The organism is Paenibacillus sp. SORGH_AS_0306, assembly GCF_030819345.1.
In the GTDB taxonomy this organism is placed as follows: Bacteria; Bacillota; Bacilli; order Paenibacillales; family Paenibacillaceae; genus Saccharibacillus; species Saccharibacillus kyungheensis.
The window spans coordinates 2,941,243-2,998,913 of the sequence record NZ_JAUTBP010000001.1 but is presented as its reverse complement, the minus strand read 5'-3'; the positions used below and the strand labels follow the sequence as shown (position 1 = coordinate 2,998,913).

The following is a 57,671-nucleotide window of genomic DNA, read 5'->3' as shown; positions in this document are numbered from 1 at the left end:
CTTTACCTGTCATAATCGAAACGTGATGAATACCTAATAATTCCATAATGAATATCCTCCTCAAAGTCAAACCATCTATTTATAAATGTGCTTACATTTGAAATCTTAATATTAAGATAATTATAACATGGAGAAAATTAATTACAAGTCTTTTCCATGAAAAAAATATAGTAACTATGTAAAAAAGAAAGAAACTCCAAAAAGAAAACTAAAAAAGAACCTTTAGATCAGAGAATCATCTCATTGATCTAAAGGTTCTGCTTATATAGATGAATAGATAAAGAACGTAGATAAGGAATATTGAATTAGTGATTCGTTAATCCACCAGATTCAGCGCGTGTTACTACGTTGGTACGATAGTCGTCTTGGCTTAGTCCAATCTTAGGCATAACTTCATTCAGATCCGGGAATTTCGCTAAAATGGTTTTGTTGTCTGTACGCAAATCCATTTTGCTATAATCGTAGAATCCTGCACTGCTAACACTAGAGATAAATTGATTACCTTCTACTGCAACATCGCCTAATTTGGGAACAACAATATTCGGTGTGTTGACCATTACATTGTTATTCATTTTTGTACCATTCGGATATTCAGGATGCCAGTTCGGATCAAGAATACTGCTCCATAATGGATGATCATAACCATACATCTTTTGCAATTTGGCTCCATATTCTTTCCATACGCCGCTTGTTGGATTCATTTCACGAAGTTGATCGGCATAGATACTATTCACACCATGAGAATTACTGTCGCCCCGTTGATCGACTTGGATCATATTGGAATCGACCACTAGATTGTTGTTAGCGATATTGTCATGTCCATTGAGCAAAATGCCTTTGGTTGAACCTTGCACAATATTATAACGATAGTTATCGCCACTATCTGCACCATCTGAATAAAATCCATTAGAACGTTTGTTATGATGAACAAAATTGTATTGAAGTACATTACCATAAGAAGCCCAATCTTGAGCGGTATAGAATGCGCCTGTATCGCCTTCGATCAAGGACGTATTATGCACTTCATTGTACTCAAACACCAGATTGTTACTGTACACATAACGAACAGCATCTTTAGGCACATCATGCAGTAAATTATGATCGAATTTGACCCCGACTGAATTACGCACCAGAATTGCTTCCAGATGAGTCAGATCGCCTACATTGTGAATATGATTGTTGGTGACACGACTATTGGCAGCTTCTAGCGTTTTGCGATCTCCTGCATCATTAATACTGATACCGAATCCGCCTGTTTCATAAATATCATTACTTTGGAAAAGGTTATTCGTCCCATCTACATCGAGAATACCACCATTTCCTAGATTACGAAGCGTATTACCTGCAATTGTAATATGGTCGGTATTTTTAAGTTCAATGCCGTTACCCATACCACCTTCAACCGTGAATCCTAGCATTTTTAGATTAGAAGCTCCATCGACAGAAATCACTGGATTTTCTTGGTCAGCTATAATAATGTTTTGGCTTTTCAGATTGCCTTTAGGATAGTAATAAATTTGACCATCTTTGAAGTCAAGTGACCATTCACCAGGAACATCGATTTCATCCAGATAATTAATCAATTTCCATTCTTCTGTACCGGAACCGATCCGATAAGGAGCTTTGATTTTGGATGAATAAGAGCTAGGCGTCAGGTACGTACTTGCAGTTGCTGATTGATATACATCTTTGTTGACGGATGAAGGGACTTTCACTGAATCGGTACTGTGTTCAGTTACGGTTGCATCATTACCTGTATGTTCAGTAACTTCAGAAGGTAACGATAGATTATGATCCGCATCAGTCGCTTCTGTCGTTAATTGAGAATCTTCAGTGAGTTGTTCTTTTAAGCGGACAGATCCAGATTCACCCTGTGCATTAAACAATTTGTATGATTGCGGGGTAGAGTCTGTATCATGTAATGCATCGTCTGCTGCTGGCTCGCTTGTTGCAGAAGCAGAAGGAGCAATACTGGATGCCGCCTGAGAATCTTCACCGTATGTGTTGGCTGTGGCAGAGGTAGCAGAAGCATAGTCTGTTACTGCCGCACTCCATTTGGAACCCATACCGCCATCAGGAATATCTTTAAGTGTAATGACATTGTGTTTGGTATCGATCGATTGTACGGAACTGGTCAAAGGGCTCCAGACCGTTCTCCAAAAGCCTTTAAGATAAAGAGCATGTCCTTGAGATAAAGACTTCTGCCAGCGTGCTGCACGATTGCTTCCGTCCAGATCTAACGTATCTGTTGTGTCTCCATTTTCAGGAATACCACCATCACCATAATAAAAAGATTTGGCATCTGCTGAACCATTCGCTGTTGTCCAACCTTTGCGATGTCCATCTACAGATTCGGTCACATTAGGCCATTGAGAAATAGGTTGACGAATACCGTTAGAGATCAGATCAATAATACCCCATTTTTCGGTAAACGAAGTGCCACCTTCAAAATGCTTAATATGCTTCAGTCCCAGTGACTTCACATCTAACTGGTAAAGGGCATTGGCATCTACATCAGGATGAACACGTGCTTTGGCTGCGGCACTGAGCGGTTTCCAATCGGAAGCATCAATACGAATCCCGTTGGTTAATGTCACTTGTTCACCTGAATACGTACGGTAAATAATAGGTTTATCCGGTGTACCTGAATCTTCAGCTGTAAATTGCAAGTTGGAAAATTCATATTCTCCACCTTTGACCCATACCGTCACTCCATAATCGGGTAGGTCGCCTTTTAGACTGCGGATAGCATCACGTGCTCTTTCCAGGGTGGCGTATGGTTTCTCTTTAGTGCCATTCCCATCCGTATCGCTTCCGGCTGTATCAACGTACAGATTCCAACCAGTTTTTGTCACAGCACCGCTATCAAGATTGATAACTTCTTGACTTCCTACTTTGTCAGCCGATGCGTATGGAACCGCCATCGCACTACTCAAAGCAAGCATAGCTGTGAGCGATATGATTTTCTGGAACTTCTTCATAAATATAAATTCCCTCCATTTCAAAATCCATTGATGTTGTTGGGATGATGGTTTATCCCTGCTGTGATGGGTATTTTGATTTAATTAGTTAATCACCTCCTAAAATACATATAAATTGGTAAAATCAGCGGATGCTTTTATATAATAAAATACAGATGCAAATATAGCAAAGCATAATTTCATACTTTTTTAATAAAATTTCAATTTGTTCATAAATTAGTTTCTTTTTTGTAACCATTTGAGCATACCGATAGATTGCTTGTCAAGTGCAGGTAGTATAATGTCTGAAAATAAAAAGGGGACTGATCAATTGCCTTAGAGCACAACTGATCAGTCAGTAATATGAACCATATTCTTAGTTAAGAAGTAGATTGATGGTCAGAAAGACCGTCTGAATCTGCACGATTAAAGGCTTTGGTACGGTATTCATCTTTGTACAAACCAATCGTTGGGAAAATAGTATTCAAGTCAGGAAACTTCTCTAATATTTTGGCATTTTTGGTGCGCAAATCAAGGGTAGCTAGATTATAAAATCCTGCATCCGAGGTACTACTTAGTGTCGTATTACCTACTGCTGCTACATCACCTTTTTTCGGCAATTTGATTTGTCCGCCAGCGCCTACAATCACATTATGATTAAGCTTACTGCCATTCGGATATTGAGGATTCCATTTATCATTTAATACACTGCTCCATAGATTGCCTTTTAAGCCGTATTTTTTAGCGAGTTGTTCACCATATTTTTTCCAGGTGCCTGTCAATGGTTGAAGCTCTCGCAGACGATTGGCATTATCACTACCCAATCCATAATTTAACTGATTAGAACGATCGTTAATTTCAAGAGATTGTACATTAATTAATAAATTGTTCATCGCTAAATTATGATGTCCATTTTCGAATAAAAAGGCGCGTGATGTATCTTGAATAATATTGTATTCATACGTATTACCACTGCTACCACCATCCGCATAAAAACCATTTGAGCGTTTATTATGATGAATAAAGTTATAACGTAATACATTTCCATACGAAGACCAGTCTTGAGCGGTATAGAAAGCCCCGGTATCGCCTTCGATCAGTGATGTATTATGCACTTCATTGTATTCAAGCAACAGCTTATTGCTAAATACATAGCGAACTGCATCTTTGGGAACATCATGCAGTAAATTATGATCGACTCGTACACCGACTGAATCACGAATAATAATCGCTTCTAGATGGATCAGCTTGCCGATATGATGAATATGATTATTGGTAATCCTGGTATTAGCAGACGATAATGTAGCTCGATCTCCTGCACTATTCAGACTAATCCCAAAACTTGCCGTATCATAAATATTGTTACTACGGAACATATTATGATGACCATCTACATCTAATATTCCACCATTTACATTGCGAATATTGTTGCCTGCAATCGTAATATGATGACTTCTTTTCATTTCAAAGCCATTGCCCATATTATTCTGTAATGTGAATCCTTTAAATTGTACATAAGAGGTACCATCCATAGTAACGATAGGTGTATCTTGATCACCGATTACTGTCTGCAATTTATGAATATCCGAAGGAGGATAGTAATAGATTTTGCCATCTTTAAAATCCAAAGCCCATTCTCCAGGTGTATCGATTTCTTCTAGCAGATTAAGGGCTCGGAATTCTTCAGAACCATCACCAACACGATACGTAGAAGGTGTACTGCTGTTGTCATTTTGCTCATTGGTTGTTCTTGATAGAGCAGAAGGAGCAACCATCGCACTGAATTTAGAACCCATTCCACCTTGTGGTGTATCGAGAAGTTTAATCGTTTTTTGAGCTGGATCGATTTGACTGATCTGAATACTGGCTGGACTCCAAAGGGTACGCCAGAAACCTTGTAAATAAATAGCATGACCGTTTTGGATTGCATTCTGCCAGCGCTTAGAACGATTGGTTCCATCTTCATCTAAAATATTAGTGCTTGAAGAACCTGGTTTTTGATAATAAAAAGATTGAGCATTATAGACACTTTGAGCGATTGCCCAGCCTGCTCGTTGTCCACCGGCTACTTCTGTTGTATTCGGCCAACGGGAAATAGGTTGCATTTGATTGTTGGCAAATAAATTCAAAATGCCCCATTGTTCTGTAAATGAAGTGCCACCTGCAAAGCCATTGATATGCTTCATTCCTAATTTGCGTACATCCAATTCTACTAGCTGCTTGGGATCAATCTTGGGATGAACTCTAGCTTGAGCTTCCTGACTGAGTGGTTGCCAATCCGTTACTGGCTTGCCTGTAGAAAGCGTAACTTGTTCTCCTGTATAAGTACGATATGTAATTGGAGAAGCGGCTGTACCTGAATCTTTTTTATCCAGTTGAAAGCTAGAATCCATGAGATAATTCCCTTGCTTCACCCAGACCGTTATGCCTCCTTGAGGAAGTTTACCTTTGTAGGCACGAATCGTTTTCTGAGCTTGTTGCAATGTAGCATAAGGCTTGGTTTTACTACCATTTCCAGTCTGATCATTACCTGTTTTGGCGATATAGATATTCACTCCAGACTCCTTTACAGCTCCACTACTTAACGGATATGCTTCTTTTTTAGTATGAAGACTGTAGTATAATACTCCTGCCAATAAAGCGAATAATACCAATCCCAAAAGGATGATCCGCGAACTTGATGCTTTCAAGCGAACACCTCCTTGTAAATATAATTTGATATAGAATGAGTTGGCATTAGTATAGGTAGAATCACTAACAACTGTCAAATATCGTGTATCTGCTATGCGAATGTAGTAAGATTACCATAGCATATCCCAGAGAAGCTGTTTTTATTAAGGTATCAACCTACTTTATCAGAAAGGTGGACTATATTATGAAAGACGAAGAAAAAGTCTATAATACAGCAGTTGAAGTCACATTAGAAGTAATCGGTGGGAAATGGAAACCTGTGATTTTATTTCATCTGACGTTTGGTAAAAAACGAACCAGCGAACTGAAAAAGTTAATCCCAACGATTACTCAAAAAATGTTGACCCAGCAGTTACGTGAACTGGAAGAAGCAGGGACAGTATTGCGAACGTCTTACAATGTAGTGCCTCCCAAAGTAGAGTATGAATTAACCGAGTATGGAACAACTCTCACCGAGTTACTTCATATGATGTGTAAATGGGGAGAAGTTCATCTACATAGACAATATGGCGATCAAGCTCGTATTGTAGAGTCTCCTTCTCAAGTGATATAAATTGTCAAAAGCCGAAACCTTATCACTAAGGTCGGCTTTTGATAGACGATACATATAGAGGAAAAGTATCCATTTCTACATATATAGTGTAATTTATTTATAATCTTGTCTTGAAGAAAGGAATACACGATTATTTTTATAAGTTATACACGATAAGATCAGGCAATAATATTACGTTTGCGAAAATCTTCAAAAATAGCAATAAACATCTTTTCTGTATCTACATATTCATGAAATCCGAATCGACGTGCTTTGCTTCCGTCAGCAAAAAAGTCATAATCCCACGAAAATACAAAATCACCAAACGCCCACGAAGATACATCTGCATACGTATAAGCAGTTAATCCGTATTTGGTAACGATATCGTCCCACAAAGCTTCTTTATCTTTCATCATCGTATCCAGACTCATGGATAAAGGGGGAGCTGTCTCCATCTCAAAATACGTAGCGATGGTAGGCCACAGCTCTTCCCAGCGGAACAAATCACCATTGTTAATATTAAAAGCCTGATTCGCACAAGCAGGAGTAGTCGCTGCCCAGACTGTAGCTTTGGCGAGTAATCCGGCATCTGTCATTTCGAGAATACTGTGATAGGCTCCACGCTTACCCGGAAATCGCAAAGGCAATTGAAGTTCTTTAGAAATAGTGGCGTAGATCGCAATCACCATCGCTAGATTCATAGGATTACCTACAGCAAATCCACACACGACAGAAGGACGGAGCGCAGACCATGTCCAGCTTTTCCCTTGCTGTTGTTGCATAAGATAGTTCTGCTGAGCCATATTAAATTCAGGTGGCATCGGACGTGCATCAGATTCACGTGCAGGTGTTTTGAATGCGCCTAGATGAGCACCATAGACTTTGTAACCTTGCATCAGACTTACATGTTGAAGCGTAGGGGAAATAGTCTCTACACTTTCTACGATATGGATTAGCATATTCAGATTAGGTTCTACCAATTCTGCCCACGTGGGACGATCTTGATATGCCGCATAAAAAATATGAGTGATCGTAGGAAATGATTGTAAGGCTTGATCTATTTGATCACGTTGAAAAAGGTCTACCGATACATAAGTAACACGATCTGTAGATACACCGCCACGACGGGATAACCCGATAATCTCCCAATCTGGTAATGTCGATAAATGATCAATCAGATTACTACCAATCACTCCATTTGCCCCTACAACTAACGCTACTTTACGAGAAGAATGGGTTACTGTATTCATCTATTGCACTCCTTTAATCATAATAAGTTACATGATTAGCTTGCAGGATAATGCAACCGTTGAGAAGTACGCACTTTGAAGTACGATAGGTACTTCAAAGTACTCTAGTGATCTTTTGTCTATAGAAGAAGATAGAATCATTACCGGTGAAATTACATACAAAAGCACACAGTAGAGGCAGTGATTATGCCTGCGCTGTGTGCTTTGGATAAAGTATTGGATAAGGTCAAAACAGTACCAGAGTTAGACTGTTTCTTCCCAAAGTTTAGCTTGATATTCTTTTACTTGTTGTTCAGATGGCTCAGGATATACGTTGCGGAAAGGATGGTGCTTCGCATCGATCACTTCTACCATTTTGTCGATCATGTCTTGTGGATCGAATTGTTGAGCTAGCATTTTTTCGCCTTTTGCCAGATCAGAACGTTTGGTAAAGTTTGTTTTCTCGTCATACCATTTTTCTTTTTGCTCAAACATATTATCGTTAAATCCTGTTTTGTATGGACCAGGATTAATCGTAGCGACTTGAATGCCGAATTCTTTCAGTTCTTCTTTAAGCGCTTGTGCCATAGCTTCTACAGCATGTTTGGAAGCACAGTATGCACCCAGATAAGGAGTTACACTAAGTCCAGCGATCGAGCTGACAAAGATAATTTTCCCTTTCTTTTTAGCGACAAATTGGCGTGCGACAATCTGTACCATTTCTAGCGAATTAAATACATTGGTATCAAAAATTTGGCGGATATTATCTACTGGAATCTCAGCCAGTGGGCCACCTTCACCAATCCCTGCATTTGCTACATATACATCAAAATCATATTTTTCCAATTGAATACGATCAAGTGGTTTATTGACATCTAATTTGATGACTTCAATATCGAGTCCTTGCGCTTTTGCTTCTTCTCGAAGTTCGGTCACTTGTGGAATAATTTCAACAGAAGCAATAACTTTATGTCCTTTTTTGGCAAGTCCTAGAGCAGCACCTTTACCAAGTCCGCTACCTGCACCTGTAATAAAAATTGTTTTTTTACCTAGCATAATGAATTCCTCCTGTTATAAGTCTGTATCGTCTTCGTGTCGTTCGGATTCATATTGCTTTTACCCGTTCAGTCTGATAACTAATCAATCGGGCAATAGAGAGGAGGGAAGAACAAGAGGTATTGGACACAGCAAAAAGCCGGACTACATAAGAGCCCGGCTGATGATCTAAAAAGTTAAAACAGCTTAGTGATTGGTGAATCCGCCTGTCTCAGCACGAGTCACGACACGAATACGATACATATCTTGTTGCAATCCGATTTGAGGGAAAATGCTATTCAAGTTCGGGAATTTATCAAGAATTTGTCTGTTGTTTGTACGTAAGTCCATTTGACTGTAATTGAAGAAGTTAGCATCAGTTACTTTAGGAATAATATTATTTTTTTCAATCGTAATATTGCCTAGTTTGGGTTTGATCACACTATTTACTTGAACTAGTGCATTATCGACTAATTTAGAACCGTTAGAGTATTCTGGATGCCAGTTAGCATTGAGCATATCGGTCCATAAGTTATCGGTATAGCCATAACGTGTTTTGAGTTCATTTGCAAAGCTTGCCCAAGCACCAGACGCAGGATTTTTGGAACGCAATCCATCAGCAAAGCTACTACCTACACCATAGCTTTTGGTCATAATCGCATTAGCCACTACATCGGTTGTAAGCACATCGCTACGGTTCTCAATCTGTACTTTGGAAGAAGCAACAACCACATTGTTACGACCGATATTGTGATGACCGTTAAATTGGAATGCACGATCAGAACCTTGAATAATATTGTTATAGAAGTTATCGCCTGCATCGCCACCATCGACATAAAATCCGTTAGCACGTACATTGTTATGAATAAAGTTATAACGAAGATCGTTACCATATGAAGTCCAGTCTTGTGCAGTATAGAAAGCACCTGTATCACTTTCTACTAATGCGGTATTATGAATTTCATTAAATTCAAACGTTAGGTTTGTACTGCTTACATAACGAATACCGTCTTTGGGAACATCATGGATTAGATTATGATCTATCCATACATTGTTAGAATCCCGTACGATAATACCAGCAAGATGCGCGAGTAGACCGGTATGATGAATATGGTTATTGGTAACACGTGTATTGGATTTGGTAAATGTAGTTGTTCGATCACCGGCATAACCTAAGCTGATTCCAAATTCACCTGTATCATAAATATCATTACTTTTGATTAGATTGTAACTACCATAGTAATCTACAATCCCGCCACCACTTACATTCAAAATCGTATTACCAGCTATTGTAATATGGTTTGTTTTTTGCATTTCGATACCGTTGCTCATACTATCTTCTAATTGGAAGCCTAGTAATTGAAGATAAGAAGTAGCATACATTTTGATGATCGGTGTTGCATTATCAGCAATCTCTACATCTTTTGTTTTGATATCGCCATCTGGATAGTAGTATACTTTACCATCTTTGAAATCAAGCGCCCATTCACCGGGAACATCAATTTCATCTAGATAGTTAACTGCACGCCATTCTTCGGTTCCATCTCCTGTGCGGTACACTGGATTAGAGTTCGCAATATCTTTACTCCATTTGGAACCCATACCACCTGAAGGTGTGTCCAGTAAAGAGATACTTCCTTCTCCATTATCAATACTTTGTACTTTGCTTGTTACCGGGCTCCATACTGTTCTCCAGAAGCCTTGAAGATAAAGAGCATGTCCTGCATTGACTGAAGATGCCCAACGTTCAGAACGGTTGGTTCCGTCTGCATTTAATTCATCATCAGTTTGTCCATCTGTAGGAATACCATTTTCACCGTAATAAAAAGATTTAGCGTCAGCAGAACCGTTAGCTGTTGTCCAGCCTGCACGTTTGGAACCAGCCATTTCACCCGGGTTCGGCCATTGTGAGATCGGTTGACGTTCATGATCGACAATCAGATCAATAATGCCCCATTTATCGGAAAAAGAATTGCCACCAGGGAAGCTGTTAATATTCGTAAGCCCCATAGCTTTCACATCAAGCTCAACTAATTTGCTTGCACTTACTTTTGGGTTAACTCTTGATTGTGCGTCACTGCTTAATGGTTTCCAGAGAGTAGGATCAACAGATGTACCGTTAGAAATAATAACTTTCTCTCCCGGATACGTACGATAGACGATCGATTTACCAGGTGCTCCAGAATCGGAAGCATTCAGATCGAGTGTAGAAGTGAATTTGTATGTGCCGCCCTTGACCCATACTGTAATTCCTCCAACGGGTAAAACTCCTTTTTTGGCACGAATAGCATTTCTAGCTTCAAGTATCGTTTTGAATGGAGCATCTTTAGTACCTGATCCTGAAGCAGCTACTGAACCATCTACGTAGATATTAAGACCTGTATTGGTAGTGGCTCCACTACTCAAGGTCACAACATTTCCATTGACTGTGCGATCTGCAAAAGCGAAATCAGGTGATAACAAAGTACTAACAAGTAGTGTAGTTATAACCATTAACATCGCTAACGGCGTCTTTCTAAACATTATAAAACATCCTTTCATATTGAAATATGGTTTACCTATAGGTCAGGTCTATTGGAAGTGGATATTTGCTTTTATAATTATCGAATTAGGTTCACTAGTTACTTTGTCGGATACTTTTGCCCATTTTGTAATGGTTATAGATAAATTTGGTTAATTTAAGTTAAAAATCGACTTTTTCTGATAAAAAGGGGGATAATTAAGATGGTTAGTTACCAATTATCCCCAGAAATCAATTTATTTTATGAATCGCAAGTAGCAGGAGAGAGCAGATAAGACCTACTATATTCATAAAAAGTTCACAATAATATGAAAATTCCTATTCATTTTAATGATTACTCATTCCACCTGAAGCTGATCTAGAAATTACTTGCACTCTGTACTCATCTTGAGATAATCCGATCTGTGGGAAAATCGTATTTAAATCGGTGAATTTGCTAAGAATACTTGCATTATTGGTACGATAATCCATCGTGTTAGCATTATAAAATTGAGCATCAGCAATAGTATTTAGAATCACATTATTAGCGACTGTAAAAGATCCTTTTTTGGGTGTAGTCACTGCACCTGTCTGAACAAACACATTATCTGAGATCGAAGAACCATTTGGATATTCAGGATGCCAGTCAGGGTTAAGAATATCTGCCCATAGATTGGTGGTATAACCATACGTCGCTTTTAGGTCTTTGCCGTATTGTAGCCATGCACCAGAAGTTGGATTTTTGCTAATCAAATTCTGAGCATAAGCGCCTGTAGCCGTATAGCCACGTGTAATGCCGCGATCATCAATCTGTCCTGCTGCTCTGGAAGCAATAACCAGATTGTTTTGTGCCAGATTATCGTGTCCACCGCCCATAATAAAAGCGATCTGAGATTGTTGAATAATATTTTTGCTCACCACATCACCGCTATCTCCATCATCAAAATAAAATCCATGGGAGCGTTTGTTATGATGAATAAAGTTATAGCGAAGAACATTTCCATAAGAAGTCCAGTCCTGTGGTGTATAAAAAGCACCTGAATCGCTTTCCACTAAAGACGTATTGTGGATTTCATTATACTCAAACAATAAGTTGTTATCTGAAGTATACTTAACTGCCGCCTTTGGTGTATCATGGATCAAGTTATGATCAATCTTAGTACCGACTGATTCACGGATAACGATACCTTCCAGACTAACCAACGTTCCGATATTGAAAATATGGTTATTTGTGATTCTGGAATTACCTGATACCAGATTAGTACGGTCGCCAGAGTATCCCATCGAGATTCCTGCGGCCCCAATTTCATAGACATCATTACTTTGAATCAGATTGTTATTGCCATAGTAATCGACAATCCCTGTACCTGTGACATAACAGATTGTATTTCCAGCAATCTTCATATGATGAGAACGCTGCATTTCGATTCCGTTGCCCATACCGCCTTCAACTGTAAATCCAAGCCATTGAATATAAGAAGCATCACTCATTTTGATAATCGATGCTTTGTTATCAGATAAAGTAATGATTTGTTTGGTAATATCACCTGTAGGATAGTAATAAATTTTGCCATCTTTAAAATCTAGTGCCCATTCACCAGGAACATCGATTTCGTCTAAATAGTTAATTGCTTTCCATTCTTCTTTGCCTGTACCGACTCGATAACTAACACTTGTATCTGGAATAAAAGGATCATCAGTTAATCCGTATACATTGGAAGTTACATTGAACATCGGAGTACTCGGAGTAGACACGACTGGTGCATACACATCTGCTTGTACAGAAGAAGCCATTAGATTAGGTCGATAGGCATCCATACTTACAGTTGAACTTTTTAATGTATTGGATACGACTGTTTTGCTAAATTTATCGCCCATACCGCCACTTGGAATATCGTATAGAGAGATAATATTATCATCTGGATAAATAGCGCCTACTTTACTAGTGACAGGGCTCCAAGCTGTTCTCCAAAATCCTTTAAGATATAGGTCATGCCCTTTAGCCATTGAAGATTTCCAGCGTTGGATACGATTAGTACCATCTGCGTTAACCTCATCATCTGAGATTCCATTTTCTGGTGTACCGCCTTCACCGTAATAAAAAGATTTGGAATCTGCGGAACCGTTCATAGTCACCCAACCTGCACGATTTGCTGCAATACTTTGATCTTCGTTAGGCCATTGAGAGATCGGTTGTCTAATACCATCCACGATCAGATCAACAATACCCCATTGTTCTGTAAATGTTGTGCCGCCTGAAAAACCAGCAATATTCTGTATATTGAGCGAAGCTACATCGAGCTCGCGTAGTTTACTTGGTTGAATCGCAGGATTCACACGTGCTGCTGCATCTGCGCTTAACGGTTGCCATGATGTTGGATCAATTCCTTTGCCTGTCGTTAACGTAACCGTTTCTCCAGGATAGGTGCGATAAATGACTGGCTTGTCAGGTGTGCCGGAATCTTGAGCATTGAGATCGAACGTTGTTGCTAAATTGTACGTTCCACCTTTCACCCAAACGGTAACACCGCCAGCAGGTAAATTGCCTTTATATGCACGTATTGTTGATCTAGCTTTGAATAGTGTTTTGAAAGGTGCTAATTTGGTGCCTGTACCTGTAACATCATTTCCAGTCGGATCGACATATACGTTCACGTTAGTTGCAACTGTACTTCCGCTACTAAGCATAGGAGTTGTTGCAGCATAACTGGTTTGCCCTGTTGGTAGAAGAGTAATAATAAGACTGAGAGATAATATCCATGCTACCCATTTCGTAGTTGTTGTCATTATATTTTCCTCCTAAATATCCTTGATGCTATTGTTATCAATAGGTGATAAACAAATAGATGTACTCTAACATGGCTAACGGTAGCTGTTTTATTATGATCGAGTAGGGTTATTAGGTCATTTATAGTTTGGAATGAATTCTTGATCAATCATTTCGTTATACACGTATTAGAAAGAAGATCAAGAAAAGTAAAATGTAATGAAGTGCAAATCACTTGAACAAATAGAATGAATAGTAGAATAAGGAATGGGAAGAAGTAGAAGAGATATAGAAGAGTAAAATGAAAGTGTTAGTGTTTCTTTAGCCACCCTCAGTATAGTATATGTCTCAACAACTGATAACCGCCTTAATGTCTCATTCTTAAAGGTATCAAATGCGATATAAAATCAAAGTATATTAGTATGTCCTTCCTATTCAGTCAGCAAGCATTAGCCCCGATGACTATAGCTCCTATATAAGAAAATAGCCAAAAGTTTCAGATCAGCGTCTGAAGCTTTTGGCTATTTAGATTGAAATGATATTGTTTGAACGTGAATAAGATATATCAATTAAGAAGAGGGAGAAGTAGTATTTTCTTTTTGCAGTCCTATTTGAGGAAAAATTTGATTGATATTTGGAAAGATCGCAAGAATAGTTGGGTTTTCTGTATAGACGCCAGTTGTCGTAGTAGGATTCAGCTTAGCCGATTGTATACTGCTAATTCTTGGATTATTTTGAATAATGACTGCTCCTTTTTTGGGAATAACGAGAGCGCCTGACTGAACAACTGCATTATCTTTGAAATGTGTACCGTTTGGATATTCGGGATGCCACTTGGAATTCAGTATATTTTGCCACAGATTGCTGTCATATCCATACGTATCTGCTAGAACTCGTCCATACGTTTTCCAGGGTTCTGCTACAGGATTTTTAGCCATTAATTGTTCCGCATAAGTGCTATCTGCTGTATATTTACGAGCAATTCCGCGATCATCAATCTGAATACCGGATGTGGCATTAACAATCAGATTTCCGGTTGCCCGGTTATGATGACCTCCGCCAAAAAGAAAAGCTTTGGATACGCCGGAGACTATATTGTTAGTAAATGTATCTCCGCTATCTCCATCATCAGCATAAAAGCCATTGGCACGTGGACTGTCATGTACATAGTTATATCGCAATACATTACCATAGGAAGTCCAATCTTGAGCGGTATAGAAAGCACCTGCATCACCATCTTCCAGTGAAATATGATGCAGTTCATTATATTCAAATAACAGATCATTGTTATACACATATCGTATGCCATGCTTGGGCACATCATGAATCAGATTGTGACTGATCGTCATACCTATCGACTGTGTAATAATTAATCCTTCTAAAGCAATCAGGGTACCGGTATTATGAATATGATTATTCGTAATCACAGACTGTGCTGGAGTCAAAGTATCACGATTACCTGCATAACCGATACTCATCCCAAAACTTCCTGTTTCATAAATAGTATTATTTTGCATGATATTGTGATGACCGTAATAATCAAGAACACCACCGCCACCTATATTTCGAATGGTATTGCTGTCTAGTGAAATATGATGTGAGCTCTGCATTTCGATCCCATTATTCAATCCACCTTCAATCGTCAGACCGATAAAGTTAAGGTAAGAAGCATTCGTTAACTTGATAATAGGGCCGGTACGATCAGCAATAATAATATTTTGCTTGTTAATATCTCCGTCAGGATAATAGTAGATCTTCTGATCTTTAAAATCCAAAGCCCATTCGCCAGGCATATCAATCTCATCTAACATATTCAATGCTTGCCATTCTTCTGTACCTGTACCGACTCGATACACTTGATACGTAACAGAAGTGACAGTCAGAGGAGAGACGGGAACACTTGGCTGGGTATAGACATCTTGAGTTACATAGACATCTTTTGTCACATACGTATCATCATGAATCGTTACCGGAGATTGATCAGGCACAGTAAATGGAACAACTGTCGCAGAGGGAGATGGATTAGTAGAGGGAACTACTGGAACTTCTTTGCTCCATTTCGAACCGATTCCGCCTTCTGGAATATCGACCAACCGAACGATATGACGTGTTGTATCAATACTTTCGACTTTGCTAGTTACCGGGTCAAAATCGGTACGCCAGAATCCTTTGAGATACAGATCATGACCTTGTTCGATAGAATGTTGCCAGCGTGCAGTCCGATCAGTCTGATCGGCATTCACTTCGTCGGTTGTAATGCCATCTTTCGGTTGCCCACCTTCGCCATAATAAAATGACTGCGGATCAGCAGAACCATTCATTGTGACCCAACCTGCACGATTTTTGCCTATTTTTTGCTGAGGATTCGGCCATTGAGAGATCGGTTCGCGTACCCCATCTACAATCAGATCGACAATACCCCATTCTTTGGTAAATGTTGTTCCTCCGGGAAAGCCAGACGTATTTTTAAGCCCTAACGATTGGACATCTAATTCTACTAATTGATCAGCATAGACAGCAGGATGAACACGAGCTGCTGCTTCCGCATTAAGTGGTTTCCAGAGAGTAGGATCAATTGTTTTGGCAGTGGTAATCACCGCTTGTTCATTAGGATAATTACGATACGTGATCGGTCGCTCAGCAGTACCTGAATCTAATTCATTCAGTTCTAATGTAGAAGATAGTTCATATTCGCCTTCTCGTAACCAGATTGTTGTACCACCAGCAGGTCTTTCACTATACGTATCCCGTAACACAGAGCGAACTTTGGGAAGAGTGCGATAAGGAGCTTGTACAGTTCCTGAACCCAAATAGTCGCTTCCTTTAGGAGAAACGTATACATTTTGAGTAACTGTAGGTACATCAGATAGAGTGGATACGCTGTTAGATGCAGAAGTAGAAGAAGCTTCTGCTGCAATTGCAGGTGTAGAGTAGACAAACGAACCTAGAGGCATCAAAAATACAGTCAACAACATCAGATGTCTAGACCATTTTGGGTACAGCATAGTCTTTGCAGTCATGAGTTCTCTCCTTTTATCTGTCTAGTTTGTTCATCATTATAAAGCGTATTGCACTGAATTACATGTGCCGATAGAGTTAAACAGTTAGTAGATACAGTCTTATTTTTAATAAATACAAATGACGAGTTATGTAGATTAAACCAAGAAAAAGTCGGTATGTGGATGGCATACTTAGTTAAAAAATCATAGAGATATAGAAGATGAGGCGATAAAAAAACCGATTACTTTTCTCTTATAAAGAGATCTAATAATCGGTTTGAGACGTATATCATTAAGTAAAAAGATAGGAATAGAAAGAATGACTACATCTAATGTAGCAGATTAAGCACGATCCAACATAGTTTGATACGTAGAAGCGTCCATATTTTTAACAAGCTTAATCAGTAATTCTTTGGCGGCATCGTAATCATCGGTATGAATAATAGAAGATGAGGTATGGATATACCGTCCACAAATACCGATAATACTAGAAGGCACACCTGTACCGCTGACATGCACTTGTCCCGCATCTGTTCCACCCGCAGAAATAAAATACTGTACTGGAATCTGATGAGTACTTGCTGTATCTTGAATATATTCAATCATTCCGCGATGCGTAAACATGGTCGGATCATAAATGCGTAATAACGCACCTTTGCCTAAATGACCAAAAGCATTACGATCTCCTGTCATATCATTAGCAGCACTACAATCCAGTCCGAAGAACAGATCCGGCTGAATCAACTGAGCCGCTGTACGTGCACCACGAAGCCCGAGTTCTTCTTGTACTGTCGCTCCTGAATACAATGTACCGCCAAGCTTTTCGCCATGAACCGCTTGCAACAATTCGATAGCAAGACCGACTCCATAGCGATTATCCCAAGCTTTTGCCATGATTTTTTTGGGATTAGCCATGGGTGTAAATTCGCAAATCGGTACAATTTGTAGTCCGGGACGCAATCCCATTTGTTCAGCTTCTGCACGATCGTCTGCACCGATATCAATATACATCGATTTGATATCCACCGGTTTGTTGCGTTGTTCAGGACTTAGTAAATGAGTAGGAGTAGAACCGACCACTCCAACAATAGGGCCGTTATCGGTAATAATATGCAGACGTTGAGCAAGTACCACCTGACTGAACCATCCACCTAAAGGTTGAAAACGAATCAGCCCTTGCTCGGTGATTCCTGTTGTCATAAATCCAACTTCATCAAAGTGACCTGCGACCATCATTTTCGGTCCATTTTCATTACCGCGAATAACACCAAATAAACTACCTAATCGATCTTGTACAAATTCATCGGTATAAGGTTCCATTTTCTCTTTAACCCAATGCCGAAGTTCTCTTTCAAAACCCGATACTGCGGGGAATTCGGTTAATTGTTTGAACATCTGAAGCGTCTGTTGATCCATTGACGTAGGTCACTCCTTAACAGTGTTATTCTTTGTTATAGTATGAACTTCATGTCGAAAAATGTCCAATTATTTGCCTTGACTTCAAATTGTAATCAGCCATTAAAGTGACTCTGACTTATCGTTCATGTACAATATAATTATATACGCATTTTTCACAAAGTTAGAGTCATTACATCATAATATAACAATATGAACCAGAAGCAGGAGGTTTTATATATATGTCGGCACGCAAAGAATCGATGCAAGTTATTGCAGCTGTAAGATCCAATCTAGAATCATGTATATTAGGCAAATCATTTGAAATAGAGCTGTTACTTACCGCTTTGCTTGCTGGAGGACATGTTCTGATTGAGGATGTTCCAGGAACAGGTAAAACGCAAATGATCAAAGCACTCGCTAAATCAATGAGTGGACAATATCGCCGTATTCAGTGTAATCCAGATATTTTACCAAGTGATATCACAGGCGTTTCTATTTTCCATCCCCGGGATGAGCAGTTTTATTTCCGTCCAGGTCCGGTGATGACGAATATTTTGCTTGCCGATGAAATTAATCGGGCAACGACCAAAACACAATCCGCTTTATTAGAAGTTATGGAAGAGCGCAGTGTAACAGTAGATGGAGAGACTCATCCATTGCCACATCCATTTATGTTATGTGCAACACAGAATCCGATTGATTTTGAAGGAACATATATGTTGCCTGAAGCTCAATTGGATCGCTTTATGATGAAAATTACATTGGGTTATCCGGATGAGCAGACAGAGCGTAATTTACTTCGTCATGGTGCTGCTGGACAACCTGTAGATCGCTTAGAACCGGTAACAGATATGCAGCATATCGCTGATATTCAGCAGGAGATTCGCAATGTTCATTTAGATGAATCGGTTAGCGATTATCTGGTCAGTGTTATCCGTCATACACGTGAACACGCCTCGGTGTTGCTTGGCGCGAGTCCACGGGCAACGTTGTCCTTTATGATGGCTGTCAAAGCCTATGCTTTTATACAGAATCGTGATTATGTACTGCCTGATGATGTCAAAAAGTTAGCACCTTATGTGATTCCACACCGTATTCTTCCACGTCCAGAAGCTCGTATGGAGCGTATGAGTTCTGAACGAATTGTAGCGCAGATTTTGGAGCAAATTCATGCTCCTGTATCTATGGGACAATAAGTATGAGAGCCTTATTTTCATACTTGCGTCTGAATTTGCAGTGGAAACGCCAACCATCCAAATTATGGTTGGTGTTTATGGTATGGATTGGATGTTTGTTTTATGTGCTTTTTCAAGGTGGCAAAACATCAGTCATGTTATTTGTTATGGTTTCTTTATTATCGCTATATTTAATTGGTGGTGGTTTTCGAGGAGTCGGACGCGCACATGGTCAGCGTCATTTGTCGACAGCAGGAGATCAGGGAGAAATGATTCTTGCTGGTGATCAGGTACAGGTGCGTCTGGATGTGACGATTCCGGGATTTTTACCATTACCATATGTTATTATTCGCGAAACGCTCAAGCGTCATAATGGAGAATCATGGTCTTTTGAAGAAAGCCTGATTCCGAGTATGCGAGGCAAAGGAGAGCTGTTATTTCAGACTCCTCCGCTGGAACGAGGACGTTATCGCTTTTATGGTACCGAATGTATCAGTGAAGATATTTTTGGATTGATTGAAAATAAAGGGCAGTTCACAGCGCCCGGTGAATTTTTGGTGTTGCCACGGATCGCTTTTATCCCGAACTGGCAAATGGGATCACGTTATTCCAGACTGGGCGGACAACAGACTTCGCAATTAATGTCACGACCGGAAACGAACCAGATCAACGGGGTACGTGATTATGTATATGGAGATCGAATTTCGCGTATTCACTGGTCAGCGACTGCACGTACAGGCAACTGGAAATCGAAAGAATTTGAACATGAATCGTTACCCAAAACCGTCTTAGTGCTTGATGCAATAGCTGATCATTATGAATCGGATGCTGCTTTTGAATTAGCAGTATCGACAACAGCATCTATGCTTGATTATGGGGTGCGGGAACGAATGGGAATGGGGTTATTTACGACCGGACAGAACAAAGGTGTATTTTTGCCATCAGATCATATAGCAGAACGTCAGCGAATGCGTCTGCATCTAGTAGATGTAGTGGCAGATGGCAAAGGTCGCTTGCTTGATCAACTGGAAGATCATGCGCGTATGTTTCCAGCAGGAACTTTATTTATTCTGATTACGCCGTTGATGAATGAGAAAGTGTGGGAGATTTTTCAATTTGCTCGTATTCGTCAGATGACACCACTTCAATTTTTAATTCATCCTTCTATAGAAAAAAATAAAGAAGCAGTGATTAACTGGTCACAGTCTGCTCATGCACGCGGTGTATCCTGTTATCCTATTTCTTCATTAGAGCAATTGCCAGCTGCGTTGGGAGGTGGAGCGATTTGAAAAAATGGTGGAATGGTATAAGTCGCTCTTGGTACTATTCATTATCTTTAGTATGGGTTTTTATTATTGCACTGCAATGGATTAATTATGCAGATGGAGTCTGGTATCAAGAAACGACTCCATTGGTATTGGCAACGATGGCGGTTGTAGCGATTATTGATATTTTAATCCCGCTCAAAATCATATATCGACTAATTATCAAATTATTTGCTGTATTAGGTACAGTCTATTATGTGCTTGATCATTACGGTTTTTATAGCTGGCAAGAAGGTTCGTTAACAGACAATGTAGAGACATTTGTAGATACTGTTTCCCCGTATCTGTGGTTTATATTATCTGCATGGGTATTGATCGAAGTCTCTGCACGAATCGGTTCATCACGCCGAGCAATTATTATGTTTGTCGGTACGAATATTGCGGCTTTATCTATTTTAGATTCTTTTACCACGTCCATGATGTGGGAAGAAGTAGCATGGGTTGTATTTGCAGGGATGGGCTGGCTGGTCAGTAATCATTTTCGTTATTTTCAGCAACGATTCCCCAAAGGATGGAAACATCTACGTCGATATCCGCTCAAAATTATTTTTAATATCGCCGTAATTTTCTCGATCATTTTACTGGTAGGGGTCAATGTACCGGAAGTCCAACCTACGCTCAAAGATCCGTATACGGCATGGAAAAACTGGCGCGGAGAAGCAGTGATTACGGTCAACGGCTCTAACCCGTTAAATGGACAAGGAGCTTCTTCAGGATACAGTCGCGAAGATTCCAATCTGGGTGGCGGATTTAATTTTGACTATACGCCGGTAATGACAGTCAGCACTACCAGCCGTAGTTATTTGGCGCGGAGAAACGCGTACCGTCTATTCAGGAGAAGGTTGGATTGATCGCTCTAGCAATGGTTGGAGTGAATTGCAGTCGGTAGAAGCAGGTAGTGAACTTCCGCTGGATGAATCTTCAGATGTTGAAAAGAAAACCGTGAAGCAACAGGTGAAAATGTTGTCTGAAGATAATGTAACCTATCCTGTATTATTCGGTGCTTATACGATAGGCAGAGTTACCGATGTGGATGGTGGTTCAGATACATCACAATTGGACTGGCGCAGTAACCCCGGTGAAATTCACTGGAGTCCTACCCGTCAGAATCGTAAATTTCCAGAATCGTATTCACTCGTTTCCAGAGTGCCGATTATACCTGTCAAAGAACTGGAAAAGAAAACCTTCAATCAATTATATGCAGACAAATCGCTAGACCAGTATCTTCAAGTGCCTTCTGAATTGCCAGATCGTGTACGCAATCTAGCCAAAGAAGTAACAGCTTCTGGAGATACACCTTATGAAAAAGTAGAATTATTGCAACAGTATTTGCAAAATAACTTTGCTTATACTAATAATCCAGATTTATCAAAGAAAAAAAGTCGTGATTTTGTAGATAGCTTTTTATTTGAAGTCAAAGAAGGATATTGTGATTATTATTCTACAGCGATGGTCATGATGGCACGTTCATTAGATATTCCTGCACGCTGGGTTAAAGGGTATGCTCCCGGACAAGCTTCCGGTTATGTCACTAGCGACTATTTCCCGGATGGAGCTACAGAATACACAGTCACTAATGCAGATGCACATTCATGGGCAGAAATTTATTTTGCCGATTATGGATGGGTACCGATCGAAGCAACACCAGGATTCGATATGCCGATGGTGACAGAAACAGTACAGACTCCGTCCGATGATACTCCAACACCTGAGCCAGAGGAAGAAGAACAAACACCAGAAGAAGAGGAGACAGCTACTCCTGTGCAAGATAACGAGCCTGCTGTACCTACTTCTGTCATCTGGATTGCTAGCAGTGTAATACTTGCGTGGGCAGCGGTAATGATTATTCGTTATCGTCGTGAACTAAGCTTTATGATTATGCGTATGCGTCAAGGCGAAGCTTTGACACCACAGCAAAAAATTATGGCTGAATCCAAACGCTGGTTAGCATGGATGAAACGTCATGGCATGGATCGTCGTTCATATGAAACATTGCGTGAATCGGTAAGTAGGTGGGAAGAGGTACGCCCTGATCTGGCAGCACAATTAACACCTTTACTTGAATTGTTTGAAAAAGCGAAATACAGTCCAGATCAGATTACAGAGGAAGAGTGGACCTCTATGCAACATCATCTGCAAAACTTGCGAAAAAGATGGCGCAAAAGGGCTACAAAGTAGTATAATGGTGGATGGCTGAATGATTGTTCAAAACGTTGGACAAACTATTGATAGATCCTACAAAAAAACGCCGCTGATGCGGCGTTTATTTTTGTCAGATAGGTTACACTTATGATATAGTTTGTCGTATGAAACCGAGGTGAATAAAGCTTGTTTGAGATGCTCGTACCCAAGTTGCGCGTGAATACTGTATTTGATATTGATCTAGAAGCAATGTATGCCAAAGGTTATCGTGGAATCATTACAGATTTAGACAACACACTCGTTGGTGCCAAAGCGCCAAATGCGACACCGGAATTGATTGAATGGTTTGCTAAAGTAAAAAAATACGGCTTCGAGCTGATTATCGTCTCGAATAACAATATGAGCAGGGTATCCTTATTTGCTACACCACTGGATATCAAATTTGTGCATGCGGCACGCAAGCCGTCTAATGCACCATTTCGCAAAGCAATGACGCTGATGAAATGGAGCGAAGAACAGACTATTGTTATCGGTGACCAATTGTTAACAGATGTATATGGTGGCAACAGACTCGGTTTATTTACGATTCTAGTATTGCCTATCGCTGCTGCTGATGAAGGTTGGAGAACCAAAGTTAACCGTAAGGTCGAACGGTTTGCCAGAAAACGACTGCGTAGAAAAGGACTATGGTCCGAGGAGGAAAACAATAAATGACAGAACAAAGCGGTCTTACCGCTGGTGCGAAATGTAGTGGATGCGGTATTACACTACAGATGGACGCGCCTGAATTACCAGGATATTTACCAGCACAAGCACTAGAAAGAACACCTCTAGTCTGCCAGCGCTGTTTCCGTATCCGCAATTATAATGAATCGTCGACAGTAACGGTAGATCAGAGCGAATTCTTGCGATTGCTCAGTGAAGTGGGCACAAAAGATGCACTGGTAATCCATATTGTCGACTTGTTCGATTTTCAGGGTAGCGTTATTTCAGGATTGCAACGTTTTGTAGGCAATAATCCTGTGATTTTAGCTGTGAACAAAATTGATTTGTTGCCGAAAGTCACCAATTGGAACAAATTGCGTAACTGGGTACAAAAAGAAGCGAAAGAAATCGGGCTCAAAACCGAAGAAATCATTCTTTGTAGTGCCAAGCAAAATACCGGATTTGAGCGTATTCTTGAAGTTGTAGGTGAGATGCGTGGAAATCGTGATGTGTATGTAGTTGGAGCGACCAATGTAGGGAAATCTACACTGATCAACCGTCTAATTTCGGATTATAGTGATCTGGAAGAAGAGCTAACTACTTCTCGTTATCCGGGTACAACGTTAGACACTGTGAATATTCCTTTAGATGATGGACATTTTATTATTGATACACCGGGAATAGTGTACGAATCTCGTTATACGGAACTCGTAACCAAGCAGGATTTGGCTGCGATTATGCCAGACAAACCGCTTAAACCGATGGTATACCAATTAAATGAAGGTCAGACACTCTTTTTCGGAGCGATGGCACGATTCGATTACCTTGAAGGTGGTCGTCAATCATTTACTTGCTTCATTAATAACGGTCTCAAAATTCATCGTACCAAATTGGAACGTGCAGATGACTTATTTGCAGATCATGCAGGAGTAATGCTTGCACCTCCAACCAAAGAACATTTAGCAGACTTGCCAGAATGGACACGTCATGAATTCCGTGTTCCTCGCGGCTCACAATACGATCTATTTATTTCAGGCTTGGGTTGGATCAAAGTGAACGGCAATACAGGCGCATTAGCTGCTATTCATTTACCTAAAGGTGTCAAAGTAATGATGCGTCCATCATTGATTTAATGTAAGCCTATCTTAATTCACAGGAGGAACTATACAATGACAGACCGGAAAACAAATTTATCTCATCATACGCTTTTGTTAGGTGTTATGGGAGATCCTATCGGGCATTCCAAATCACCAGCTATGCATAATATTGCGTTGGAAGCATCAGGTATTCCGGGGATGTATGTTCCTTTACATGTGAAGCCAGAGCATCTTGCTGAAGCTGTAGCAGGTACCAAAGCGCTAGGCTTTAGCGGATTCAATGTCACGATTCCTCATAAAGTAGAAATGATGAAATTGATGGATGAACTGGATGAATCAGCGATATGCTGTGGCGCTGTTAATACAGTGGTTATCAAAGATGGCAAATTAAAAGGATATAACACCGATGGTATCGGTTATGTCCGATCTCTAAAAGAAGAATTAAATAGTGAGTTATCGGGTAAACATATTACGATTCTAGGTGCAGGTGGTGCTGCGCGTGGAGTAGTATATGCTTTGTTGCGAGAAGAACCAGCAAGTGTAACGATTATTAATCGTACAGTGGATAAAGCTGAACAACTAGCTCAAGAGTTCAGTCATGACACTTTACAAGTACAAAGTGGTAGCTACGATACACTCGATAAAGTTCTTCCGCAGACCGATATACTTATTAATACAACCTCGATCGGTATGTCACCGAATAGTGATGAGACACCACTAGAACAGCGTCAAATTCCAGAAGGAATTGTCGTTAGCGATCTGATCTATAATCCGTTAGAAACGCGTTTGTTGCGTGAAGCTAAAAGTCGTGGTTGTACGGTAGTCGGTGGATTAGGTATGTTTGTTTATCAAGGAGCTTATGCTTATGAGTATTGGACAGGGGAACCTGCGCCTATATCTGTGATGCGTAGTGCTTTACTAGAAGCGATGAATCATCAAAAAGAATAGGTATTGAAGGAGAAATATATGTTAACAGGAAAACAAAAACGCTTTTTGCGTTCACAAGCTCATCATTTAGATGCGATTTTTCAAATCGGTAAAGGCGGTATGAATGACGGGATTGTTCGTCATGTACTGGATGCGATTGAAACGCGCGAATTGATGAAAATTTCAGTATTAAACAACTGTCTGGAAGAACCAAAAGATTTGGCAGAAGAATTAGCAAAAAGTACTAAATCCGAGTTGGTTCAAGTGATTGGACGTACAATCATTTTGTACAAAGAATCCAAAGACCACAAACAAATTGAATTACCAAAAGCGTAATTGATCTTATTTTTATTATAAAATCGTATTCGGTGGTGTATTCATGAAAGTCGGTATTATGGGTGGAACATTCGATCCTGTGCATATCGGTCATATGTTAGCAGCAGAAGCAGCGCTTCAAGGTTGTACGTTAGATGAAGTCTGGTTTATGCCGTCACATATTCCGCCGCATAAGCACGAAGCGGGAGCTGGAGGAGACGAACGTCTTCAGATGGTGGAGCTTGCAGTAGGAACGAATCCTGCTTTTCGTACATTGGATATAGAGCTTGTCCGCGGAGGCGTATCCTACACAATTGATACGATTCGCGAATTACGAGCAAGGTATACAGAGCATGAATTCTTTTTTATTATCGGTGCAGATATGGTGAACTTTTTAACACAATGGCATGGGATTGAAGAACTGGCGCAGGTGCTTACATTTATCGGTGTAGGTCGCCCGGGTTCGGTCATTCGTAAAGAAGATTTACCGGATTATTTGCAGGAAAAAGTAGTGCTGGTGAATATGCCACAAGTTGATATTTCATCTACAGATATCCGTGAACGTCTAGCAGCAGGAAAATCTGTTCGTTATATGGTACATGATCTAGTGAATGAATATATACAAAGGAGCGGTATCTATGAACCTGACACGCGATGAGTTGAAGGCATCTGTATCCGCTCAAATGCCACAAAAACGCTGGAAGCATACCGAAGGTGTAATGCAATCAGCAATTGTACTTGCTAAGCGATATGGCGCTGATCCGGTCAAAGCAGAGATTGCTGCGATTTTGCATGATGTAGCGAAATATTGGAGCACTGAACGTCAAGAACAAGTATTACGCGAACAAGCGTTAAATGATGAACTATTATTGTATGACAAGCCGTTATGGCATGCTGAAGTGGGAGCATATACGGCACAGACAGAATACGGTGTGGACGATGAAGAAATATTGAATGCGATTCGTTATCATACCTCTGGACGTGTTGGTATGACTGTGTTGGAGAAAGTAATTTGTTTGGCTGATTATATAGAACCTGGACGTGATTTTCCAGGAGTAGATCATATTCGCAGTCTAGCTGAGCATAGTCTTGAAGCTGGATTGGTAGCTGGATTTGATTCGACGATTCATTTATTGCTGGCTAGACGACAAGTTATTTTTCCGTTAACGGTTTTATCTCGCAACGATTTGGTCAAACAGCTAGAACTCGAGGGGGAACTTTAATGAAATTGAATCCTGAACAATTATTGCAACTTGCTGTAGAAGCAGCTGAAAGTAAAAAAGCAAGCAATCTGGTAGCACTAGATTTACGTGGTGTATCCATGATCGCTGATTATTTTGTAATCTGTCATGGTAACTCGGATACACAAGTACAAGCGATTGCAAGTGAAATCCGTAAAGTAATGCATGATGCCAAAGCAGAGATTCGTGGTATGGAAGGCGTGAATGCAGCTCGTTGGGTACTAATGGATCTTGGCGATGTAGTCGTGCATATTTTCCATCGTGATGAGCGTGAATACTATAATATCGAGCGTCTGTGGTCAGATGCTAAAGTGATGGAGAACGTATGAGTTTTGAATCCGGTACAGTATTAACGCTTGAATTGGTGCGTGAAGTATCGCCGTATGGTTTTTTTCTATCCGATGGAGAAAACGATGTATTGCTTCATTACAGTGAAATCACCAAAAAAATCAAAATAGGCGATCATATCGAAGTCTTTATTTTCCATGATACCGAAGACCGTCTAGCAGCAACGATGAAAAAGCCATTTTTGACACTAGGTGGAATGGCAAAGCTAACTGTAGCTGATCTACATCCACGTCTAGGAGCTTTTCTTGAAATGGGACTAGGTCGTCAGTTGTTATTACCTCTGAGCGAAATGCCTGAACTCAAAGAACTTCGTCCGCAAGTAGGCGATGAAGTCTATGTGATGATGGAGCATGATCGTCAAGGTCGTCTACGTGCCAAATTAGCAGGTGAACTTGAATTTATGGAGCATACTTTTCACGCTCCTGAATCATGGGTGAACCTGTGGTTAGATGCACAAGTCTATCGTCCGTTACAAATGGGAACATTTGTGATTGTAGAAGGCGGGGTGCTTGGATTTGGAGCATTGGGTATGATTCATCAGAGCGAGCGCAGTCGTATGCTTCGTCTTGGTGAAAAAGTCAATGTACGTGTAACACAAGTTCGTGAAGATGGACGTGTGAATCTATCGATGATTCCTCGTAAAGAAGTGGGCCGTGATCAAGATGCAGAGCGCTTACTTGCTTTCTTGCAAGAACGTCCTGATGGAGCTATGCCGTATTCAGATACAACTACACCTGATATTATCAAACAACGATTTGGCATTAGTAAGTCTGCGTTCAAGCGTGCACTTGGTAAATTGATGCGTGAAGGTATTGTAGAGCAGAAAGAAAACTGGACGATGCTAGTTAAGCCAGCAGATTCTTCTGAACCATCTTCATCTGAAGAAGAAAAGCAATCCTAAAGACTAGCCGTTAGTAGTATGAATTGATCATTCTGTAATCGATATTGCAGATGTACGGAAGGACGGTTAGCGTATTGTCGTACCGGAAATTTGCTTATGTATATGATGAATTAATGGCAGATATGCCTTACCCGGATTGGCTACGCTTTGTGCGTGAAGTCTGGGATAAATATGGTATGCCTCGTACAGTGGCAGAACTTGGATGTGGAACCGGTAGTATTACGATTCCGCTTGTGAATGCAGGTTTCCAAGTGACAGGAATAGATCTATCATCAGATATGTTATCTGTAGCGAAAGACAAGCTAGAATCGACTCCACAAGGACATCGCCTTTTTCAAAACGGTAGTGTGAACTGGGTGTGTCAAAATATGACGCACTGGATGTTGCCTGAACCGGTCGATAGCGTAATTTCGTTTTGCGATTGTTTGAACTATTTAACAGAACCCGAGTATATCGTTGATACGTTTCAATCGACATACAAAGGGCTCAAATCAGGCGGTACATTTGTTTTTGATGTCCACCATCCGCGGACATTACGCCGTTATGATGAAGAGCAACCCTTTATGTTAGATGAGCGTTCTGTTTCGTATTTATGGACATGTGAATATGATCAAGTTCGTACCGAGATTGAGCATCATTTGACGATTTTTGCCCGTACAGGTGAAGAACGTCATGCGCTGTATGAACGTTTTGAAGAAACTCATGTTCAGCGTTCTTATGATCCAGAATGGTTGAAAACAGAATTAATCAAAGCCGGTTTTCGAGATGTGCATTGTTATGCTGATTTTGAATGGGTAGAAGCTGGTGAAGATGCTGCTAGATTATTCTTTGTAGCGATTAAATAATATGATATGATTTAATAGAAGCTCCCAGTATAGGGAGCTTTTTTTGATATAATAATCTATACTGCTTTGCAAATTCACAGATGAGGATTTTGAGATGCTGACTATTATTCAATCGCTTCTGAACAACCTTACATTTCTAACAACTACACTCTTTTTTGGTAATTTAATATTAAAATGGCTGAGTAAACGAATCAATATCCAGTCATTGTATGTCAAATTGCTATCCGGTGTTATTGCGGGAATAATTGGAATTTTATTGACTAAATATTTCTCTTTTCGTTTGTCACCTATGATAGTACTGGATCTTCGTCAGGTGGCTATTATATTGTCGTTTTACTTTGGTGGAGCATTAAGTAGTTTGATCACGGCTGTGATTATTGGAGTGTATCGCTTATTTTTAATAGACCCTATCAATTTTAGTTCATTTATCGGATTTTTTAATGCGATCTTTACGTTTGTGATTACAGGACTATTTATGAGAAAAGGCAAAGAGCTGGCGTTATCTTACTGGCTACGCATGATGATCGGGATTTTGTGTGTATATGCTTTATCTGTGATTTCTGTACTAGGGGAACACTCCTTTTTTCCGATTATAGTCTTTGCAGCATTTTATATTCCCGGGGTATTGTTTGTTTATTATTTACTTCGTTATATGAAACGTACCGATGATGCATTGTTATTAATGCGTGAAGCAGCCAATCTTGATTTTTTGACAGGGCTTCATAATCCGCGTGCATTTGAAAAAATGTTTGAACAAAAAACGATAAATTTGATGCATTATCCACAACCTTTTGGTTTGCTCCTTTTAGATATTGATCATTTTAAAGATGTTAATGATACGTATGGACATTTAAATGGAGATACGGTATTGATTCAAATAGCTCAATTGTTAAAAGAGGCTATGCGTTCTAATGATCACTGTGCTCGTAAAGGCGGAGAAGAATTTGCTGCGATTTTAAATGACTGTGGAATCGAAAAAACGTTAAAAATAGCAGAATCGATTCGTAAAAAGATCGAAGCTCATGATTTTCAATTAGACGATGGACAAATGATTCATATTACGATATCGATCGGTGTGAGTTGTTATCCGCAGGATCAGCCTGAAAACATGTTTGAACAAGCAGATCAAGCATTGTATATAGCCAAGTCGGCTGGACGGAATCAGGTACAATTAGCTAAGCCACTATCATAAACAAAGCTTGATCTGAAATGCATTTCATACTTTATCATAAAAGCATCATCAGCTTGAAGGAGGAGTATAAATGCATCACGAACAGAAAAAAGCGTTCCCGACTGATTTTCTATGGGGATCAGCTTCGGCAGCATATCAAGTAGAAGGTGCTTGGGACGAAGATGGTAAAGGACCTTCGATGTGGGATTCATTTACCAAAATCCCGGGCAAAACGTTCAAAGGTACCAATGGAGATGTAGCTGTAGATCATTATCATCGTTACAAAGAAGATATTGCTCTAATGGCGCAACAAGGTCTTAAGGCATACCGCTTTTCGATTAGCTGGCCACGTATTTATCCACAGGGTAAAGGTGAAGTCAATGAAGCAGGCTTGGTCTTTTATGATCAATTAATTGATGAATTGTTGGCTAATCAGATCGAACCAGTATTAACGTTATATCACTGGGATGCTCCACAAGCGCTCGCAGATGAATATGGAGCTTGGGAATCCAGAGAAATGATCGAAGATTTCAATCAATACTGTATTACATTGTATAAACGGTATGGAGATCGAGTAAAATACTGGGTATCTCTTAATGAGCAAAATTACAATTCTAACCATGCGTTTATTACAGCGATGCATCCACCGGGTGTGCATGATCGCAAACGTTTTTATGAAGCCAATCATATTGCTTTTCTAGCTAATGCCAAAGCGATTGAATCTTTCCGTCACTATGTCCCGAATGGTAAAATTGGCCCTAGCTTTGCTTATTCTCCTTCTTATCCGGCTAGTAGTCAGCCTCGTGATATGCTGGCGTATGAGAATGCCGAAGAATTTCAAAATAACTGGTGGCTGGATACGTATTGTCTGGGTCATTATCCACAGGTAGCACTTCGTTATCTGGAAGAGCACGGTCTGGCTCCAACATTTGAAAAAGGTGATATCGAATTATTAACTAAAGGGATTCCTGATTTTGTCGGTGTTAATTATTATCAGACGATTACGTATGAATTTAATCCGATTGATGGTGTCGCTGAAGGCAAAATGAATACTACCGGACAAAAAGGAAGTAATGAAGATACGGGAAGACCAGGTCTATACAAAACAACGCCTAATACTCATTTAGAAACGTCAAATTGGGACTGGGCGATCGATCCAATCGGCTTGCGAATTGGATTACGTCGTATTACGAGCCGTTATGGACTGCCTGTCTTTATTACCGAAAATGGATTAGGCGAATTCGATAAGCTAGAAGCTGATGGAAGTATCCAAGATGATTATCGCATCGATTATCTACGTTCTCATTTGGAACAATGTCGTGAAGCGATTGCTGACGGTGTAGATCTAATTGGTTATTGCAGTTGGTCATTTACCGATTTGTTAAGCTGGTTGAATGGCTATCAGAAACGTTATGGGTTCGTCTATATCAATCGTGACGAAGATAGCGAAAAAGATATGCGCCGTATTCCGAAGAAAAGCTATTACTGGTATCAGCAAGTAATTGAAAGTAACGGAGAACAGTTATAATTTAATAATGATATGTATAATGTATAACAACCGCCTTGTCTTGGATAGAATGTTCAAGAAAACAGGCGGTTGTTTATCGTTGGTCTTATTTTTGAGCTATGATAGAAGTAATTGTGTAAGATTTATGATGACAAGAAAGGAGTCACTTATGGTCAATATTAAGCAAATCGCCCAGCAAGCAGGAGTCTCGGTGTCTACCGTATCTAGAGTGCTCAATAATCATCCTTATGTTAGAGCAGATAAACGAGAACGGGTACAGCAGGTCATTGAGCAAAATAGCTACACCCCTAATTCACAAGCTATTAATCTGATTCGTGGCAAAACCAAAACGGTTGGTTTGATTTTACCATTTAGTCATCATCCGTATTATCACGCCATTATTGCAGGTGTGATGGAAAAAGCTTATCAATATGGTTATCATGTATTGCTATGTCAGACTTCGTATAATCCAGATCAAGAACGAGAATATCTACATATGCTCAGTACAAGACAGGTAGATGGAGTTATTGCATGTTCACGTGTATTACCATGGGCAGAATTACAATCATACAGTGATTCAGGGCCGATCGTTGTCTGCGAATATACAGAAGAATCCAATCTATCGGCTGTATATACCGATCATTATGGAGCTTTTTGTAGCGGAATTCAGTATTTATTAGATCGTGGGTATACTCGTATCGGTTATTGTATCGGTCGCAAAACAAGTGCAAGCAGTCAGGAGCGATTTCGTGCATACCAAAATACACTCCATGCCGCAGGGCTTGAAGTGTATCAGGAGTGGATTTTTCCAGATTGTATCCATATGAGTGATGGTGAACAGATTGCCAAGCGGATTGCGACTATGGAGTCACCTCCGTCTGCGTTAATTGTAACAGGGGATGAAGCCGCCGCAGGTGTTATGTTAGGCGCACGTCAATATGGATTGCGTATTCCTGAGCAGTTAGCAATTATCGGGTATGATAATCAACCGATCTCTGCCGGATTACAACTCACTACAATCGATCAGAATTTACAAGAAATCGGCAGACAAGCGTTTTCTTTATTTTATGAACGTAGCCTTGATACTACTATCATGCCAGTCAAGCGACAGATTCCTTATACATTAATCGAACGCCATAGTGTGTGAAGTGAACGATTATTGGATAAAAGGAGTTAACTTGATTTTTTGATTACATCGACACGACCGGAGAAGAAGGTTGCACCGCCACCCATATCAGCCAAGCGATCTGACGTGAGTGCATTAACTAGATGGGTAGCTTGCTGATTGTCAGTGTCTGCCCATAGCCCCTGGCTGACGACAACGCCTGGCAATACATGTTCACCTACAGTAGCAAGCAGTTCACAAGACCCTCGTTCATTCCATACGGTTACCCAGTCGCCATCTTCAATACCAGCATTTTGCGCATCTATTGTATTCATAAATAGCTTCGGTGACTTTTCAAGACCGATATGTTTGGCATTGTTCGAAAAGGTTGAATTTAAAAAGTTATGATTAGGTCCCGGTACAAAAATATAAGGATGAGTGCCTTGCTCATGAAGTGGTGTATAGGTTGGTAGTGGTGGTAATCCATCACGTTCCATATCGGCTGAATATAGTTCAATTTTGCCACTTGGTGTAGGCAGACGATCCGGGAAAATATATTGTCGATCTGCTTTGACATATTGATGCTGAACTAATGAATCATACGTAATATTTTTCAGTGCCGGATTAGCAGGATGATCTAAAGCTTGCCGAATTAACTGCTCATCACTATCTTGTAATGCTTCATCTTCATAACCCATGGCCTTAGCAAGCAAACGAAATACTTCGGTATTGGATTTGCTTTCACCATATGGAGCAACAACTGGTTGTTGAATCTGCATATAATGATGCCAGTACGAAGCATAGAAATCGGTATTTTCAAAAGCAGATGTTGCTGGCAAAACAATATCGGCATATTTAGCTGTTTCAGTTAAAAAGAGATCATGCACAACAGTAAACAAATCGTCTCGTGCTAATCCTTGTCTGACAAGCGTAGCTTCTGGAGTCACAACTGCTGGATTAGAATTGTACACATATAGCGATTGCACAGGTTCAGACTCTTCTAATAATACCCGTCCCAATTGATTCATATTAAAAGAACGAGTATTGCGATTAGCTAATAAGTCTGGACGTTGTAATGCATTTTCATTAAATGTTAGTTGGAACGTATTAGATTTAATAGCACCGCCACCGCGTACTAACCATTGTCCTGTGATAGCAGGTAGGCAGGCAATCGTACGTACATTCATACCGCCGTTATCATGATGTTGAAGACCATTTCCGATACGAATCAGAGCAGGGCTAGCATCGCTATACATACGAGCTAATTGATATAAATCATCGACAGGCACGCCTGTAATTGTGGATACAGTAGCAGGGTCATATTGCTTTACATGCTCACGCAATTGTTCGTGCCCTACTGTATATTGCTTCATAAAATCCTCATTCACTTTATCTTCAGCAAATAAAATATGCATCATCCCTAAAGCGAGTGCGCTATCTGTTCCTGGCAAAATCGGAATAAACCAATCCGCAGATCGTCCAGTTTGATTTTTGTGCACATCGATCACAATAACTTTAGCGCCTTTTTTGCGAGCTTGTTGCGCTAAAGTCACTTGATGCATATTAGTGCTAACTGCATTAATACCCCAGAAAATAAATAACTGTGTATCTACCGTATCTTCAGGATCGGTACCAATACTGCCACCCATTGTATATTTATAACCTGCTGAACCAGCGGCTGTGCAAATGGTGCGCTCTAAAAGACTTGCCCCCATCCGGTGGAAAAAGCGGCGATCCATCCCTTCTGCGGATAGATTGCCCATATTGCCATAGAAGCTATACGGGAGAATACTTTCAGGGCCGGAAGTGGATATTAATGTTTTCCACTTGGAAGTAATTGTAGTAATCGCTTCTTCCCATGAAATAGGTTCAAAAAGACCTTCGCCTTTTGCTCCGATCCGCTTGAGTGGAGTAGTCAGGCGCTTGGTATCATAGATACGTTCTGTCATATTACGAACTTTGTTACAGATGTTCCCTTTGGTAACAGGATGATTAGGATCTCCAGCAATTTTGATAATTTTACCTTTTTCTTTATGAACAAGCAGTCCGCACTGATCAGGACAATCCAGTGAGCAGACTGAAGGAAATACTCCATCTTGTTGATCAACATAACTAGACATACATCATGCTCCTTTCGTAATACCCATACCTTAATAATGACAGAAATAGACTTTAAATACGTTATAAACTATCATAAATCAAATTTTAGATTTAATGTTGACTTTTTTACTAGGTTTAATTAGAATAAAGAAAATTATTTCGAATTCGACAAATTTAGATGTTTTATACCTTATCGTGTCTGATATCGATTTGCAAGTTTTTTTCGACAACTACATACATTAGATTTTCTATCCAGAGAGGTGGAGGGACTGGCCCTACGAAACCTCGGCAAAAACGTGCCAATTCCAGCAAGCTTGAATCGCTTGGGAGATAGGAAAGCAGGATGAATTATTGCATTATTTTATTCGTATGATTTGAATATTATAATGAATAGATAGCGAACCTCTTTCCTTGATGTGGGAAAGAGGTTTTTTGTATATTGTCGTTGACTCAGTTGATTATATTGTCAAATAATGACCTTATTAGTAGCAAACCAAGAACTCACTATATCAAGTCACTTTCTTACTTTAAAGCTTCACTTAAATAACACTGCACCTAAGTGTACCAAAGGAGATTGAATAATGAAAATATTAATTACCGCCCCTTATCATGAGCAAGGTCGTCAACAACTAGCAGATACGTTTGGAGAAGTCATTTACCGTTGCTGGAAAGATCATGGGCAAGCTTATCAAGAAGAGGAATTGATCTCTTTATTACAAGCAACCGGAGCAGATGCCATTATTGCAGAATTAGATCAAATTACTGAAAAGGTAATTAAAGCTGTACCTCATCTGCAATTTATCGGTGTCTGTCGAGGAACTCCTTCTAATGTAGATGTACCTGTGGCTACAGATCGTCGTATTCCTGTGTTCTATACGCCAGCACGTAATGCACAAGCTGTAGCTGAAATGGTAGTCGGCAGTCTAATTACCTTTTTACGCAGTATTATTTCATCCAGCCAATGGTTAGAAGCAGGGGAATGGCAAAGTGGTAGCTTAACTGCTTATCTCAAGTTTAAAGGTAATGAACTGGCTGGCAAAACAGTCGGTATGGTTGGTTTTGGAGCAGTAGCCCAGCGTACAGCAGGTATACTACGGAGCTTCCCTTGTGATATTCGTTATTACGATCCCTATGTAACCAGCCCTGATCCGCGTGATCAAAAAGTATCGTTAGCCGAGTTATTTGCTACAAGCGATATTGTATCGATTCATTTACCTGTAACCGAAGATACCAAAGGATTAATCGGCACAGAATTATTGCAATCAATGAAAAAAGACGCCATTTTTGTGAATACTGCACGTTCTGTAGTGGTAGATCATCATGCACTGGTTGAACAATTACAACAAAATCAAATCCGTGGAGCGATTATCGATGTGTTTGATCAAGAACCGCCACTTCCTAAAGATTATGAACTGATTTCATTGCCAAATGTTTTAGCAATTCCACATTTAGCAGGTGCCACTTATGAAGTTGAAGATCATCATGTAGAAATTATGAATACGGCACTCATAGAGTGGTTTGAGCATCATAACACCGCAGTGAAAGTACTTTATAATAAAGCGATTTTGGAGGATATTAACGATGACACAAAAAGCCTATCTAGTCTTTGATATCGGTACCGGTAATGCTCGTGTAGCTGTTGTCGATATCAACGGTAACGTATTGTCGATTGAGCGAGCTGATATTTTGTATCACAATGACAATCAATATGCAGATGCACGTCATTTTATACCGGAAGTATTGTGGGAACAGATTGCAGGGCTTGCTAAGGTAGCACTATCTAACGTTCCTGATATTCAGATTATCGCTGTCACTTCAACGAGCCAGCGTCAAGGTATCGTACTGATTGATGAAGCAGGTGAATCTTATCTAGGATTACCGAATATTGATAATCGGGGACGTGAGTGGGAAGAACACTATAGCGACCAATCTTCTATTTATCCGATCACAGGCAGAACACCGTCTGCTTTATTTTCAGCAATGAAATTAGTCGGATTACGCGAGCGTCATCCTCAGCAGTATCAACGATTGAATCGTTTTACCAGTATTAGCGATTGGGTAACGTATGCGCTTAGTGGTGTGTTGAGTTACGAACCGTCTCAAGCATGTGAGACTCTTCTCTATAATGTAGAACATAGTGATTGGTCTACAGAAATGTGTCACACCTTTGGCATTGCACCAACAGTGTTGCCTTCATTAATACCTTCAGGTAGCGTGCTCGGGACATTAACGCCGGCTACAGCAGCAGAATTGAACTTGCCTGTAGATACACCTGTTATCGTAGGTGGCGGGGATACGCAATTGGCTATCCATAGTACAGGTGCAGGAGCAGAAGATATCGTTATTGTATCCGGTACAACTACACCTATCGCTAAGATTACAGATACATTTACAACAGATAAATCAGCACAAGCATGGATTAATGCGTATACAACACCACATCAATTTTTGATCGAAACGAATCCAGGTATCACCGGTCTGAACTATCAGAAATTGCAATCTATTTTCTATCCCAATGAAGGATACGCCATGATGGAGCAAGAGATGAATGAACTGGAAGAAAGTCAATGTGTAGCAGCATTAGGTTCTTATTTATCGTCTGCCAAAAATGCGCGTGTACGTGGCGGATTTCTATTCGATGCTCCACTGTCAGATCAATTAAGCCGGGCTCATTTTGTCAGATCAGCATTACACGAGATTGCTTTTTCTATCAAAGTGAATTTCGATCAATTGGCACAGGTGGTCTTGCTGGATCGTCCGTATATTTGGGCATGTGGAGGAGGACTACAGAGCCGTACACTTATTCAAAGTATTGCTGATCTATTAGGTAAAGAAATCCGTATCCGCACAGGATTTGAACATGCTTCGATTGTAGGAGCAGCTTATATCTGTAATGAAGCTTTGGATATACAGTCTACTCAGACAGAACAGATCACTACATTTCAACCACAATCTTCTGAGGCATTGCAAAAAGATTACCAACAATGGCATAAGGCGCAGCTCTTTTTTGCACAATTACAATTAGCGGAGTCTGCGACAACGGCTTCTTCATCTGAAAGTAGTATTTGAGAACAGTAGCTTACCAGTAAAGTTGAAAAAGGAGTGTATGTCATGAACGTATTAGATCGTATAGGGATTCCCAAAACATTAGTATGGGGATATCTCGGAGTATTGATTTTTATGATGGGAGATGGATTAGAAGCAGGTTGGTTAAGCCCTTATCTGGTAGAACGAGGGCTTAGCGTGCAGGATGCCAGTCTTTTATTTACGGTATATGGTATTACACTAGCAATTGCGTCATGGTTTTCTGGCGTATTTTTAGAAGCATTTGGAGCCAAAAAATCAATGTTCATTGGATTTATCGCTTATGTAATCGGTACATCTGCTTTTATCGCTTTTGGTATAACCGATCTAAATTATCCTATTATGTTATTAACGTATGCGGTTAAAGGATTTGGGTATCCATTGTTTGCTTATTCTTTTTTAACATGGGTAACTTATCGTAGTCCTGAGCACAAATTAAGTACAGCAATTGGCTGGTTCTGGGTAGCTTACTCAGGCGGGATGTTTGTATTAGGTGCATATTATTCCAGTTATGCGATCAAAAATCTAGGATATATGCAGACGTTATGGAGTGCTGTTGTGCTTGCTGGAATCGGTGCTATTTTTGCTCTGTTGATCAATCGTGACCGTTTACCCAAAAAAGCAGGCAACGCTCGTGAAACGTTACGCGAATTGGGTAAAGGATTAACGATTGTCAAAACCCATCCCAAAGTTGGATTAAGTGGTATTGTACGGGTTATTAATAGCGTAGGTTCTTACGGATTTCCTGTATTTTTACCATTACATATGGCACAATACGGAATCGCAACAGGTACATGGTTGAACATCTGGGGAACGATCTTTTTAGGAAATATCGTATTTAATCTATTATTCGGTATTATTGGTGATAAATTTGGCTGGAGACAGACCGTAATGTGGTTCGGTGGAGTAGGTTGTGGTATTTTCACATTATTATTGTTCTATGTCCCTGAATGGACAAACGGTAACTTGTGGATCACCACGATTGTTGGATTTATCTGGGGTGGATTGTTAGCGGGCTATGTTCCTATTGCAGCACTTGCTCCATCAGTAGCAGGAGGCAACAAAGGCCCTGCGATGTCTATCGTCAATCTAGGTGCTGGTTTATCCGCTTTTATTGCTCCTGCTATCGCATTTGCTTTTATCGGTGTGATCGGTGCAGAAGGAGTGGTATGGGTATTCGCGATTCTTTACTTTATCAGTGCGATTATTACCAAGTTTATTACAACTCCAGAAGAAGATGCTGCTAAAGTAGCCGGTAAACGTAAAGTCCAAGAGAATATTGCGTAATCATTGACTTTCCAGGGCGAATTTTTTAAAATAGAGCTATTGTTATATTTTATAATACAATGCTCAGTGAAAAGGAATAGTAATATTAGTAAGCATGTAATGATAGAGAGTCGACGGGTGGTGCAAGTCGATATGATGCTGATATGAACTCGCCTTGGAGATATGTTGCAAGAATATTGGAATACGCTGTTATTTTTATCAGTACATAGTCAGCGTAGTTATCCTATTTCTGAACGACATCGGCTTCCTACCGTTATCAGGCAACTAAGTGAGTGGATAGCAAAGTATGCTTGTTCACTAACTAGGGTGGTACCGCGAGACACAACCTCTCGTCCCTAGCGATATTATGCGCTATGGATGAGAGGTTTTTTTGTCGCATATGAGCAGTAAGCTATGAATGAAATACAGGTTACGACAGACACATACGATCGTCAAGATCGAAGGAGGACACATTGATGACAGATTCAAAAACAACTCAACCTGGTTATCATCCACAGCAGATCGAACCGAAGTGGCAAGGATATTGGGATCAACACAAAACATTCAAAACACAAGAAGAACCAGGTAAACCGAAATTTTATGCATTGGATATGTTCCCTTATCCATCTGGAGCAGGTCTGCATGTAGGGCATCCTGAAGGATATACAGCTACAGATATCGTGTCTCGCTACAAGCGTATGCGTGGCTTTAACGTACTTCATCCAATGGGATGGGATGCGTTTGGTCTACCAGCAGAACAATATGCAATGGATACAGGCGAACACCCACGTGATATTACATTTAAAAATATCGATAATTTCCGCCGTCAAATTAAATCATTAGGATTTTCTTATGATTGGGATCGTGAGATCAGCACAACTGACCCACAGTATTACAAATGGACACAATGGATCTTTATCCAATTGTATAACAAAGGGCTTGCTTATGTAGATGAAGTCGCTGTGAACTGGTGTGAAGCTTTAGGAACAGTACTTGCGAATGAAGAAGTTATTGATGGCAAAAGTGAACGCGGAGGACATCCGGTTGTCCGCAAACCGATGCGTCAATGGGTACTACGTATTACAGAATACGCAGAGCGTCTTTTGGACGATTTGGAAGAATTGGATTGGACCGAAAGTATCAAAGATATGCAGCGTAACTGGATCGGCAAATCTGTCGGTGCAGAAGTGCATTTTGATATTGAAGGAACCGATAAAAATCTAACCGTATTTACAACGCGTGCAGATACTTTATTTGGTGCAACATATTGCGTATTGGCTCCTGAACACGAGTTAGTTGATGTGATTACAACACCTGAGCAAAAAAATGCTGTCAAAGCGTATCAAGATCAAGCAACACATAAGAGTGATCTAGAACGTACAGATTTAGCAAAAGACAAAACAGGTGTATTTACAGGTGCTTATGCAATTAATCCAGCAAGTGGCGAGAAATTACCAATCTGGATCGCTGATTATGTACTTGCAGGTTACGGTACAGGCGCTATTATGGCGGTTCCTGCACATGATGCTCGTGACTGGGAATTTGCGAAAAAATTCGATTTGGAAATTAAAGAAGTAGTAGCTGGAGGCAGTGTACAAGAAGAAGTGTATACAGGCGAAGGCGAACATGTGAATTCTGATTTCTTAAATGGATTAAATACAACAGATGCGATTGCCAAAATGATTGCATGGCTTGAGGAAAATGGTAAAGGGCAAGGTAAAGTTACGTATCGTCTACGCGACTGGTTGTTTAGCCGTCAACGGTACTGGGGAGAGCCTATTCCTATTTTGCATTTAGAAGATGGTACGATGAAGACTGTTCCTGAATCGGAATTACCTTTATTGCTTCCTGATATCGATCAGATCAAACCTTCGGGTACAGGAGAATCACCACTGGCTAATATCACTGACTGGGTAGAAACAATCGATCCAGAAACAGGGATGAAAGCACGTCGTGAAACGAACACGATGCCACAGTGGGCAGGTAGTTGCTGGTATTACTTGCGTTATATCGATCCACATAATGATGATGCTTTGTGTTCACCAGAGAAGCAAAAACAATGGTTGCCTGTCGATCTATATATCGGTGGAGTAGAACATGCTGTACTTCACTTATTGTATGCTCGTTTCTGGCATAAAGTGCTATACGATATCGGTGTAGTCGATACCAAAGAACCTTTCCAAAAGCTTGTCAATCAAGGAATGATTCTAGGTAATAACAATGAGAAAATGAGTAAATCTCGTGGTAATGTTATTAATCCAGATGATATCGTTAGCGAATATGGTGCAGATACACTACGTTTATATGAAATGTTTATGGGACCACTGGAAGCAACGAAGCCTTGGAATGAAAATGGTGTAGAAGGCATGTATCGCTTCTTATCTCGTGTATGGCGTCTATTTATTACAGATGAAGGACAATTGAATGCCAAAATCACAGACGGTGAAGGCGATGAAGCATTCAAACGTACAGCTCACAAAACGATCAAAAAAGTAACAGAAGACTTAGACGGACTTCGTTTCAATACAGCGATTAGTCAGTTGATGATCTTTGTGAATGATGCTTACAAAACAGACGTATTGCCACGTGATCTAATGGAGAAATTCGTACAATTGTTATCTCCTCTTGCTCCACATATTGCAGAAGAACTATGGGCTCGTCTGGGTCACGAAGGAAGTATTACGTATGTAGAATGGCCTACATTTGATGAGCAATGGACAACTGAATCTGAAGTAGAAATTGTTATTCAAGTCAATGGTAAAATTGTACAACGTAACAAAATTGCTAAAGATCTGGATGCCAAAGCGATGGAAGAATCTGCACTATCCTTAGAAGCAGTTCAACAAGCGATCGAAGGCAAAACAGTTCGTAAAGTGATTGCTGTACCGGGCAAATTAGTTAATATTGTTGCTAACTAATCACTGACCGATTGATATAGCTAATATATGTATTGTTTGATCTGAAAGTAAAAAAGTAACATCGTTTAACCTCCTATGCGATGGGAGTCTATTACCGGGATTCCGGTAATGTACTGGAATCCCGACGGCAGAGGTGTCATTATGAGACGGGATATCATGTGGACAGCGGTAGTCTCCGCGGTGCTTGGAGCAGGATTGATTGTGTTTGGAACTTTACAATCCAGCGAGCAAGAAACCAAATGGACAGCTTTACATGAACAAGCACAAGCTTCACTTGTAGAAGATCAGGTAGTAACGACAACACCAAGTTCAACTTTGGCTGAATCTACATCCAAAGCAACAACAGATCAGACAGATCGCTCCAAAGGTGAAGCGTCATCGGCAACAGATTCTTCCAAAGAGAAGGTAGTCGAGGTATCCAAAGCCAAAGGTACGACTGTTACTGAAACGGCTTCTACAAGTCAGCAACCATCGATCAAGACTCCGATCGCAACATCAGAGTCTACAAGTTCAATATCATCGAATACCGAGACTGTTGCTACAAATCCAGCACCATCAGCCCGCACACAGGATGGCAAGATTAGTATTAACCATGCGAGTCTGTCTGAACTAACTGAATTGCCGGGTATTGGAGAAAAGAAAGCACAAGCGATTATTGATTATCGCAATACGCATGGCGCTTTTCGCAGTGTGAATGAACTGGATAATGTAAAAGGAATCGGTAGCAAAATGTTAGCCAAGATGTTGCCTTATGTACAGCTTTAGGGGATGTAAGGGGGAGTAAGAGTGGTACGTAAAGATTGGGATACGTATTTTATGGATATTGCTCATATGGTCTCGACACGTTCAAGATGTCCACGTCGCCATGTTGGTTCAGTACTGGTACAAGGGAAAAAGTTACTCGGTACCGCTTATAATGGAGCACCGATGGGTGTACCGGATTGTTCTGAAGATGGTTGTATGATCTCAGAAGAAGTCGAACTGGTCAAAGTAGATGGTGTGGAAACAATGGTCAAAAAGCAACGTTGTATCCGTACGATTCATGCTGAACAGAATTTGCTCCTTTTTACCGATCGGGCTGACCGCGAAGGTTCGGTCGTATATGTTACTGATGAGCCTTGTTGGACATGTGCAAATATGTTAGCCAATAGTGGTATTGTTGAGATCGTGTATTATCGTCCTTATCCTAAAGATACGCGCAAAGTTACAGCTATGATGCAGCAAAAAGGTATTATTTTCCGTCAGTTGGATCATTACAATCCACCACCTGACACCACAGTAATCAGCTAATCTCATACGATTCATCTGCCCTCATCGCAAAGTAGGGAACGATATATGGAAGAACCATTATCTTGTAAGTACACAACATCTGTAGAAGATGGATGTGGCTTAGTAAGGTAATGGTTCTTTTTTTGCGTAGAGGGCAAGATGGATATAGAGCATATAATAGCCATTTTCAAAAATAGAATGCCTGTTGAATCACATCATAATAATACAGAACGATTGATTTTTTTTCGAAAAACAAATAAGAACGGAGAGAGAAGTATTGCAAACACGTCCACTGGTTGCTTTATGCGTGATATGGGTTGGAGGAAGCATGATCGCTTGTCTGGCAAGCGAATATATCTGGTGGGTATTGAGCGGACTAAGTTTGATTTTATTTTCAGCGTATCTGATATTTCCGCAGATTCAACGTTCTATACTTATACTTGGCTCTGTAATATTGATTGCATCAATCTACTGGCACTGGAATGAAGTACGTAATAGTAGTGATATTCCAGCTACACTTCAACTTCAAGAGTCGCAGATGATCGATCAGCCGGTGCAAGGTAAAGGTATAATTGCCAGTCCGATCAAAGTCGATGGAGATCTGGTTACTTTTTTTATGAATATATATCAATTACAAGAAGATCAGTCACTTACTACACCAGAAAAGGTAAGAATTCAACTGAAATTAGCAACTGAAGCAGAATTACAGACAGCAGCTTTATGGCAACGTGGAGACCATATAAAGATTCAAGGGATATGGAAAGTTCCTGGAGAAGCTCGTAATTTTAATACATTTGATTATCGTCATTATCTACGTACTCAATATGTACACTGGATTATTAGCGCCAAAGGAGCAACATCGCTAGAACAAACAACTGTACCTTTATCTCAAATAACGATGTGGAAATGGGAATTATTACGTTATAACGATCAAGTTCGAGCTAATTTGGGAGCGCGAATTGATATGCTATTTGATGATCATGATCGTGGATATATGAAAGGGTTATTGATAGGCGATTCCGGTGACCTTGATCCCGAGACATTTGCTTCTTTTTCCAGACAAGGATTAACTCATATTCTTGCTATATCCGGTCTACATGTAGCGATTTATACAGCGATTTTGTTGTGGTTATTACGTCAGATGAAGATTACCAAAGAACGGGCTTGCTTAATTGTCATAGTGTTACTGCCTATTTATGTGTTATTAACAGGTGCTTCTCCTTCAGCGGTTCGTGCAGGAATAATGGGAATGATCGGTCTATATGCGCTTAGTCGGGGAATACTCAAAGATGGATTACATATATTATGTGCTGCTTGTATAGGAATGTTGTTATATGAACCTTATTATTTACTGAATGTTAGTTTTCAATTATCTTTTATCGTCACTGCTGGATTGGTTATTTTTGTGCCGTTAGTTCAACCGTTACTTCAGAAGTTACCACCCAAATGGGCAGGAGCGTTAGCAGTAACATGGGTAGCTCAGATAATTTCGTTTCCTTTAACGATTTATTATTTTAATCAGTTTTCGATTTTATCATCGGTTGCTAATTTTATTCTTGTTCCAATTGTAAGTTTGATTGTATTGCCTGTTGGGTCGCTTGTACTTGCGCTTAGTTATCTGTGGTTGCCAGTAGCGAATAGCGTGGGAAATGTGATCTCCTGGATTAATACATGGACATTTCATCTGGTAGATTGGATCGATATCGTACCCGGAATCTTAACAATCTGGTATTCACCATCTATCTTATGGATTTTGTTATATTATGTAATGCTATATACAGGTTTGCGTTGTCTACAACATATAATGCAGTGGCAATTTCGCGAACAATCTGTGCATCATTCTTTGATAAATGGGGATACCACTAATCAGCAAGAGGCTTACACTCAGCCGTTAGATCAACGTCTTTTTGTCACAAATCATTTTAATAATTATAGTAGTCATCATACGCAATCTTTTTTCTCGCTTATCCATAAAATACAATCTAGCTGGCATGCTATTGCTTATATATCTCCATGGATGAAGCGTAGGTATATAGCTTGTTGTGCAAGTGGCTTAGTCATGATGGGTTTAATTGCGTATGGATATACTCAACCTATCACTTCAGGAGCAGGAACAGTCCAGTATTTAGATGTCGGACAAGGAGATAGCATTTTGATTACTACGCCACAAGGAAAACATATATTAGTAGATGGTGGCGGAACGATGACATTTGAACGTCCTGGACAAGAATGGAGAAAACGAAAAAATCCATACGAGATCGGCAACAAGTTACTTGTGCCATTATTGAAAAAGCGAGGGATACATTATTTAGATGCTGTACTTTTAACTCATGGGGATCATGATCATGCAGGAGGATTGCTAGCTGTTATCGAACAGATTCCTGTACATCATTTTATTTTTAATGGTACGTTGCCGGATGGAGACAGTCTCAATCCTTTAATGAAGACTATACTGGATCAACAGATTCCTTTGATTGCACCTATACCGGGTAGTGAATTACAGATAGATGATCAGACAACGTTAACCTTTTTAGCTCCGGAAACGCCGAATCAAAGGAATGCAACATCTACCTATACCAAAGGATTACCACGCGAAGAAAATCAAAATCATTATTCTGTCGTTTTTTTACTTACGATGAATCAACGTCATTTTTTGTTTACAGGAGATGCAGATCAAGCAGAAGAACAAGGGATTTTATATCAGCTTCAACAATCTTCTACTTTTAAAAATAATTCCGTTTTTACAGCATCATTAGCGGAGTCTACTTTTCCTATTGATGTACTCAAAATTGGTCATCATGGTAGCAAAACGTCTTCTTCCAGTGAGTGGCTACAGTACTGGCAACCTGCTCTATCTGTTATTTCTGTAGGAGCTACCAATACATATGGTCATCCTACAGAAGAAGTATTAGAGCGAATAGAACAGGTAGATTCAGAAGTCGCTCGAACCGATCTTCAAGGAGAAATACAGATTCAAGTACATCCAGATGGAGAAATGTTACAGCGGGTCATGTATCCTTTACCATAATACTTGTATTGTAGATAAGCTAATGTATACACTTGTATTTGTATTCATCTCCGCTGTCGGGATGACGAATACAAGTGTTTCTGTTATTCTAAATACAGTCTTGAACCGTTTACATCTTTGCATTCGATTCGGATGAATCCTACATAGGGTAAGTCTTTATAACAACAGAGTTCACATCTTCCAGCAATGCAAGATAAAGCGCGTAGACCACTAATTATTCAAATGAATCAAAACATTAAAATTAATTTGAAAATAACTGCAACTATTAGGCAATAGATTGCGTCTGAATAGTTGTAAGGAGAGGGGGATCCTCCGTGGTGGAGCAGGGACTCATCAAGGCCGCCCAAGCGGGAGACCGGGATGCTCTAATCACCCTATTAAGAGAGATAGAACATCATGTCTACAAAACGGCATATTACATTTTAAATAATGAACAAGATGCTCTAGACGCGGCTCAGGAAGCTTTGATCCGTATTTATACCAAAATCGGTTCCTATGAAGAAAAAGCACAATTCAAAACATGGGTACAACGAATCGTAACAAATGTATGTATTGATAAATTTAGACGTAGCAAGCCGACGGTCTCGATTGATGAGCATGAGATGGTTTTTGAAGGTCGCGATAATGTAGAACACGATGTTATGCGTGCTTATACATCAGAAGATGTACGTGAAGCGATCAATCAATTACCGGAGCATCACCGAACCGTTATTGTACTCCGTTATATTCAAGATTTATCCTATAACGAAATAGCAGATTGTCTTGATTTGCCATTGAATACTGTGAAATCGTATTTGTTTCGTGCCCGTCAACAATTACAGAGTCTGCTTGCAGATTATGAGAAAGGAGGAGTGACTGGATGAAACGTGAAGTAGCGGAAGAATGGATGAACCGCTATTTGGACGGTGATCTAAGCGAGGAAGATGCTGATATCCTGTTCCGCCATATCGATAATAATCCTGATGATGCGGATACATTTCGAATAATGAGCGCTTTATCTTTACAGCTTGAGAAATTACCTGATGTCAAACCCAAATTTAGTCTAGTCGATTCTATATTACCTACTTTAGATGATATCGATGCCGAACGTCGTGCTGAGATTGCTTCTGATATTGGCATTATGGAACCGCAACATGAGAAACAAGATGAATTTACAGAACGTCGTAGACAGCGCAGTTCATGGCGAGATCGCTTGCCAGTACGAACGATTGGTGGACTGGTTGCTGCTGGTGTTATTCTTGGAGTTTCGATTGCAACTTATGAACCCAAAACACTTTCAGATGCAGGACCAGCACCGTCTGCGATAAGTATGGAGCAACAGACCAAAGATCAAGAAACAGGCGCAGCGAAATCGAAAGCTGAACAAGATGCTACCTTACAAGCACCTGCAACCAATACGCCTGAATCAACAACTTCACCTGAAACGAACACACAACCACAGTCTGAAGAATCACAAAAAGTAACACCTGACAGTGGAAGTGGAACATTAGATCAACAACCAACAACGCCGGATAAATCGACTCCTGATACAGGCACAGGCACTAGCCAGGAAAGCACTCCTTCTTCAGGAAACAAGGGAGGCAATCCGCCAGCAAGTTCCCAGACTGCACCAGAATCAAGTCCGCCGAGTTCAGGCAATGGTACAAGCAACAATGAAGATCAGTTGATGAGAGAGCAACAAATCGCACCAGATACAGATAGTAGTGGTACGAGCGAATCATCTCCTGCAACAGGGACAGATGAAGGAACAGCAGATAGCAGTTCTTCCAACAGTTCCAAATCAACAGACAGCACTACCCCAAGTACTGCAAATAACGATGAATCATCATCTCCAGTAGCACCAAAAGCAAGTACAGATGATAGTTCATCCAAAGATAGTTCAGCATCTAAAGACAATGCTTCTGGCACTACGCCTGATGCATCCAATAATGATGCTACACCTAAAACGTATAGTCTAGCACCGGAAGCTGATTCTAAAGCCAAAGATGATAGCAAAGTTCGTTCATTTAGTACGAATACGATACAGCAAGAACAAGAGTGGGTATCTCCGAGTTCATCATTTGCAGTGGTGTTAACCACATCGAATACGTTGCGACTCGATAGCTTATCCAAAAACAATATCAATGGTCGTACAGTTGTGGCTACAGCTACAATTGATGGTACGTGGTTAAATGGTCAATGGACCAAAGACGGCAAAATATTTAATTATCAAGTAGCTAAAGAAGGCAAAACCAAATGGTATAAACTTTCTACAGCCGGACTTCAGTAATATCGATGTACGTGATAACAAGTGTAAACAAAGAACTTTCCGAGTATTTTGGAAAGTTCTTTGTCGTATGCTCCTTTTTCCGTTAAAATAAAAAGGACGAACTTGGGGGGACGGAGTATGGACTTAAAAACAGCAAGTAAAGATATTAAAAATAATCAGCCAGCGGCTATTTATGTATGCTATGGCAATGAAAAATATCGTATTCGTGAATTTATTGATTTTGCGACAGCTCAACTGATTGAACCCGAACATAAAGACTTTGCTTTAGCTCAGTACGATCTTGCAGAGACACCGCTGGAAACGGTAATTGAAGAAGCTGAAGAGATTCCTTTTATGGTGCCGCGCAAATTAATGATTGTGAAGGATTCTTCTGTGCTGACAGCAGGCAAAGATACCAAAATCGAACATCGTATCGATTCGTTACTTAAATATATGGAACATCCTGCTGAGTACAGTATTATTATTTTCTGGGTACAGGGTGAAAAGTTAGATGAGCGTAAAAAAATAGTCAAAGCTCTCAAATTATCATCAGCTTGTATCTTACCATTCCAACCGATGAGTGCAGATGAATTGTTACAATGGTTGATCCGTCATGCTAAAAAGTTAGAATGTGAATGTTCTACAACCGCCGCAGAGGCACTTGTACAGTCTGCAGGGACAGGATTGGGTATTTTAGCGGCAGAGATGGATAAGCTGTGTCTACACGCAGGCAAAGGCGGTACAATCACAGTCGAAGATGTACATCACCTTGTTGCACGCAGTACAGAGCAAAATGTATTTGCATTAGTCGAGCAGATTGCTGCTGTTCGCTTAGAGCAAGCTTTGACTATTTTCTATGATTTACTAAAACAACGTGAAGAGCCGATTAAAATTGCCGCTCTGATTGCTCGTCAATTCCGAATCATGTTGCAAGTCAAGGAATTAGCAGGGCAGAATTATTCGCAACAGCAGATGGCTTCTCAATTAAGTCTGCATCCGTATGTAGTGAAGTTAGCCGGTGAACAAGCTCGCAAATTCGATAGTCAGAAATTACGCTCGATTTTGGCACATCTAGCCAGACTGGATTATCAGATGAAAACAGGAGCGATTGATAAAGTATTGGGGTTGGAAATGTTTTTGTTACGTTTGGGAGCTTGAGATGCGTGGCATAAGCAATGTATAAAAATAATATATACCAAAATAAATAAAAAAGGCTTACCCGCAATCTATTGTCTGTGGGTAAGCCTTTTTTTGTAACTTCAAAGCAACAAAATAAACCCCTGTTCGGAATGGCCGAAGCAGGGGTTTATCATATGCAGATGATGAATACATTCAATCATCTGTTGCACGAAATTTAGCCTTGGCTAGAAATCGCGTTTAGTTTTTTAGCCAAACGGGATTTTTTGCGAGCAGCCGCATTTTTGTGGACAAGACCTTTAGTAGCAGCTTTATCAAGCTTCTTGGAAGCAGCGATTACAGCAGCTTTTGCAGCTTCTACATCAGTATTCACAAGTGCAGTATCAGCAGCTTTAACTGTTGTACGAAGAGCAGACTTCTGAGAAGCGTTCAACGCACGACGTTTTTCACTAGTTTTTACACGTTTCACCGCGGATTTAATGTTAGGCAATTACATTCACCTCCTGTAGAGCATATACGTATTCTTCACAACTTTAAATATTCTATCATGTACCCTAGGCAAATGCAATACCATTATTGACTATAAGCAATGATATTTCAGATGTGGGATTGCTGTAAAATCGCTCAACTGCTATAATAAACGGATTAATGGGATTGTTGATTTTTTTCAATAATCAGCAGTATATTTCAGGCTTGTGTTGGGGGTAAGGCATGACTGATATGTCAGTAAGACAACAAAAAATTCGTAATTTTTCAATCATTGCGCATATAGACCACGGTAAATCCACTTTGGCTGACCGTATTTTGGAATATACAGGCGCGCTCACTTCGCGTGAGATGCAAGCACAAGTACTCGATCAAATGGACTTGGAACGTGAACGTGGAATCACGATCAAATTACAAGCCGTTCGTCTTGTGTACAAAGCAGATGATGGTGTGGAATATCTGCTGAATCTGATTGATACACCGGGACACGTCGATTTTACGTATGAAGTATCTCGTAGTCTAGCAGCCTGTGAAGGCGCTTTGCTTGTCGTTGATGCGGCGCAAGGTATCGAAGCTCAGACGTTAGCTAACGTTTATTTGGCGTTAGATAACAATCTAGAAATTTTGCCAGTCATCAACAAAATCGATCTTCCAAGTGCTGATCCTGAACGGGTGAAGCAAGAAGTCGAAGATGTTATTGGACTGGATGCAAGCGACGCTGTACTGGCTTCTGCCAAAGCAGGAATCGGTATTAAGGAAATCTTGGAGCAAGTGGTACAAAAAGTACCTGCACCTACAGGCGATCCGAATAAGCCGCTTAAAGCATTGATTTTTGATTCTCATTATGATCCGTATAAAGGCGTTATTGTCTATATTCGTGTTATTGATGGCAAAATCAAATCCGGTTCCAAAATTAAAATGATGGCAACAGGTAAAGAATTTGAAGTTATTGAAGTAGGCGCATTTATGCCACGGATGGCGATTGTCGATGAATTGAATGTAGGGGATGTAGGATTTATCGTAGCGGGGATCAAAACCGTTGGCGATACCAGTGTCGGTGATACGGTCACTGATGCTAAGAATCCAACACCAGAACCTTTACCAGGTTATCGCAAAATCAATCCAATGGTATATTGCGGACTGTATCCTATCGAATCTTCCGATTATATCGATCTCCGTGAAGCTTTAGAGAAATTGCAATTGAATGATGCTTCGCTCAGCTTTGAGCCTGAATCTTCAAGCGCACTTGGCTTTGGTTTCCGTTGCGGATTCTTAGGACTGCTTCATATGGATGTTATTCAAGAGCGTATTGAGCGTGAGTTCAATATTCCTTTGATTACAACCGCTCCAAGTGTTATTTACAAAGTAACATTGACTAACGGCGACGTCATGACGATCGACAACCCTTCGAACTATCCAGAAGTGGGCAAGATCGAATATGTAGAAGAGCCTTATGTCAAAGCATCCATTATCGTACCGAACGATTATGTAGGTACAGTTATGGAATTGTGTCAGAATAAGCGTGGCGAATTTATCAACATGGAATATCTGGATACCACTCGTGTAACGATTACGTATCAAGTGCCTTTGTCTGAGATCGTTTATGACTTCTTTGACCAATTGAAATCTAGTACTAAAGGGTATGCTTCATTTGATTATGAAGTGTCTGGATACCGCAAATCGAATCTGGCGAAAATGGATATTTTGCTTAACGGCGAACAAGTCGATGCACTATCCTTTATCGTTCACCGCGAACGTGCGTATCATCGCGGCCGGATCATTTGTGAAAAATTACGTGAATTGATTCCGCGTCAAATGTTTGAGATTCCTATCCAAGCATCTGTCGGAACCAAAGTTGTTGCCCGCGAAACAGTGAAAGCGATGCGTAAAAACGTATTGGCTAAATGTTATGGTGGTGACATTTCTCGTAAACGTAAATTGCTAGACAAGCAAAAAGAAGGTAAAAAACGGATGAAACAAGTCGGTAATGTCGAAGTGCCTCAAGAAGCATTTATGGCAGTACTGAAAATTGATGATTAAAGCGCTTGGCACCATAAGCGCGATTTCTTCTAGTCCAATCCAACAATGATTTTTGCAAAGCAAAATATCTTACGATTAGCGCTTGGCACCATAAGCACTTCTTCTAATCTTGTACTACGATAATTGCAATACTAGGATCATTCGGGGAGAGCCGCAAGGCTTTCCCTTTTGTCCTAGCACTTAGCAGTATAAGTGCGACCAAGTTCAATCCAAAATGATTTTTGCAAAGCAAATATCTTTCTATTATCTTTCTATCAGCGCTTGGTATTATCAGCACATGCCAGTATTAGCGCTTGCCACTATGAAACGCATTAGCAACACTACTATCCACAAACGGGGAGGAAAAAGAGTCATGAATAGCAATGTAAACAGCGACGCGCCCCGTGCGATCTATATGCACATTCCTTTTTGCACGAATAAGTGCTTTTACTGCGACTTTAATTCTTATGTTCTCAAAGATCAGCCAGTAATGGATTATTTACGGGCGTTGGAACGTGAGATGGAATATACAGTACAACAGACTCCACCTGGGGTTATTGATACGATTTTTGTTGGTGGAGGTACACCAACCGTTCTCAAAAACGACGAAATGGAATACTTTTTACAAAGTATTCGCAAGCATTTTCCCAATTGGTCTGAAAATATCGAATTTACAATGGAAGCGAATCCGGGTACAACCGATCTGGAAAAAATGGCGATTATGAAAGCTGGCGGAGTCAATCGTGTAAGTTTTGGCGTACAAGCATTTCAAAATGAGCTATTAACAGGGATTGGGCGTATTCATAATATTGATGACGTATATCGTAGTCTGGAAAATGCACGTAAAGTAGGTTTAAATAACTTATCAATCGATTTGATGTTTGGTTTACCGAATCAGACTTTAGATATGCTGTCATACAGTATTGATCGTGCGTTAGAGTTAGATTTGCCCCATTATTCGATTTATAGCTTGAAAGTTGAAGAAAATACACTATTCCATACGATGTTCCAAAAAAATCAACTTCCGTTACCCGATGAAGATGATGAATTGAATATGTACCTTCTTCTGATGGAACGCATGAAAAAAGCAGGTTACGAGCAGTACGAGATCAGTAACTTTGCCAAACCGGGCTATAGCAGTCGTCATAATACCACCTACTGGCATAATGAAGATTATTATGGGCTTGGTGCAGGAGCACACGGGTATGTTGGTGGGAAGCGTCATATGAATATCAAGGGTGTAAATCCTTATAACGAAGCCGCAATGAAAGGCTTACCGCGATTAGAACAGTTTGAAGTAGATCGCGAAGAAGCAATGGAAGACTTTATGATGGTAGGCTTGCGCTTGTTAGATGGCGTATCCAAAGAACGCTTTGTACGTCAATTTGATGGAGCACAGTTAGATGATATTTTCCGTCCACAAATTGAAAAATTATTACGGTTAGCTTTAATTGAACCGACAACAGGAGGTTATAAATTAAGCGAAAAAGGGCTGTTATTCGGTAACGATGTTTTTGGAGAATTTGTAGGCAGTCTAGTGCACGAAGCAGAAACTGCTCAATAATATAACGATATAGTAAAAACCTGAAGAGTAATTCTTCAGGTTTTTTGTTTGTATTTTACATAAAAATCGATAATAAACAGCTGAATAAAACCGAAATTATGCAATTACATGAATAATTAATGTGGATTTGGTTAAATGGTAACTAATATATCGTGCAATCTAAAGTGTATAACATAAAAGTGATCTATATATAAACAACCATTAACAGAAAATACCGATAGATCAGCTCATTAATATAGAGAATATGAATGTAAAGCTAAAATTTTTATCGTAAATCAAAAAAAACTATAATCAAAAGCAATGTCATTATCCGATAAAAATAATATAAATTTCTTCTAAAAATCTATTGAAATATCATTCATCTTAATGTATATTTATACGTATTCACTTATAAGATTCAATATTGAAGTATATGAGGACAGTTTACAATTCCAATGATCTATTAAATAAAAAGCGATTTTTAAATAAACATTTCAAATTAAAAATACAAACATAAATGGTATACGGATTAGATCAAATGATTAAATAGTCTCAATAGATCCGCATCACCTTATGAGGAGGAAAGCAAAATGCCTGCCGTAGTGACTTGTAGAGCAGCAGTACTGGAAGATGTCGAACCACTGTATCAAATGATTGCAGGTTATGCCGAGCAAGGGATTATGCTTCCGCGTTCTCGTGAGGCGTTGCAACGTCAATTGAAACATTTTGTTGTCGCTGAGATTGATAACGAATTGGTCGGTTGTGGATCACTTTGTCAATTAGGCAAAGACCTTGTTGAGATACGTTCTTTGGGCATTTCAGATGGTCATAAAGGGCAGGGCATAGGTTCCAAGTTAGTAGATACACTACTAGAACATGCTGCTGCTAGAAAGCTTCCTAAAGTCATGGCTTTGACGTATGAAGTTTCTTTTTTCAAAAAGAATGGATTTGAAGTTGTCGATACTAGCATTTTTCCTGAAAAAGTATGGACAGATTGCGTTCACTGCCCCAAACAACATTGTTGTGATGAAATCGCTGTTTTGAAAGTTATTGCTGTATAAATCAAAAAGTATAGCCATATAATCAAATATATATTAAAAAACAGCCAAACTAACTTGACAATAATCGAGTCAGTTTGGTATTTTTGTATTAGTCGTTAGCACTCATGTTGATTGAGTGCTAACGATAAGCAAAAGTGTTACATCAAATTCAAGATCAAACTGGATATGATTAGAAGGAGGGAACTACATGTTAACCGAGCGTCAAAAGATGATTCTAAATGCGATCGTGGATGATTATATTCGTTCGGCAGAGCCTGTCGGGTCCCGCAGTATATCCAAACGTGGCGATGTGCAATACAGCCCGGCTACGATTCGGAATGAAATGGCGGATCTAGAAGAGTTAGGTTTTCTAGAACAGCCGCATACTTCAGCTGGACGTATTCCTTCTCATAAAGGATATCGTTATTATGTGGATCATCTGACTCCTTTTCAACCGATCGGCGCTTCAGATGTAAAAGAACTCAAACAATTTTTTACAGAGAAATTAACAGCCGCAGAGCAGGTTATACAGCATGCTGCTATGGTTTTGTCGCATATGACAAACTATACTTCGATTCTATTAGGGCCTGAAGTGTTTAATACATCATTACGTCATTTTCAGTTAATCTCACTGGATGATCAGACAGCGCTAGCAATTATAGTGACGAATACCGGACAAGTAGAAAACCGTAAAATTCGTATTCCAGAAGGTGTCGCTGTTTCTGAATTGGAACAGGTAGTCAATTTACTGAATAGCAAATTGATCGGCGTTCCTCTGTATAAATTAAAATCACGTATCTTTTCAGAAATTGGAGAAGAGATGCAGCGCCATATGAATCATTATGAAGAAGTGATGAGTACACTCAATGCTGCTTTTGATCAGGATCAAGAACAGAAGATTTTTTTGAGTGGTGCTACCAATATGCTGATTCAACCGGAATTTAAAGATATGGATAAAGTGAAAAGTATTCTCGATCTACTCGAAGAAACTCCAACACTATCCAAAATAATTACCGAAGCTTCGGCACCAAATGGTATTCAAGTACGTATAGGTACAGAGAATAGACATGAGGCTTTTGAAAATTGTAGTCTGATTACAGCCACTTATGAAGTGAACGGCGAATCGTTAGGAACGATTGGTATACTGGGACCTACACGAATGGAGTATGCTAAAGTAATCGGTATTCTAAATGTTTTGTCTCGTGATATGACTAAAATTTTGAATCATTGGTATCGCTAGTAGATACTATTTCAATATAAATATAATAATCTGTTATTAACGTATTTTAAGGAGGTGAACAATCTTGAATAAAGAGCAATCCTTTCAAGAAAATAATCAATCGGAGCAAGAAATCCCGGTTAATCATACAGAAACTGAAGCTGTAGAGAGCGAAGTACCTGCTCCTGAAGCAACAGAAGGTTCTACAACAGCCGATACTGGATCTGATGAAATGGTATCCAAAGCTGAATTAGAACGTGTACAGGCACAACTAGAAGAGCAGACACAACGTGTTCTACGTGCTCAAGCGGATTTTGATAATTTCCGTCGTCGTACACAAAAGGAAAAAGAAAACTTGGCGAAATATGCTTCCGAGCAATTGATTACCGAGTTGATTCCGGTTGTTGATAACTTTGGACGCGCTATGGCAACTAAGCCGGAAAGCCCTGAACTAGAATCATTTAACAAAGGTATTGATATGATCTTCCGTCAGTTGGACGAAGTGCTTAAAGGAGCAGGCTTGACACAAATGGACGCTGTAGGGCAACCATTCAACCCTGAACTTCACCAGGCTGTGATGCAAGTCGAGTCTGATGAGCATGAAGAAGGTATCGTTGTTGAAGAATTGCAAAAAGGTTATGTACTGAAAGATAAAGTACTTCGCCCGGCAATGGTTAAAGTAAGTAGCTAATACAACTTTTTCTTTAAGGTGTATTATTGCTGAATGTATGATTACAACAACTTTTAAAAATATATTAAATAGATGCTAGGAGGAAGTTTTGCGATGAGTAAAGTAATTGGTATTGACTTAGGTACAACAAATTCATGTGTAGCAGTAATGGAAGGCGGCGAAGCTGTCGTTATCCCAAATCCAGAGGGTGCACGTACAACTCCTTCTGTTGTAGGTTTCAAAAAAGACGGTGAGCGTATTGTTGGTGAAACAGCAAAACGTCAATCGATCACTAACCCTGACCGTACAATTAGCTCAATCAAACGTCATATGGGTACAGATCACAAAGAATCTATTGATGATAAGAGCTACAGCCCGCAAGAAATTTCAGCTATGATTTTGCAAAAATTAAAATCAGATGCAGAAGCTTACTTGGGTCAAACGGTAACTCAAGCAGTTATCACTGTTCCTGCTTACTTCAACGATAGCCAACGTCAAGCAACAAAAGATGCTGGTAAAATTGCAGGTCTTGAAGTACTACGTATTGTCAACGAACCTACAGCAGCAGCGCTTGCATACGGTTTGGAAAAATCAGAAGATCAAACGATCCTTGTATATGACCTTGGTGGTGGTACGTTTGACGTATCGATCCTTGAACTAGGCGACGGATTCTTTGAAGTAAAAGCAACCAGTGGTGACAATCACCTTGGTGGTGATGACTTTGACCAA

44 protein-coding genes, 1 riboswitch and 1 other annotated feature (2 of these 46 only partly in view) are annotated in these 57,671 nt (G+C 40.0%); of the genes, 33 read left to right on the top strand and 11 right to left on the bottom strand.

Features of this window, described 5'->3' with window-relative positions; translation table 11 throughout:
• From QE450_RS12965 to QE450_RS12955, 3 genes are all read right to left on the bottom strand, one after another.
• Positions 1-46, bottom strand: the 5' portion of a protein-coding gene (locus QE450_RS12965) for a ring-cleaving dioxygenase (RefSeq protein ID WP_273613165.1). The gene continues 929 nt to the left of window position 1, outside the view; the window shows 46 of its 975 coding nt (coding positions 1-46); its start codon is at positions 44-46; its stop codon lies beyond the left edge, outside the window.
• Positions 47-305: 259 nt separating this feature from the next.
• Positions 306-2,981 (bottom strand): right-handed parallel beta-helix repeat-containing protein, encoded by a 2,676-nt coding sequence (locus QE450_RS12960; protein WP_307299623.1) that lies wholly within the window; start codon positions 2,979-2,981, stop codon positions 306-308.
• Positions 2,982-3,340: 359 nt separating this feature from the next.
• Positions 3,341-5,650 carry a right-handed parallel beta-helix repeat-containing protein gene (locus tag QE450_RS12955; protein ID WP_307299622.1) on the bottom strand — a complete coding sequence of 770 codons (2,310 nt, stop codon included), beginning with the start codon at positions 5,648-5,650 and terminating at the stop codon, positions 3,341-3,343.
• A gap of 185 nt (positions 5,651-5,835) precedes the next feature.
• Here QE450_RS12955 and QE450_RS12950 point away from each other — a divergent pair, with 185 nt between their 5' ends.
• A complete protein-coding gene (locus QE450_RS12950; RefSeq protein WP_273613162.1) occupies positions 5,836-6,204 on the top strand; it encodes a winged helix-turn-helix transcriptional regulator in 369 nt (122 codons plus the stop codon).
• Between the two features lie 158 nt (positions 6,205-6,362).
• Here QE450_RS12950 and QE450_RS12945 read toward each other — a convergent pair whose 3' ends face one another.
• From QE450_RS12945 to QE450_RS12920, 6 genes are all read right to left on the bottom strand, one after another.
• A complete protein-coding gene (locus tag QE450_RS12945; protein WP_307299621.1) occupies positions 6,363-7,433 on the bottom strand; it encodes an SDR family oxidoreductase in 1,071 nt (356 codons plus the stop codon).
• A 243-nt stretch (positions 7,434-7,676) separates the two neighbouring features.
• Positions 7,677-8,468, bottom strand: coding sequence for an SDR family oxidoreductase (locus QE450_RS12940; protein ID WP_273613160.1), 792 nt, complete (start codon positions 8,466-8,468; stop codon positions 7,677-7,679).
• A gap of 186 nt (positions 8,469-8,654) precedes the next feature.
• Positions 8,655-10,970, bottom strand: coding sequence for a right-handed parallel beta-helix repeat-containing protein (locus tag QE450_RS12935; RefSeq protein WP_273613159.1), 2,316 nt, complete (start codon positions 10,968-10,970; stop codon positions 8,655-8,657).
• A gap of 325 nt (positions 10,971-11,295) precedes the next feature.
• Entirely contained in the window at positions 11,296-13,734 is a 2,439-nt protein-coding gene (locus tag QE450_RS12930; RefSeq protein ID WP_307299620.1) for a right-handed parallel beta-helix repeat-containing protein, read from the bottom strand.
• Between the two features lie 549 nt (positions 13,735-14,283).
• Complete coding sequence (locus QE450_RS12925) at positions 14,284-16,734, bottom strand: right-handed parallel beta-helix repeat-containing protein (protein ID WP_307299619.1); 2,451 nt, start codon at positions 16,732-16,734, stop codon at positions 14,284-14,286.
• Between the two features lie 321 nt (positions 16,735-17,055).
• Positions 17,056-18,129, bottom strand: coding sequence for a M42 family metallopeptidase (locus QE450_RS12920; RefSeq protein ID WP_273613156.1), 1,074 nt, complete (start codon positions 18,127-18,129; stop codon positions 17,056-17,058).
• Between the two features lie 221 nt (positions 18,130-18,350).
• On the opposite strand from QE450_RS12920, the gene QE450_RS12915 reads away from it, so the two are divergent.
• The 16 genes from QE450_RS12915 to QE450_RS12840 all read left to right on the top strand — a co-directional run bounded on the left by QE450_RS12915 (position 18,351) and on the right by QE450_RS12840 (position 32,957).
• Positions 18,351-19,307: an AAA family ATPase gene (locus tag QE450_RS12915; protein WP_273613155.1), complete on the top strand. Its 957-nt coding sequence runs from the start codon at positions 18,351-18,353 to the stop codon at positions 19,305-19,307.
• 2 nt (positions 19,308-19,309) lie between these two features.
• Positions 19,310-20,575, top strand: coding sequence for a DUF58 domain-containing protein (locus QE450_RS12910; protein ID WP_307299618.1), 1,266 nt, complete (start codon positions 19,310-19,312; stop codon positions 20,573-20,575).
• On the top strand, positions 20,572-21,462 hold the full coding sequence (locus tag QE450_RS12905) for a hypothetical protein (protein WP_307299617.1): 891 nt from the start codon (positions 20,572-20,574) through the stop codon (positions 21,460-21,462). Before QE450_RS12910 ends, QE450_RS12905 begins: the two co-directional genes overlap by 4 nt.
• Positions 21,463-21,487: 25 nt before the next feature.
• The gene (locus tag QE450_RS12900; protein ID WP_307299616.1) at positions 21,488-22,789 is read left to right on the top strand and encodes a DUF4129 domain-containing transglutaminase family protein; all 1,302 of its coding nucleotides are present in this window, start codon (positions 21,488-21,490) and stop codon (positions 22,787-22,789) included.
• Between the two features lie 150 nt (positions 22,790-22,939).
• A complete protein-coding gene (locus QE450_RS12895; protein WP_273613152.1) occupies positions 22,940-23,467 on the top strand; it encodes a YqeG family HAD IIIA-type phosphatase in 528 nt (175 codons plus the stop codon).
• Positions 23,464-24,591: a ribosome biogenesis GTPase YqeH gene (gene yqeH / locus QE450_RS12890; RefSeq protein WP_301262854.1), complete on the top strand. Its 1,128-nt coding sequence runs from the start codon at positions 23,464-23,466 to the stop codon at positions 24,589-24,591. Before QE450_RS12895 ends, yqeH begins: the two co-directional genes overlap by 4 nt.
• A gap of 36 nt (positions 24,592-24,627) precedes the next feature.
• Positions 24,628-25,503 carry a shikimate dehydrogenase gene (gene aroE / locus QE450_RS12885; RefSeq protein WP_301262855.1) on the top strand — a complete coding sequence of 292 codons (876 nt, stop codon included), beginning with the start codon at positions 24,628-24,630 and terminating at the stop codon, positions 25,501-25,503.
• Between the two features lie 18 nt (positions 25,504-25,521).
• On the top strand, positions 25,522-25,818 hold the full coding sequence (gene yhbY / locus QE450_RS12880) for a ribosome assembly RNA-binding protein YhbY (protein ID WP_069329869.1): 297 nt from the start codon (positions 25,522-25,524) through the stop codon (positions 25,816-25,818).
• Between the two features lie 43 nt (positions 25,819-25,861).
• A complete protein-coding gene (gene nadD / locus QE450_RS12875; RefSeq protein WP_273613149.1) occupies positions 25,862-26,455 on the top strand; it encodes a nicotinate-nucleotide adenylyltransferase in 594 nt (197 codons plus the stop codon).
• Positions 26,436-27,020, top strand: a complete 585-nt coding sequence (gene yqeK / locus QE450_RS12870; RefSeq protein ID WP_273613148.1) for a bis(5'-nucleosyl)-tetraphosphatase (symmetrical) YqeK — start codon at positions 26,436-26,438, stop codon at positions 27,018-27,020. Before nadD ends, yqeK begins: the two co-directional genes overlap by 20 nt.
• The gene (gene rsfS, locus QE450_RS12865; RefSeq protein ID WP_069329867.1) at positions 27,020-27,367 is read left to right on the top strand and encodes a ribosome silencing factor; all 348 of its coding nucleotides are present in this window, start codon (positions 27,020-27,022) and stop codon (positions 27,365-27,367) included. The genes yqeK and rsfS overlap by 1 nt, the downstream gene beginning before the upstream one ends.
• A complete protein-coding gene (locus QE450_RS12860; protein WP_274172212.1) occupies positions 27,364-28,287 on the top strand; it encodes a CvfB family protein in 924 nt (307 codons plus the stop codon). Before rsfS ends, QE450_RS12860 begins: the two co-directional genes overlap by 4 nt.
• Before the next feature lie 50 nt (positions 28,288-28,337).
• A complete protein-coding gene (locus QE450_RS12855) occupies positions 28,338-29,132 on the top strand; it encodes a class I SAM-dependent DNA methyltransferase (protein WP_273613146.1) in 795 nt (264 codons plus the stop codon).
• A gap of 94 nt (positions 29,133-29,226) precedes the next feature.
• A complete protein-coding gene (locus QE450_RS12850; RefSeq protein WP_307299615.1) occupies positions 29,227-30,324 on the top strand; it encodes a GGDEF domain-containing protein in 1,098 nt (365 codons plus the stop codon).
• 70 nt (positions 30,325-30,394) lie between these two features.
• Positions 30,395-31,831, top strand: a complete 1,437-nt coding sequence (locus QE450_RS12845) for a glycoside hydrolase family 1 protein (RefSeq protein ID WP_307299614.1) — start codon at positions 30,395-30,397, stop codon at positions 31,829-31,831.
• Positions 31,832-31,979: 148 nt separating this feature from the next.
• Positions 31,980-32,957 (top strand): LacI family DNA-binding transcriptional regulator, encoded by a 978-nt coding sequence (locus QE450_RS12840; protein ID WP_307299613.1) that lies wholly within the window; start codon positions 31,980-31,982, stop codon positions 32,955-32,957.
• A gap of 26 nt (positions 32,958-32,983) precedes the next feature.
• Here the strand turns inward: QE450_RS12840 and QE450_RS12835 are convergent, their stop codons facing one another.
• The gene (locus QE450_RS12835; protein WP_307299612.1) at positions 32,984-35,035 is read right to left on the bottom strand and encodes a molybdopterin oxidoreductase family protein; all 2,052 of its coding nucleotides are present in this window, start codon (positions 35,033-35,035) and stop codon (positions 32,984-32,986) included.
• Positions 35,036-35,260: 225 nt separating this feature from the next.
• Positions 35,261-35,352, top strand: a riboswitch (SAM riboswitch).
• 244 nt (positions 35,353-35,596) lie between these two features.
• On the opposite strand from QE450_RS12835, the gene QE450_RS12830 reads away from it, so the two are divergent.
• The 10 genes from QE450_RS12830 (at position 35,597) to holA (ending at position 49,986) form a co-directional block, all read left to right on the top strand.
• Positions 35,597-36,625, top strand: coding sequence for a 2-hydroxyacid dehydrogenase (locus tag QE450_RS12830; protein WP_307299611.1), 1,029 nt, complete (start codon positions 35,597-35,599; stop codon positions 36,623-36,625).
• Positions 36,597-38,084: an FGGY-family carbohydrate kinase gene (locus tag QE450_RS12825; RefSeq protein ID WP_307299610.1), complete on the top strand. Its 1,488-nt coding sequence runs from the start codon at positions 36,597-36,599 to the stop codon at positions 38,082-38,084. Before QE450_RS12830 ends, QE450_RS12825 begins: the two co-directional genes overlap by 29 nt.
• A gap of 42 nt (positions 38,085-38,126) precedes the next feature.
• Positions 38,127-39,386, top strand: a complete 1,260-nt coding sequence (locus tag QE450_RS12820) for an MFS transporter (RefSeq protein WP_273613139.1) — start codon at positions 38,127-38,129, stop codon at positions 39,384-39,386.
• A gap of 57 nt (positions 39,387-39,443) precedes the next feature.
• Positions 39,444-39,726 (top strand) — a binding site (T-box leader).
• Positions 39,727-39,841: 115 nt separating this feature from the next.
• The gene (gene leuS, locus QE450_RS12815; protein WP_307299609.1) at positions 39,842-42,283 is read left to right on the top strand and encodes a leucine--tRNA ligase; all 2,442 of its coding nucleotides are present in this window, start codon (positions 39,842-39,844) and stop codon (positions 42,281-42,283) included.
• Between the two features lie 108 nt (positions 42,284-42,391).
• Positions 42,392-43,048 carry a ComEA family DNA-binding protein gene (locus QE450_RS12810; protein ID WP_307299608.1) on the top strand — a complete coding sequence of 219 codons (657 nt, stop codon included), beginning with the start codon at positions 42,392-42,394 and terminating at the stop codon, positions 43,046-43,048.
• Positions 43,049-43,069: 21 nt separating this feature from the next.
• Entirely contained in the window at positions 43,070-43,573 is a 504-nt protein-coding gene (locus tag QE450_RS12805) for a deoxycytidylate deaminase (RefSeq protein ID WP_273613136.1), read from the top strand.
• A gap of 256 nt (positions 43,574-43,829) precedes the next feature.
• Positions 43,830-46,580, top strand: a complete 2,751-nt coding sequence (locus tag QE450_RS12800) for a DNA internalization-related competence protein ComEC/Rec2 (protein ID WP_307299607.1) — start codon at positions 43,830-43,832, stop codon at positions 46,578-46,580.
• A gap of 314 nt (positions 46,581-46,894) precedes the next feature.
• Positions 46,895-47,443 carry an RNA polymerase sigma factor gene (locus QE450_RS12795; protein ID WP_204823211.1) on the top strand — a complete coding sequence of 183 codons (549 nt, stop codon included), beginning with the start codon at positions 46,895-46,897 and terminating at the stop codon, positions 47,441-47,443.
• Positions 47,440-48,849, top strand: a complete 1,410-nt coding sequence (locus QE450_RS12790) for a hypothetical protein (RefSeq protein WP_307299606.1) — start codon at positions 47,440-47,442, stop codon at positions 48,847-48,849. Before QE450_RS12795 ends, QE450_RS12790 begins: the two co-directional genes overlap by 4 nt.
• Before the next feature lie 117 nt (positions 48,850-48,966).
• Positions 48,967-49,986 carry a DNA polymerase III subunit delta gene (holA, locus tag QE450_RS12785; RefSeq protein ID WP_307299605.1) on the top strand — a complete coding sequence of 340 codons (1,020 nt, stop codon included), beginning with the start codon at positions 48,967-48,969 and terminating at the stop codon, positions 49,984-49,986.
• A 196-nt stretch (positions 49,987-50,182) separates the two neighbouring features.
• On the opposite strand, the gene rpsT is transcribed toward holA, so the two are convergent.
• A complete protein-coding gene (gene rpsT, locus QE450_RS12780; RefSeq protein WP_204823214.1) occupies positions 50,183-50,455 on the bottom strand; it encodes a 30S ribosomal protein S20 in 273 nt (90 codons plus the stop codon).
• A 221-nt stretch (positions 50,456-50,676) separates the two neighbouring features.
• On the opposite strand from rpsT, the gene lepA reads away from it, so the two are divergent.
• The 6 genes from lepA to dnaK all read left to right on the top strand — a co-directional run.
• Positions 50,677-52,491, top strand: coding sequence for a translation elongation factor 4 (gene lepA, locus QE450_RS12775; protein ID WP_273613132.1), 1,815 nt, complete (start codon positions 50,677-50,679; stop codon positions 52,489-52,491).
• 352 nt (positions 52,492-52,843) lie between these two features.
• A complete protein-coding gene (hemW, locus tag QE450_RS12770) occupies positions 52,844-54,034 on the top strand; it encodes a radical SAM family heme chaperone HemW (RefSeq protein ID WP_307299604.1) in 1,191 nt (396 codons plus the stop codon).
• Positions 54,035-54,603: 569 nt separating this feature from the next.
• On the top strand, positions 54,604-55,074 hold the full coding sequence (locus QE450_RS12765) for an N-acetyltransferase (RefSeq protein WP_204823217.1): 471 nt from the start codon (positions 54,604-54,606) through the stop codon (positions 55,072-55,074).
• A gap of 187 nt (positions 55,075-55,261) precedes the next feature.
• Entirely contained in the window at positions 55,262-56,293 is a 1,032-nt protein-coding gene (hrcA, locus tag QE450_RS12760) for a heat-inducible transcriptional repressor HrcA (protein WP_204823218.1), read from the top strand.
• A gap of 64 nt (positions 56,294-56,357) precedes the next feature.
• Positions 56,358-56,963 (top strand): nucleotide exchange factor GrpE, encoded by a 606-nt coding sequence (gene grpE, locus QE450_RS12755; protein WP_273613130.1) that lies wholly within the window; start codon positions 56,358-56,360, stop codon positions 56,961-56,963.
• 93 nt (positions 56,964-57,056) lie between these two features.
• A protein-coding gene (gene dnaK, locus QE450_RS12750; RefSeq protein WP_307299602.1) for a molecular chaperone DnaK crosses the window boundary here: on the top strand, positions 57,057-57,671 show its 5' end (the start). Its footprint extends 1,227 nt past the window's final position; the window shows 615 of its 1,842 coding nt (coding positions 1-615); its start codon is at positions 57,057-57,059; its stop codon lies beyond the right edge, outside the window.

What these genes read in the sequence shown, in the direction of transcription:
- yqeH (WP_301262854.1), top strand. Translation starts at nt 23,464, where the DNA reads ATGACAGAACAAAGCGGTCTTACCGCTGGTGCGAAATGTAGTGGATGC.
- lepA (WP_273613132.1), top strand. Translation starts at nt 50,677, where the DNA reads ATGACTGATATGTCAGTAAGACAACAAAAAATTCGTAATTTTTCAATC.
- hrcA (WP_204823218.1), top strand. Translation starts at nt 55,262, where the DNA reads ATGTTAACCGAGCGTCAAAAGATGATTCTAAATGCGATCGTGGATGAT.
- QE450_RS12825 (WP_307299610.1), top strand. Translation starts at nt 36,597, where the DNA reads ATGACACAAAAAGCCTATCTAGTCTTTGATATCGGTACCGGTAATGCT.
- leuS (WP_307299609.1), top strand. Translation starts at nt 39,842, where the DNA reads ATGACAGATTCAAAAACAACTCAACCTGGTTATCATCCACAGCAGATC.
- QE450_RS12840 (WP_307299613.1), top strand. Translation starts at nt 31,980, where the DNA reads ATGGTCAATATTAAGCAAATCGCCCAGCAAGCAGGAGTCTCGGTGTCT.
- QE450_RS12765 (WP_204823217.1), top strand. Translation starts at nt 54,604, where the DNA reads ATGCCTGCCGTAGTGACTTGTAGAGCAGCAGTACTGGAAGATGTCGAA.
- QE450_RS12820 (WP_273613139.1), top strand. Translation starts at nt 38,127, where the DNA reads ATGAACGTATTAGATCGTATAGGGATTCCCAAAACATTAGTATGGGGA.
- hemW (WP_307299604.1), top strand. Translation starts at nt 52,844, where the DNA reads ATGAATAGCAATGTAAACAGCGACGCGCCCCGTGCGATCTATATGCAC.
- QE450_RS12790 (WP_307299606.1), top strand. Translation starts at nt 47,440, where the DNA reads ATGAAACGTGAAGTAGCGGAAGAATGGATGAACCGCTATTTGGACGGT.
- QE450_RS12935 (WP_273613159.1), bottom strand. Translation starts at nt 10,970, where the DNA reads ATGTTTAGAAAGACGCCGTTAGCGATGTTAATGGTTATAACTACACTA.
- QE450_RS12845 (WP_307299614.1), top strand. Translation starts at nt 30,395, where the DNA reads ATGCATCACGAACAGAAAAAAGCGTTCCCGACTGATTTTCTATGGGGA.
- QE450_RS12855 (WP_273613146.1), top strand. Translation starts at nt 28,338, where the DNA reads ATGTACGGAAGGACGGTTAGCGTATTGTCGTACCGGAAATTTGCTTAT.
- aroE (WP_301262855.1), top strand. Translation starts at nt 24,628, where the DNA reads ATGACAGACCGGAAAACAAATTTATCTCATCATACGCTTTTGTTAGGT.
- QE450_RS12810 (WP_307299608.1), top strand. Translation starts at nt 42,392, where the DNA reads ATGTACTGGAATCCCGACGGCAGAGGTGTCATTATGAGACGGGATATC.
- holA (WP_307299605.1), top strand. Translation starts at nt 48,967, where the DNA reads ATGGACTTAAAAACAGCAAGTAAAGATATTAAAAATAATCAGCCAGCG.
- nadD (WP_273613149.1), top strand. Translation starts at nt 25,862, where the DNA reads ATGAAAGTCGGTATTATGGGTGGAACATTCGATCCTGTGCATATCGGT.
- QE450_RS12830 (WP_307299611.1), top strand. Translation starts at nt 35,597, where the DNA reads ATGAAAATATTAATTACCGCCCCTTATCATGAGCAAGGTCGTCAACAA.
- QE450_RS12940 (WP_273613160.1), bottom strand. Translation starts at nt 8,468, where the DNA reads ATGCTAGGTAAAAAAACAATTTTTATTACAGGTGCAGGTAGCGGACTT.
- QE450_RS12925 (WP_307299619.1), bottom strand. Translation starts at nt 16,734, where the DNA reads ATGACTGCAAAGACTATGCTGTACCCAAAATGGTCTAGACATCTGATG.
- QE450_RS12850 (WP_307299615.1), top strand. Translation starts at nt 29,227, where the DNA reads ATGCTGACTATTATTCAATCGCTTCTGAACAACCTTACATTTCTAACA.
- QE450_RS12945 (WP_307299621.1), bottom strand. Translation starts at nt 7,433, where the DNA reads ATGAATACAGTAACCCATTCTTCTCGTAAAGTAGCGTTAGTTGTAGGG.
- rsfS (WP_069329867.1), top strand. Translation starts at nt 27,020, where the DNA reads ATGAAATTGAATCCTGAACAATTATTGCAACTTGCTGTAGAAGCAGCT.
- QE450_RS12910 (WP_307299618.1), top strand. Translation starts at nt 19,310, where the DNA reads ATGAGAGCCTTATTTTCATACTTGCGTCTGAATTTGCAGTGGAAACGC.
- yqeK (WP_273613148.1), top strand. Translation starts at nt 26,436, where the DNA reads ATGAACCTGACACGCGATGAGTTGAAGGCATCTGTATCCGCTCAAATG.
- QE450_RS12930 (WP_307299620.1), bottom strand. Translation starts at nt 13,734, where the DNA reads ATGACAACAACTACGAAATGGGTAGCATGGATATTATCTCTCAGTCTT.
- QE450_RS12835 (WP_307299612.1), bottom strand. Translation starts at nt 35,035, where the DNA reads ATGTCTAGTTATGTTGATCAACAAGATGGAGTATTTCCTTCAGTCTGC.
- QE450_RS12960 (WP_307299623.1), bottom strand. Translation starts at nt 2,981, where the DNA reads ATGAAGAAGTTCCAGAAAATCATATCGCTCACAGCTATGCTTGCTTTG.
- QE450_RS12950 (WP_273613162.1), top strand. Translation starts at nt 5,836, where the DNA reads ATGAAAGACGAAGAAAAAGTCTATAATACAGCAGTTGAAGTCACATTA.
- yhbY (WP_069329869.1), top strand. Translation starts at nt 25,522, where the DNA reads ATGTTAACAGGAAAACAAAAACGCTTTTTGCGTTCACAAGCTCATCAT.
- QE450_RS12860 (WP_274172212.1), top strand. Translation starts at nt 27,364, where the DNA reads ATGAGTTTTGAATCCGGTACAGTATTAACGCTTGAATTGGTGCGTGAA.
- QE450_RS12920 (WP_273613156.1), bottom strand. Translation starts at nt 18,129, where the DNA reads ATGGATCAACAGACGCTTCAGATGTTCAAACAATTAACCGAATTCCCC.
- QE450_RS12915 (WP_273613155.1), top strand. Translation starts at nt 18,351, where the DNA reads ATGTCGGCACGCAAAGAATCGATGCAAGTTATTGCAGCTGTAAGATCC.